Origin of the sequence: Thalassospira sp. MCCC 1A02491 (genome assembly GCF_001613785.1) — a bacterium.
Classification (GTDB): domain Bacteria; phylum Pseudomonadota; class Alphaproteobacteria; order Rhodospirillales; family Thalassospiraceae; genus Thalassospira; species Thalassospira povalilytica.
In genome coordinates this window covers 115,343-173,013 of record NZ_LPVX01000032.1, presented here as the reverse complement: position 1 = coordinate 173,013, position 57,671 = coordinate 115,343, and the positions used below count along the sequence as shown (strand labels likewise).

General features: G+C 55.9%; 53 protein-coding genes (2 of these 53 running past the window's edge). 22 read left to right on the top strand and 31 right to left on the bottom strand.

Features of this window, described 5'->3' with window-relative positions; genetic code table 11:
* Together AUQ42_RS14930 and AUQ42_RS14925 are read left to right on the top strand one after the other, a co-directional pair.
* Positions 1-904: the 3' portion of a permease gene (locus AUQ42_RS14930; protein WP_068520012.1), read on the top strand. The gene continues 134 nt to the left of window position 1, outside the view; 904 of the gene's 1,038 nt are visible here — the last part of the coding sequence; its start codon lies beyond the left edge, outside the window; its stop codon occupies positions 902-904.
* 103 nt (positions 905-1,007) lie between these two features.
* Positions 1,008-2,603, top strand: a complete 1,596-nt coding sequence (locus tag AUQ42_RS14925; RefSeq protein ID WP_068519888.1) for a peptide chain release factor 3 — start codon at positions 1,008-1,010, stop codon at positions 2,601-2,603.
* Positions 2,604-2,675: 72 nt separating this feature from the next.
* On the opposite strand, the gene AUQ42_RS14920 is transcribed toward AUQ42_RS14925, so the two are convergent.
* The 3 genes from AUQ42_RS14920 to AUQ42_RS14910 all read right to left on the bottom strand — a co-directional run bounded on the left by AUQ42_RS14920 (position 2,676) and on the right by AUQ42_RS14910 (position 4,908).
* Positions 2,676-3,005 (bottom strand): AzlD family protein, encoded by a 330-nt coding sequence (locus AUQ42_RS14920; RefSeq protein ID WP_068519887.1) that lies wholly within the window; start codon positions 3,003-3,005, stop codon positions 2,676-2,678.
* Positions 3,002-3,832, bottom strand: coding sequence for an AzlC family ABC transporter permease (locus AUQ42_RS14915; protein WP_068519886.1), 831 nt, complete (start codon positions 3,830-3,832; stop codon positions 3,002-3,004). The genes AUQ42_RS14920 and AUQ42_RS14915 overlap by 4 nt, the downstream gene beginning before the upstream one ends.
* A gap of 167 nt (positions 3,833-3,999) precedes the next feature.
* The gene (locus tag AUQ42_RS14910; protein ID WP_068519885.1) at positions 4,000-4,908 is read right to left on the bottom strand and encodes a LysR family transcriptional regulator; all 909 of its coding nucleotides are present in this window, start codon (positions 4,906-4,908) and stop codon (positions 4,000-4,002) included.
* Between the two features lie 182 nt (positions 4,909-5,090).
* Here AUQ42_RS14910 and AUQ42_RS14905 point away from each other — a divergent pair, with 182 nt between their 5' ends.
* The 6 genes from AUQ42_RS14905 (at position 5,091) to AUQ42_RS14880 (ending at position 10,958) form a co-directional block, all read left to right on the top strand.
* A complete protein-coding gene (locus AUQ42_RS14905; protein WP_068519884.1) occupies positions 5,091-6,191 on the top strand; it encodes a PotD/PotF family extracellular solute-binding protein in 1,101 nt (366 codons plus the stop codon).
* 141 nt (positions 6,192-6,332) lie between these two features.
* Complete coding sequence (locus tag AUQ42_RS14900; RefSeq protein WP_068519883.1) at positions 6,333-7,382, top strand: ABC transporter ATP-binding protein; 1,050 nt, start codon at positions 6,333-6,335, stop codon at positions 7,380-7,382.
* Positions 7,379-8,230 carry an ABC transporter permease gene (locus tag AUQ42_RS14895; protein WP_068519882.1) on the top strand — a complete coding sequence of 284 codons (852 nt, stop codon included), beginning with the start codon at positions 7,379-7,381 and terminating at the stop codon, positions 8,228-8,230. The genes AUQ42_RS14900 and AUQ42_RS14895 overlap by 4 nt, the downstream gene beginning before the upstream one ends.
* Positions 8,227-9,033 (top strand): ABC transporter permease, encoded by an 807-nt coding sequence (locus AUQ42_RS14890; protein ID WP_068519881.1) that lies wholly within the window; start codon positions 8,227-8,229, stop codon positions 9,031-9,033. The genes AUQ42_RS14895 and AUQ42_RS14890 overlap by 4 nt, the downstream gene beginning before the upstream one ends.
* Positions 9,034-9,098: 65 nt before the next feature.
* Entirely contained in the window at positions 9,099-10,151 is a 1,053-nt protein-coding gene (gene speB / locus AUQ42_RS14885; protein ID WP_068519880.1) for an agmatinase, read from the top strand.
* Between the two features lie 3 nt (positions 10,152-10,154).
* Positions 10,155-10,958, top strand: a complete 804-nt coding sequence (locus AUQ42_RS14880) for a carbon-nitrogen hydrolase family protein (RefSeq protein WP_068519879.1) — start codon at positions 10,155-10,157, stop codon at positions 10,956-10,958.
* A 74-nt stretch (positions 10,959-11,032) separates the two neighbouring features.
* On the opposite strand, the gene AUQ42_RS14875 is transcribed toward AUQ42_RS14880, so the two are convergent.
* A complete protein-coding gene (locus tag AUQ42_RS14875; protein ID WP_231856785.1) occupies positions 11,033-11,914 on the bottom strand; it encodes an AraC family transcriptional regulator in 882 nt (293 codons plus the stop codon).
* A 534-nt stretch (positions 11,915-12,448) separates the two neighbouring features.
* Here AUQ42_RS14875 and AUQ42_RS14870 point away from each other — a divergent pair.
* The 6 genes from AUQ42_RS14870 to AUQ42_RS14845 all read left to right on the top strand — a co-directional run bounded on the left by AUQ42_RS14870 (position 12,449) and on the right by AUQ42_RS14845 (position 22,604).
* Positions 12,449-14,566: a methyl-accepting chemotaxis protein gene (locus AUQ42_RS14870; protein ID WP_068519877.1), complete on the top strand. Its 2,118-nt coding sequence runs from the start codon at positions 12,449-12,451 to the stop codon at positions 14,564-14,566.
* Between the two features lie 309 nt (positions 14,567-14,875).
* A complete protein-coding gene (locus AUQ42_RS14865) occupies positions 14,876-16,033 on the top strand; it encodes an efflux RND transporter periplasmic adaptor subunit (protein ID WP_068519876.1) in 1,158 nt (385 codons plus the stop codon).
* 2 nt (positions 16,034-16,035) lie between these two features.
* A complete protein-coding gene (locus tag AUQ42_RS14860; protein ID WP_068519875.1) occupies positions 16,036-19,230 on the top strand; it encodes an efflux RND transporter permease subunit in 3,195 nt (1,064 codons plus the stop codon).
* A 1-nt stretch (position 19,231) separates the two neighbouring features.
* Positions 19,232-20,683: an efflux transporter outer membrane subunit gene (locus AUQ42_RS14855; protein ID WP_068520011.1), complete on the top strand. Its 1,452-nt coding sequence runs from the start codon at positions 19,232-19,234 to the stop codon at positions 20,681-20,683.
* Between the two features lie 153 nt (positions 20,684-20,836).
* Positions 20,837-21,448, top strand: a complete 612-nt coding sequence (locus AUQ42_RS14850; RefSeq protein WP_068519874.1) for an alpha-ketoglutarate-dependent dioxygenase AlkB — start codon at positions 20,837-20,839, stop codon at positions 21,446-21,448.
* A gap of 109 nt (positions 21,449-21,557) precedes the next feature.
* Entirely contained in the window at positions 21,558-22,604 is a 1,047-nt protein-coding gene (locus AUQ42_RS14845) for a LacI family DNA-binding transcriptional regulator (RefSeq protein WP_068519873.1), read from the top strand.
* 31 nt (positions 22,605-22,635) lie between these two features.
* Here the strand turns inward: AUQ42_RS14845 and AUQ42_RS14840 are convergent, their stop codons facing one another.
* Together AUQ42_RS14840 and AUQ42_RS14835 are read right to left on the bottom strand one after the other, a co-directional pair.
* On the bottom strand, positions 22,636-23,802 hold the full coding sequence (locus tag AUQ42_RS14840; RefSeq protein ID WP_197460866.1) for a glycosyltransferase: 1,167 nt from the start codon (positions 23,800-23,802) through the stop codon (positions 22,636-22,638).
* Positions 23,803-23,854: 52 nt separating this feature from the next.
* Positions 23,855-24,442 (bottom strand): DNA-3-methyladenine glycosylase I, encoded by a 588-nt coding sequence (locus AUQ42_RS14835; RefSeq protein ID WP_068519871.1) that lies wholly within the window; start codon positions 24,440-24,442, stop codon positions 23,855-23,857.
* 455 nt (positions 24,443-24,897) lie between these two features.
* On the opposite strand from AUQ42_RS14835, the gene AUQ42_RS14830 reads away from it, so the two are divergent.
* Genes AUQ42_RS14830 through folD form a run of 3 tightly spaced genes read left to right on the top strand, consistent with a single transcriptional unit; the run spans position 24,898 to position 26,438 of the window.
* Positions 24,898-25,194 (top strand): YggT family protein, encoded by a 297-nt coding sequence (locus AUQ42_RS14830; protein ID WP_068519870.1) that lies wholly within the window; start codon positions 24,898-24,900, stop codon positions 25,192-25,194.
* Between the two features lie 16 nt (positions 25,195-25,210).
* Entirely contained in the window at positions 25,211-25,546 is a 336-nt protein-coding gene (locus AUQ42_RS14825; RefSeq protein WP_068519869.1) for a DUF167 family protein, read from the top strand.
* On the top strand, positions 25,539-26,438 hold the full coding sequence (folD, locus tag AUQ42_RS14820; RefSeq protein ID WP_068519868.1) for a bifunctional methylenetetrahydrofolate dehydrogenase/methenyltetrahydrofolate cyclohydrolase FolD: 900 nt from the start codon (positions 25,539-25,541) through the stop codon (positions 26,436-26,438). The genes AUQ42_RS14825 and folD overlap by 8 nt, the downstream gene beginning before the upstream one ends.
* Before the next feature lie 62 nt (positions 26,439-26,500).
* Here the strand turns inward: folD and AUQ42_RS14815 are convergent, their stop codons facing one another.
* Positions 26,501-27,301 (bottom strand): hypothetical protein, encoded by an 801-nt coding sequence (locus AUQ42_RS14815; RefSeq protein WP_068519867.1) that lies wholly within the window; start codon positions 27,299-27,301, stop codon positions 26,501-26,503.
* Between the two features lie 24 nt (positions 27,302-27,325).
* Positions 27,326-29,323 (bottom strand): SLC13 family permease, encoded by a 1,998-nt coding sequence (locus AUQ42_RS14810; protein ID WP_068519866.1) that lies wholly within the window; start codon positions 29,321-29,323, stop codon positions 27,326-27,328.
* 231 nt (positions 29,324-29,554) lie between these two features.
* Between AUQ42_RS14810 and AUQ42_RS14805 the strand changes: the two genes are divergently transcribed.
* On the top strand, positions 29,555-30,775 hold the full coding sequence (locus AUQ42_RS14805) for a winged helix-turn-helix domain-containing protein (protein WP_068519865.1): 1,221 nt from the start codon (positions 29,555-29,557) through the stop codon (positions 30,773-30,775).
* A gap of 121 nt (positions 30,776-30,896) precedes the next feature.
* Here the strand turns inward: AUQ42_RS14805 and AUQ42_RS14800 are convergent, their stop codons facing one another.
* The 7 genes from AUQ42_RS14800 to AUQ42_RS14770 form a co-directional block, all read right to left on the bottom strand.
* Positions 30,897-31,667, bottom strand: coding sequence for an SDR family NAD(P)-dependent oxidoreductase (locus AUQ42_RS14800; RefSeq protein WP_068519864.1), 771 nt, complete (start codon positions 31,665-31,667; stop codon positions 30,897-30,899).
* A gap of 80 nt (positions 31,668-31,747) precedes the next feature.
* Entirely contained in the window at positions 31,748-32,755 is a 1,008-nt protein-coding gene (locus AUQ42_RS14795) for an ABC transporter ATP-binding protein (protein ID WP_068519863.1), read from the bottom strand.
* Between the two features lie 40 nt (positions 32,756-32,795).
* A complete protein-coding gene (locus tag AUQ42_RS14790) occupies positions 32,796-33,626 on the bottom strand; it encodes a carbohydrate ABC transporter permease (protein WP_068519862.1) in 831 nt (276 codons plus the stop codon).
* 10 nt (positions 33,627-33,636) lie between these two features.
* Entirely contained in the window at positions 33,637-34,509 is an 873-nt protein-coding gene (locus AUQ42_RS14785) for a carbohydrate ABC transporter permease (protein ID WP_068519861.1), read from the bottom strand.
* Between the two features lie 154 nt (positions 34,510-34,663).
* The gene (locus AUQ42_RS14780) at positions 34,664-35,974 is read right to left on the bottom strand and encodes a sugar ABC transporter substrate-binding protein (protein ID WP_068519860.1); all 1,311 of its coding nucleotides are present in this window, start codon (positions 35,972-35,974) and stop codon (positions 34,664-34,666) included.
* A gap of 198 nt (positions 35,975-36,172) precedes the next feature.
* A complete protein-coding gene (locus tag AUQ42_RS14775) occupies positions 36,173-37,123 on the bottom strand; it encodes a sugar-binding transcriptional regulator (RefSeq protein WP_068519859.1) in 951 nt (316 codons plus the stop codon).
* A gap of 184 nt (positions 37,124-37,307) precedes the next feature.
* Entirely contained in the window at positions 37,308-38,330 is a 1,023-nt protein-coding gene (locus AUQ42_RS14770) for an aspartate-semialdehyde dehydrogenase (protein WP_068519858.1), read from the bottom strand.
* A 449-nt stretch (positions 38,331-38,779) separates the two neighbouring features.
* Here AUQ42_RS14770 and AUQ42_RS14765 point away from each other — a divergent pair, with 449 nt between their 5' ends.
* The 4 genes from AUQ42_RS14765 (at position 38,780) to sigJ (ending at position 42,197) form a co-directional block, all read left to right on the top strand.
* A complete protein-coding gene (locus AUQ42_RS14765) occupies positions 38,780-40,003 on the top strand; it encodes a cyclopropane-fatty-acyl-phospholipid synthase family protein (protein ID WP_068519857.1) in 1,224 nt (407 codons plus the stop codon).
* A 128-nt stretch (positions 40,004-40,131) separates the two neighbouring features.
* On the top strand, positions 40,132-40,554 hold the full coding sequence (locus tag AUQ42_RS14760) for a hypothetical protein (RefSeq protein WP_068519856.1): 423 nt from the start codon (positions 40,132-40,134) through the stop codon (positions 40,552-40,554).
* Positions 40,555-40,689: 135 nt separating this feature from the next.
* Positions 40,690-41,124, top strand: coding sequence for a carboxymuconolactone decarboxylase family protein (locus AUQ42_RS14755; protein WP_068519855.1), 435 nt, complete (start codon positions 40,690-40,692; stop codon positions 41,122-41,124).
* 149 nt (positions 41,125-41,273) lie between these two features.
* On the top strand, positions 41,274-42,197 hold the full coding sequence (gene sigJ / locus AUQ42_RS14750; protein WP_082817897.1) for an RNA polymerase sigma factor SigJ: 924 nt from the start codon (positions 41,274-41,276) through the stop codon (positions 42,195-42,197).
* A gap of 35 nt (positions 42,198-42,232) precedes the next feature.
* On the opposite strand, the gene leuB is transcribed toward sigJ, so the two are convergent.
* The 16 genes from leuB to ccoG all read right to left on the bottom strand — a co-directional run.
* Entirely contained in the window at positions 42,233-43,336 is a 1,104-nt protein-coding gene (gene leuB / locus AUQ42_RS14745; RefSeq protein ID WP_068519854.1) for a 3-isopropylmalate dehydrogenase, read from the bottom strand.
* 92 nt (positions 43,337-43,428) lie between these two features.
* Entirely contained in the window at positions 43,429-44,040 is a 612-nt protein-coding gene (gene leuD / locus AUQ42_RS14740) for a 3-isopropylmalate dehydratase small subunit (RefSeq protein WP_068519853.1), read from the bottom strand.
* Between the two features lie 4 nt (positions 44,041-44,044).
* The gene (locus AUQ42_RS14735) at positions 44,045-44,233 is read right to left on the bottom strand and encodes a hypothetical protein (protein WP_068519852.1); all 189 of its coding nucleotides are present in this window, start codon (positions 44,231-44,233) and stop codon (positions 44,045-44,047) included.
* A gap of 11 nt (positions 44,234-44,244) precedes the next feature.
* Complete coding sequence (leuC, locus tag AUQ42_RS14730; RefSeq protein WP_068520007.1) at positions 44,245-45,651, bottom strand: 3-isopropylmalate dehydratase large subunit; 1,407 nt, start codon at positions 45,649-45,651, stop codon at positions 44,245-44,247.
* A 575-nt stretch (positions 45,652-46,226) separates the two neighbouring features.
* Positions 46,227-46,631, bottom strand: a complete 405-nt coding sequence (gene rplS / locus AUQ42_RS14725) for a 50S ribosomal protein L19 (RefSeq protein WP_068519851.1) — start codon at positions 46,629-46,631, stop codon at positions 46,227-46,229.
* Positions 46,632-46,634: 3 nt separating this feature from the next.
* Positions 46,635-47,351, bottom strand: a complete 717-nt coding sequence (gene trmD / locus AUQ42_RS14720; protein WP_068519850.1) for a tRNA (guanosine(37)-N1)-methyltransferase TrmD — start codon at positions 47,349-47,351, stop codon at positions 46,635-46,637.
* 3 nt (positions 47,352-47,354) lie between these two features.
* Entirely contained in the window at positions 47,355-48,029 is a 675-nt protein-coding gene (gene rimM, locus AUQ42_RS14715; protein ID WP_068519849.1) for a ribosome maturation factor RimM, read from the bottom strand.
* A 47-nt stretch (positions 48,030-48,076) separates the two neighbouring features.
* Positions 48,077-48,487 carry a 30S ribosomal protein S16 gene (gene rpsP, locus AUQ42_RS14710; protein WP_068519848.1) on the bottom strand — a complete coding sequence of 137 codons (411 nt, stop codon included), beginning with the start codon at positions 48,485-48,487 and terminating at the stop codon, positions 48,077-48,079.
* Positions 48,488-48,635: 148 nt separating this feature from the next.
* Entirely contained in the window at positions 48,636-50,123 is a 1,488-nt protein-coding gene (ffh, locus tag AUQ42_RS14705; protein ID WP_068519847.1) for a signal recognition particle protein, read from the bottom strand.
* A 244-nt stretch (positions 50,124-50,367) separates the two neighbouring features.
* Positions 50,368-51,237, bottom strand: a complete 870-nt coding sequence (gene panC, locus AUQ42_RS14700) for a pantoate--beta-alanine ligase (protein ID WP_068519846.1) — start codon at positions 51,235-51,237, stop codon at positions 50,368-50,370.
* Positions 51,238-51,291: 54 nt separating this feature from the next.
* Positions 51,292-52,137, bottom strand: coding sequence for a 3-methyl-2-oxobutanoate hydroxymethyltransferase (gene panB, locus AUQ42_RS14695; protein WP_068519845.1), 846 nt, complete (start codon positions 52,135-52,137; stop codon positions 51,292-51,294).
* Between the two features lie 215 nt (positions 52,138-52,352).
* The gene (locus AUQ42_RS14690; protein ID WP_068519844.1) at positions 52,353-53,051 is read right to left on the bottom strand and encodes a cyclic nucleotide-binding domain-containing protein; all 699 of its coding nucleotides are present in this window, start codon (positions 53,049-53,051) and stop codon (positions 52,353-52,355) included.
* Positions 53,052-53,129: 78 nt separating this feature from the next.
* Complete coding sequence (gene ccoS, locus AUQ42_RS14685) at positions 53,130-53,318, bottom strand: cbb3-type cytochrome oxidase assembly protein CcoS (protein WP_068519843.1); 189 nt, start codon at positions 53,316-53,318, stop codon at positions 53,130-53,132.
* A 4-nt stretch (positions 53,319-53,322) separates the two neighbouring features.
* Positions 53,323-55,746: a heavy metal translocating P-type ATPase metal-binding domain-containing protein gene (locus tag AUQ42_RS14680; protein ID WP_068519842.1), complete on the bottom strand. Its 2,424-nt coding sequence runs from the start codon at positions 55,744-55,746 to the stop codon at positions 53,323-53,325.
* On the bottom strand, positions 55,743-56,261 hold the full coding sequence (locus AUQ42_RS14675) for a FixH family protein (protein WP_068519841.1): 519 nt from the start codon (positions 56,259-56,261) through the stop codon (positions 55,743-55,745). The genes AUQ42_RS14680 and AUQ42_RS14675 overlap by 4 nt, the downstream gene beginning before the upstream one ends.
* 34 nt (positions 56,262-56,295) lie before the next feature.
* Positions 56,296-57,671: the 3' portion of a cytochrome c oxidase accessory protein CcoG gene (gene ccoG / locus AUQ42_RS14670; RefSeq protein WP_231856784.1), read on the bottom strand. 124 nt of this gene lie beyond the right edge of the window; the window shows 1,376 of its 1,500 coding nt (coding positions 125-1,500); its start codon lies beyond the right edge, outside the window; it ends in the stop codon at positions 56,296-56,298.

The following is a 57,671-nucleotide window of genomic DNA, read 5'->3' as shown; positions in this document are numbered from 1 at the left end:
ATTCACCCTTGATGCCTTTATCGGGACCGCGCCCTATTTGTTGCTGTCGATCGCGATTGCTGCCTATGCCACGGCGAGCGGGGCGGATAACCTGATCTCGCGGGCCTTTGCCGGGCATCCGGTGCGCATGGTCTTTACCGCGGCCGCATTCGGGGCCTTGTCGCCGTTTTGTTCCTGCGGGGTTATTCCGCTGATTGCGGCCCTGTTGGCCATGGGGGTTCCGCTTGCCCCGGTTATGGCATTCTGGCTGGCATCGCCGGTAATTGATCCGGCAATGTTTGTTCTGACGGCGGGCACCTTGGGAACCGATTTTGCGGTGATCAAAATGATTGCCGCCATCGCGCTTGGTCTGATGGGTGGCTTTGTCACCATGTGGCTGGTGGGGCGCGGGTTCCTGTCTGATCCGCTGCGCGACGGGGTTGGCAATGGCGGATGCGGTGGGGCCAAGGTGCGCGCGCCCAAGGATGTCGTCTGGAAATTCTGGCAGGATGGCGACCGGGTGACCAGCTTCCGCAAATCGGCGCTTTCAAACATGATCTTCCTTGGCAAATGGATGGCTTTTGCCTTTTTGCTTGAAAGCATGATGGTGGCCTATGTTCCGGCCGAAAGTGTCAGCGGCCTGCTTGGCGGGGATGGCGTTGGTCCGATTGCCATTGCCACCCTTGTTGGTGTTCCGGCCTATTTGAACGGTTATGCAGCCCTTCCGGTGATGCAAGGCCTGATTGCCCAGGGCATGCAATCGGGGGCGGCGATGGCGTTTCTGGTCGCGGGCGGCGTGTCATCAATTCCGGCGGCGATTGCGGTGTTTGCCTTGGTGAAAAAGCCCGTCTTTGTCCTGTATCTGGCCTATGCGCTGGTCGGATCGTTCGCAATCGGGGTGATTTCGCAGATTTGGCTGGGCTGATTGCAGCCCTACATGCCCGATATGACGATTTCACGGTGGCATTGGGCGTAAAAATCGCTACATTGCGCGCCAAGAAATTCATATCGGATTAAAGTTGATAACCATGTCGATGATTGACCAGCAGGTATCGCGTCGCCGTACCTTCGCCATCATTGCCCACCCGGATGCGGGTAAAACGACCCTGACCGAAAAGCTGCTGCTGTTCGGGGGTGCCATTCAGATGGCCGGTGCGGTGAAGGCAAAAAAGGAACAGCGCGGCGCACGTTCGGACTTCATGAAGATCGAACAGGACCGCGGTATTTCCGTGTCTTCGGCTGTGATGACCTTCGAGTTTGAAAAGAACATCTTCAACCTGCTTGATACGCCGGGCCACGAAGACTTTTCCGAAGATACCTATCGCGTGCTGACCGCAGTTGATTCCGCCGTCATGGTGATTGACGGTGCCAAGGGTATCGAGGCCCAGACCCGCAAACTGTTTGAGGTCTGCCGTCTGCGTGATGTGCCGATCACGACGTTTGTCAACAAGCTTGACCGTGAATCCCGCGATCCGTTCGAACTGATTGATCAGATCGAACAGGACCTGGCCCTTGATGTGTCGCCGGTAACATGGCCGATCGGGTCGGGCCGTGATTTCCATGGCTGTTACGATGTGGTCAATGATCAGCTTCTGTTCATGGAAAAAGGCGGCAATGTCGTCAAGGAAGCCATCCCGATCAAAGGCCTTGATGATCCCAAGCTTGATGAACTGATCCCGGATTATCTTCTGGAAAAGCTGCGCGAAGAAGTCGAAATGGTGCGCGAAATCTGCCCGCCATTTGATTTGCAAAGCTATCGCGAAGGGCATCTGACCCCGGTCTTCTTCGGGTCGGCCGTCAATAACTTTGGCGTGCGTGAATTGTTGCGCGGCATTGGCGATATCGCCCCGACCCCGCGCCCGCAAGAAGCCGCAACCCGTCTGGTCGAAGCAGTCGAACCAAAGGTCGCTGGCTTTGTATTCAAGGTTCAGGCAAATATTGACCCGAACCACCGTGACCGTATTGCATTCATCCGTCTGTGTTCGGGCCATTTCAAACGCGGCATGAAGCTTAAACATGTCCGTGCAGGCAAACAGATGGCGGTGCATAACCCGATGCTGTTCTTTGCCAATGAACGTGACATTGCCGAAGAAGCATGGCCGGGCGACATTATCGGCATTCCGAACCACGGCACGCTTCGTATTGGGGATACCCTGACCGAGGGCGAAGACCTTCGCTTCCGCGGTGTTCCGGCCTTTGCCCCGGAATTGCTGCAGAAAGTCCGTCTTGATGACCCGCTTAAGGGCAAACACCTTCAGCGTGCCCTTGAACAACTTGCCGAAGAAGGCGCATCCCAGGTGTTTAAGCCGATGATGGGGGCTGACTGGATTGTCGGCGTGGTCGGGCAGCTTCAGTTCGAAGTTCTCAAGGAACGCATCGCGGCTGAATATGGCATCAAGGTCCATTTCGAACAGACCCCGGCCTATGCGGCGCGCTGGGTCATGGGCGATGATCCGCTTGAGATCAAGAAGTTCCGCGATTCAAACCAGTCAGCGCTGTTTGAAGACCATGACGACACACTGGTCTTTATCGCGCGTAACGCCTGGCACCTTGAAACCACGCAACGCGATTGGCCGAACCTTAAGTTCGAGTCCACCCGAGAACAAAACATGGTTGCTGCCTGATACAGGCATCCCTTCCAAATGCAAAAAGCCGCCCATCGTCGGGCGGCTTTTTTATTGCAATGACGCTGTTGTCTACGTGCCGATAAAATATCGCCCGACCGCCACCAGAACCATCCCCACGGCCATTGCCGCAAACAGGTTGCGCGCAAGCGCCATGGTAACGACTGTTGCTGCCGCACCGGCAATGCCGATGGCCCCGGCCGAAAGTGCGCTGGGTACCCAGACCGAAATCAGAACCGCACCGGGCAGACGTTCGAGCACATGCGCCCAGCGGCCATGTTGCGGCAACCGATCGGCCATCAAAAGCCCGCCCAGACGCATGCCATATGTTACAGCCGCCATGCCAAGGATGGTCAAAACGGCTTCAAGGCTGAAAGTCGTCAGATCAGGGAACTGGGTCATTTGCCGGCCTCCGGGCTGAGGGTCGCTCTGTTGCCGGTATCGCCGGTGTTGACGGTGCCTTCGGGTGCGCCATAGGCATCGCGGCCTTCAACGGCAAATTCGGCCTCAAGACTGTCATCATCCATATCCGGGCGCCATGTCAGGGCCGCGGTGACAACACCGGCCCCCGCCCCGGCCAGGATCGACCAGGTGCCGGGCAGGGTATAATGCCCGATGATGGACCCGATCGCCGCGGCCACCCATGGCAAAAGGTCAACCTTGCCCTTCCACATGCCAATGGTCAGGGCGGCAAAAACCGCGGTAAAGGCGAAATCAAGCGCATAGACTTCCGGGTCGGGAATACCCCCGCCCAGCATGTAACCGGCAATATTGCCCGTGGCCCAGACCACACCAAGAAAGATCCCGCCACCCAGCAGAAAGCCCGGATTGGCAAGGTTTGGCTGGGTCATGGTCACCGCCCAGTTTTCATCGGCAACCATATGCATGCCGCAAATCTTGACCCAAAGCGGACGGCCGCGAAATACCGGGCGAAGCGACGCACCAATCAGGATATAGCGCATATTGATCACCGCTGTTGCGATGATGATGGTGGCGGCCGGAATGGTTTCGCGCCACAGATCAACAGATACGAATTGGGCTGATCCGGCAAAGACCGTCAGGCTCATGAAGAGAAGTTCGCCCAGCGACAAGCCGCGCTGTGACGCAAGAACGCCAAGCACCGCTCCAAAGATAATGGTGCTTGGCAAAAGTGGCAGACACGCAATCGCGCCGCGTCTGATGGTATCAGGGTCGAAATGCCCGATTTGGGCAGGTCCGGGGCGTGACATTTCCGACATTTCCTATTTGTTTTATGCGCCAGTTCATTTGGGGGCGACTGGCGGTTCCGGTTTGCTGGTGGGCGAGGAGCCAAGTCTTACAGGCTCCACTATCGGGCAGATCAGACAGGACGTATTGGACGATATTGCTATTGCCCGATCAGGCGGTGATGTGAAATTCACACCCGCTTTGCGCCAAAGTCTTCGATCAGAAGGTCAAGAAACAGCTCGGCAACCGGATCAAGCTGCTTGTTGGAATCAAAGCTTGCCTGAAACATTGCCTCGACAAAGAACTGATCGGGGCGGATCGGGCGCATCCGCCCGGCTTCGACGAACTGTTTGGCATAATGTTCGGGCAAATAGCCCAGAAACGCACCCGACAGAATCAGGCGTGCCTCGGCCTCCATATCCGAAACCGTGGCGTGCGGGCGGGCGATCGCAAAATCCTTAAGGTCGCGGCCAAGCCAGAATTTCCGCCCGACAATCCGGAAACGCCGGATTTCGTCAATGTCGATTTCACTGTCGGGCTGATGATAAAGCGGGTGATCCACCCCGCAATAAAACCGGTGCATTTCCGGATAAAGCGAGATGTAGCTTAACCCCAGAACCGTCTTGGGAAAGGCACAGACACCGACCTGAATGGCGCCGGTCACGACTTCGCGCAGCAAATCATTGGGCGGATAGGTCACAACATTCAATGTTACATCCGGGGCCTGTTCGACAAAACGCGCGATGGTTTTTTCAATCTGGCGCGCCCCCGGATCGGTGATAGTGTTATCGGTCAAACCGATGGTCAATGTGCCATTAAGCTTGTCGCGGAGCGAACGCATCTTGGTTTCATAATGCGATACCGATTTGAACAGGCGATGGGCTTCTTCGAATACCACCTGACCTTCACGGGTCAGGGAAAAGCCGCTGCGCCCACGTTTGCACAGGCTAAATCCAAGCCTTGTTTCAAGGGCGGTGACATAACTTGAAATGGTCGAAAGCGACAGATTGAGTTCGCTTTGTGCGGCGGCAAATCCGCCGGCTTCAACGATGGTCAGAAAAATACGTAAAAGCTTGAGATCGGTTTGTTCCATCGCCATTCCGACACATCCCCCGTGACTTACTTTGAAGAATCCCAAAGTAAGTTTCAGCATTACGTGATTTTTTCGGGTCGCGCAATTTGATCTGCTAGGCAAACGACATCGCTGTTCTGGGAAAAGGCGGTGGCAAGAAACAAAAACACAGGCGGGCCAAGACCCGCCAATTATCAGAGGTGGATCACATGGACGACATGAAAAAGGGTATCAGCCGCCGTTCCGTGCTGGCAGGGATTGCTGGCGGTTCTGCGGTTGCGATGGCGGGGATCACGGGTTTTCCGGGCATTCTGAAAGCCCAGGAAAAAAGCCTCAAGATCGGGGCTTATGGCGGGTATTTCAAAGACAGCTTTGACAAGCATATCTTCCCGGAATTCACCAAGGCGACCGGCATTGCAGTCGAATCGATTGCCCAGCCGACGGGCGAAGCATGGCTGGTGCAGCTTGAACAGGCAGCGCGCGCCGGTCAGGCACCTGCCGACGTATCGATGATTTCACAGGTCAGCATGCTGCGCGGTTCGACGGCTGGCATCTGGGCGAAACTTGATCCGGCCAAAATGCCCAATGTTGCAAATGTCATCCCGGCCTTTATCAACAAATATGATGATGGCAGTGTTTGCGGGGTTGGTGCGGTTACCTGGTACATCACCCTTGTTTCCAACTCTGACGTGATTGGCGAAGCACCGACCAGCTGGGCCGAACTTTGGAAACCCGAACGTGAAGGCCAGCTTGGTCTTCTTGCGCTTGTCACCAACTCCTTCCTGCTGGATGTCACGGCCAAGACCTATTTCGGTGGTCAGGAAATCCTTGATACCGAAGAAGGCATTCTCAAGGTCATGGACAAGCTGGCCGAACTTAAAGACAACGTGCAGCTTTGGTATCGTGACGAAGCCCAGTTCGAACAGGCACTCAAATCGGGTGAAATCCCGATGGGCCAGTATTACCACGATGTTGCCGGTCTTGCGGCGGCCAATGGTTATCCGGTGCGCTCGACCTTCCCCAAAGAAGGCGGCATTAACGATTCCGGCAGCTGGGCGGTTTCCAAGGCTTCTGAAAAGCTCGATCTGGCCCATGTCTTTATCGATTTCATGAGCCAGCCGGAAATCCAGGCATTGCTGTCGCGCAAGGTCGGCACATCCCCGACCATTCCGCGGGCCAAAACCGGCCTGACCGATGCCGAATTCGCGTCGGTTTCCTCGGAAATCGAACCGATCATTCCGCGTTATGACATGTATCAGCAGCGCGCCGACTGGCTGTCGCAGAAATGGACCGAACTGATTGTTGGCTAATCGCCAATCAGGGTCCGGCTTTTAACAGCTGATCTTGCAGACAGGCAGCATGCCCGGGGTGCAAATCACCCTGCCGGTCATCGACCATGGCCACGGCATGCTGCCTGGTTGCCTTGTCCAATGTCATAAACAGGATGCCCAATGTCTGGTCTGGTCTTTGATTCCATCGAAAAGAAGTTCGGTGACTTTACCGCCGTTCATGAAACCAGCCTTACGATCCCCAACGGGAAATTTGTGTGTCTTCTGGGGCCGTCGGGCTGTGGAAAGACGACCTTGCTGCGGATGATTGCCGGGCTCGAAGATCCGACCCATGGCCGGATCTTGCTTGAAGGAAACGATGTCACGCGCATTCCCACCCATCAGCGTGACTTCGGCATGGTGTTTCAGAACCTGGCGCTTTTCCCGCATCTGACGGTGGGCGAAAATATCGCCTATCCGTTGCGTATTCGCGGCGGATCAAAGGCCGATTGTTTCAAGGCGGTCAAACGTCTTCTCGAACTGGTGCAATTGCCAGATATGGCTGACCGTCCGGTCGCCAAACTGTCCGGCGGACAGCGCCAGCGCGTGGCGATTGCCCGTGCGCTTGCACTTGAACCCAAACTTTTCCTGCTTGATGAACCGCTTTCGGCACTGGATGCCAAATTGCGCGAAAGCATGCAGATCGAACTCAAACAGCTTCAGCAAAAGCTGGGTATTACCACCATTGTCGTCACCCATGACCAGCGCGAAGCCATGACCATGGCCGATCTGGTGGTGGTGATGTCCCAGGGCAAGGTTCATCAGGTTGCCCCGCCGGTCGAAATTTATCGCAAACCCAAGGATGCCTTTGTTGCCGACTTTATCGGCATGACCAATCTGATTACCGGGCGGGTCAACGGGGCGGACCAGATCGCCGTTGCCGGTGGTGTGTTGCTGGCCGATGATGTCCCGGCATCGGGGGATGTGACCATTTCAGTCAGGCCGGAAAATATCCGCCTTGCAAAAGATGACGGGGCAAATGCCCCGGGCATTTTGACAGGAACGGTGTCCTATATCCGTGATCTTGGTGCCAGTATCGAATTTTATCTTGATGTGTCCGGTCAACAGATTACCGCGATAACCACCCCGTCAGACCGCCCCGACGTTACGGCAGGTGACCGGGTTTCTGTGTCCTTCCCGCGGGAAGCCTGTGTGGTGTTGGGGGACGCATGAAGCTTAAACCGCAAAAATATGCCGATTACGCCACCATCGCATTCCCGGCCGGAATGCTGACGGTTTTCTTTGTGATCCCGTTCGGGATCATGATTGCCGTTTCATTCTTTCAGCGCGTGCAGGGGGCGTTTTACGAACCGGCCTTTGTTTTTGAAAACTATGCGCGCTTTCTGACAGGGTTCTTTGGTGGAATTCTGGGCTTTTCGATTGGTTTGGCGGCACTGGTGGCGGTGGTTTCGGTCGTTCTGGCCTTCCCGTTCACCTATATCCTGACCCGTATGAGCCGTCAGGCACAGGTTGTCTGGCTGGTGTTTCTTCTATCGGTGTTGTCGCTGTCAGAAGTCCTGATCGGCTTTGGCTGGTCGACCTTGCTGTCACGGACGGCCGGGATCACCAATCTTCTGGTGTCGCTGGGGATCATGGACAAACCGATGTCCTTGTCGCCCGGTTTCGGCGCGGTCATGACCGGTATGGTCTATCAGACATTCCCCTATACCGTGCTGGTGCTGTATCCCGCCCTGTCGCGTCTTGACCCGTCCCTGGTCGAAGCCGCCCGGACTCTGGGATCCGGACCGGTTCGCAGCTTTGCCAATGTTGTGGTGCCAGCCCTTCGCAACAGCATCGTTTCCACCCTGATCATGGTGTTTGTCTTTGCGCTGGGCTGCTATCTGTTGCCGCAATTGCTGGGCAAACCGTCCCACTGGACATTGTCGGTTCTGATCACGGATCAGGCGATCTATCAATCCAACATGCCATTTGCAGCGGCAATGGCGGTATTTCTGGTGCTGGTCAGTCTGTCGCTTGTCGCGATCTCGTTGCTCTATGGCAAAAAGGAGCACGCGGCATGATCAACAAATTTGTCCTGCGTCTGTTTCTTGGATCGCTTGTGCTGTTTCTGTCGGCGCCGCTTGTCGTGGTTGCCGGGGTGTCATTCAACGAAAAGAAATCGCTGTCCTTCCCGCCACAGGGTTTCTCGCTGGACTGGTATGCCCAGATTTTTACCGATGACGGTTGGCGTCAGGCCCTGTTTAACAGTGTCGGTGTGGCGATCGGGGCATCCTGTCTTTCGGTGATTGTCGCCTTTCCGCTGGCATGGTTCCTGTGGCGGTTTCATGCGCCCTGGGCGCGGATTGTCCAGGTGCTCGGACTGGCACCGTTTATCTTGCCCCCGGTCATAACTGCGCTTGGGTTCCTGAGTTTCTGGACAACGGCCGGGGCCTATGGGCAGCCATGGACGGTGGTGATCAGTCACGGCATTTTCTTTGTCACCTTGCCGCTGGTCACGCTCACACTCGGGTTTGATGCCGTTGATGACAGTCTGGTCGAAGCAGCCGCCACCATGGGCGCTGATGACAAGACCATTCTGCGCACCGTGATCCTGCCTTTGATCCTGCCCTATATCATTTCGGGCATGGCCTTTGCGTTCGTGCTGTCGCTCAATGAATATATCGTTGCCTATATGGCGGTCGGCTTCACGGTCGAGACCCTGCCGATCAAGATCTTCAATTCCCTGCGATATGGCTATACGCCGACCATGGCGTCCGTGACGGTCCTGTTTGTGGCTGTGGCGGTGATTGTGTTCGGCCTGATTGCACGTTTTGGCGATTTGCCACGATTGCTTGGCGCCTGGCGCCATGACGAGGATGGCTGATGCAAATTTTGATCTGCCATATCCCCAACAATAAACGTCCCACCCGACCCTAGGAGGCCACCATCATGAACAGTGAAAAACTCGCAAAACTGCGCGAGAAATATGGCAACGCCAAAGGCGGCGACATGTTCGATCCGCACTTCAAGGAAGTGGCCGAAACCCAGTTTTCCGCAAGCGGCGAACGCAAATGGCCGTTTGCCGGCGTGCCGACTTTCCTTGATGCGCCTTTTGCCCCCGATGCGGCAAAAAACAACTTTGATGGTCTGGATGTTGCCCTTGTCGGGGTGCCGATGGATTTGGGCGTGACGAACCGGGCAGGCGCACGTCTTGGTCCGCGTGCAGTGCGCAACATCGAACGCATTGGCCCGTATGAACATGTGTTGCGCATGGTGCCCGGTGCCCATTGCAATGTTGCCGATATCGGCGATGTGCCGTTCCGCAGCCGCTTCTCGCTTGAAAGCTGTCACGAAGACATCGTCGATTACTTCAGCAAAATCGTTGATGCTGGGGTGATCCCGATTGCCGTTGGCGGTGATCATTCGATCAGCTATTCGATCCAGCGCGCTGTTGGCAAGGACCGCCCGGTCGGCATGATCCATCTTGATGCCCATTGCGATACCAGCGGCGAATATGAAGGGGCCAAGTTCCATCATGGCGGCCCGTTCCGCCAGTCGGTGATGGACGGGGTTCTTGATCCGGAACGCACCATCCAGATCGGCATTCGCGGCGGGGCGGAATATCTTTGGGAATTTTCCTATGACAGCGGCATGACCGTCATCCATGCCGAAGAAGTCCCGAAAATGGGGGTCGATGCGGTGATTGCCAAGGCACGCGAAGTGATTGGCGATGGCCCGGTCTATCTTTCATTCGATGTGGATTGTCTTGATCCGTCCTTTGCGCCGGGGACAGGCACGCCTGAAATCGGTGGTCTGACTTCGCGTGAGGCACTGGCGATTTTGCGCGGGCTCAAGGGGCTTGATTTTGTTGGTGCCGATATTGTCGAGGTTGCCCCGCAATATGATGCCACCACCAATACCGCCCATGTCGGTGCCCAGGTGCTGTTTGAAGAACTGTGTCTGGTGACCGATGCAATCAAACGCCGCAAGGGTGAGGGATAAGTCATGAAAATCGCGGTTTATCAGTCCGGCCAGGACGCAGTCATTGATAAACCGACCCGGATCGCGAACCTTGCGCGCCGCGCGCGTGAGGCCCGCGATGCCGGTGCTGATCTGATCATCGCCCCCGAGATGTATCTGACCGGTTATAATATCGGGCGCGCCGCCATTCTTGCGGAATCTGAAAAACTGTCGGGTGACAGCCTTACCGCGGTAAGCCGGATGGCACGCGAAACCGGAATTGCCATTGTTGTCGGCTTTGGCGAACTGGGCGATGACGGGCGCAATTACAATGCCTGTGCGCTATTTGACAAGACTGGCAAACGCCGGTTGCTGCATCGGAAAATCCAGCTGTTTGGCGATCTTGATCGCAGTTGCTTTGCACCGGGCAACAACCTGCCGCTGGTGGTGGACTGGAACGGCATCAAGGTCTCGATGCTGATTTGCTATGACGTCGAATTTCCCGAACTGGTGCGCAGCATCGCGCTTAAGGGATGTGATCTTTTGCTGGTGCCGACCGCCCAGATGGCACCTTTTGACCGGGTCGCCGAAATGATGGTGCCGATCCGTGCGATGGAAAGTCAGATGTTTCTGGCCTATGCCAATCGCTGTGATCAGGAAGGCGATCTGGATTATGTCGGCAAAAGCGTGATTTGCAGCCCCTGGTCCGACCTTGAGCGCGCCGGCGGGGAAGATTGCCTGATCCTTGCCGATCTTGATTTTGACGCCTTGAAAAAATCGCGCACGGAATTTCCCTATCTCGCCGATCGTCGCCCGGAAAGCTATGCCGGGTTGCTCGACGAAAACTGATCGGCGCAGGAATCGCGATCAACCGCGATGCATCATCAAGGCATCTTGAAATGATCCGTGATCAGGCGTGATCATCAGGCCTTGCGGTCAAGGCTTGCGATAAAGGCACCAGGACTGACGCCCCACATGGTTTTGAAATGCCGGTTCAGGTGACTTTGATCGGCAAAGCCGGTGGCCGCGGCCGCATCGGCGATTGTGGCGCCGTCAAACAGCATGCGTTTGGCCCGGCGCAAGCGCATGTGATTGAAATAGGCATGGGGCGGAAGTCCGGTTGCCTCGCGAAATACGCGCAACAGATGGAACCGGCTCAGCCCGGTGATGGTTGCCAGATCTTCAAGCGCGATATTTTCATCAAGATGGGCCGCCATATAGTCGATCACGGTCTGCACGCGCTTGTCTTCCGATCCCGGGCGATAGACAAAGGGCGGCGCATCCGCATGGCGCAGGGCCAGACGTGCCGCACTGTAAAGAAGCTGGCTGTCGCGTTCGAGCAAGCTTGTCGTTGCCGACAAATCCGGGCGGAACATGCGATGAAGCTGCTGCAATTGCAGATGCAGTTCCCGATCATCGACCACACAATTTCCAAAAAACGGAAGCCCGGTATTGGTCGGGGATAATTCATGCACCAGATCGCCGAAAATCTCGGGTGCGATGAACATGATCTGATACTGATACCCGTCATCGGATGCCGGGCCGCCATCATGGACCTGCATCGGGTTCATCATCAGAAGTTGTCCGCGCGATGCGACATAATTGGTCCCGCGCGTCATGAACTGTTCCGCCCCGTTCAGGATGGTGCCGAACGCGTAATAGTCATGGCTGTGCTTGGGAAAGGTGAAATTCTTGTAATCGGCTTCGAACAAATCAATGCCGTCGGCTGCCCGCCAGTGACGGGCAATCTCGCGGGGGCGCCGGGCCGCAGTCGGATGCGGTCGTGCGGCACCATTATGCGGCAAACCTGTTCCCATGGGCCAAGTATAGCGCCAAAAAATCCCCCGGCTTGAACAATATTGTCACCGTGACATTTTCGGCCTGGGCCTGGGCCTGGGCCTGTTCTTGCTCTTGCTCTTGCTCTTGCTCTTGCTCTTGCTCTTGCTCTTGCTCTTGCTCTTGCTCTTGCTCTTGCTATATCCGGGCTCTTTCGCTGCTGGCTATCGGCTGCTTTTGCCAATCCGCCATCATGTGTCCGGCGACGGCCGGGCAGGGTTTCACCCATGTTCGCCGCCCCGAACAGCTGCGAGTCGCCGCCGATCCTTGAAAAGTTCCAGAAACAGCGCCTTTGACAGGGTATCGGTCGTCCTCAACAGATGTATAGGGCGATGTTCATATGAACATTTTGGTGCGCGATTCCTGTTGTTTTGCACCTGCGAAGTGATCGGAACGGTCAGGAATGGCGCGACAAATGCGGATTTCATCTAAGTGTTACAAAACGAAGCGATGCGCCGTTGTAAGGATCGCGCCAAACGTCCCATTTTCTGTTTGGATCTTACATGTTTCTTGATCGAATTCGCATTGGATCACGCATCTTTGCAGGCTTCTTTGTTCTGGTTGTCCTGCTTGTCGGCCTCAGTGCACTGTCTTCGACATATCTGCTTGGCTTCGGGGCCCATGCCGACCGCATCGCCAAAAGCACAAGCCTTGTTGGTCTTGCCAATGACTACGCCCTGAAACTTGAACGCCTGTCAAACCAGGTTCTTCTGTTTGCCCAAACCGTCGATCCGCTTGATCGCGAAGGCATCGCGACCATCCGCCAGAGTGCCGAACAAAGCGGCGCGACCCTGGTTGAAGCCCTGCGGGCATCAGGTGATGTCGCCCGTGCCGACACACTCGAAAGTCTGAGTGCCGATTACATCGCGACCCTTGAGCCATTGGTGCTGCGGGCCGAAAACCTGACCGCCGCATCCGACACCATGTTGCTGGGTGCCAATCAGCTTGGCAAATCGGCCGCCAAACTCGAAGAATTCATCGCCAAGCGCGATCCCGAAATCGCCGACAAGTTCGGTGACAAGCTGGGCGAGGCCAATCTGGCCGCCATCGTCAACAGCCTGCAATATTCCATCCTGCGCACGCCGGAATCCCTTGATCAGGCGCGCGCGAACACATCGGCACTGACCGATCTTCAGGATGAAATCAAAAACGCGGTCGGCAAATTGTCCCGCAATGACAAAAAGCTTTTCTCCTATGCAGTGCGTGACAATGACCTTCTCAAACAGGGTGCAAACCAGCTTGAAGGCTCAATCGGCGGGTTCCGCCAGTCGATGGATGATTTCAAATCCGCCGTCCGCGAAGTTCAGACCATCACCCAGAATATCCGTGCCGAAGCCATGGAACATCAGACCATTCTGGTTGATGCGGCCCACGCGCAATCGGAAAAATCCGCACTGACCAACATCATCGTTGCGGCAATCGGCGTTGCGCTGGCCCTGGCGTTGGCGCTTGGCATCGCCATGAGCATCCTGCGCCCGCTCAAACGTGTGAATGGCGACATGACACGCCTGAGTGAAAATGACACCGACATCGATCTGGTTGATATCGACCGTCGTGATGAATTCGGTGCCATGTCGCGTACCGTTGCGATCTTCCGCGAAAATGCGCTCAAGATCGAACAGATGGCCGAAGAACGCATCACCCTGCAACGGATCGAAGAAGAAAAACGCCGCGCATCCCTTGGTGCCATGGCCGAAACCATCGAAGGTGAAACCACCGGTCTGGTCAAATCGGTCAACCATCAGGTCACCCGCATGCGCGAAGCCGTGACCGAAGTTGCCGCGGCTGCCGAACGTGTCACCACCCAGACCCAGAATGCCACCGATGCCGCACAGGACAGCCAGTCGCATTCCAACGCAATTGGCGATGCGGCCATTCGCCTGACCGAAGCCATCGGGTCCATTGCAAACCGCGTCGAACGTCAGCGCGAAATTGCCCAGAATGCGGTTGGCTCCACCGAACAATCGGCCAAGGCGGTCGATGACCTGCGCGAAGTCGCACTCAGCATCGAACAGATTGTCGATCTGATCCGCGGCATTGCTGGTCAAACCAACCTTCTGGCCCTGAACGCCACGATCGAGGCCGCCCGTGCCGGCGAAGCGGGCAAAGGCTTTGCCGTTGTCGCGGCCGAGGTCAAAAACCTTGCCGGTCAGACCGAACGCGCCACCGAGCAAATCACCGAACATGTCAATGCCATGGGGGCTGTGACCGACCGGTGTGTTGCATCGATGGAAGATGTCGGCGTGACCGTGCGCTCAATGATGTCGATTTCCGATGAAGTCGCAGGCGACGTTGAACATCAGCGCCGCGAGACCGAGGAAATTACCGGTGCCATCGCACTGGCCGGGGATGCGGTGCGCAATGTCGGTGCTGCCATTGTCGAAGTCTCCAATGACATCGAAGTCACCCGGAAGCTCAGCCTTGATCTTAACCGTCGGGCGGACGAGGTCGAACGCAATGTGACCGAACTGACCGCATCGCTTGATCGTGCTGTGGCCTCGGCCGCAAGCGACGATGATGCATCGGGCAACGATGATCCGGCCCTTGATGACGGTTCTGACATCTGGCAACAGGACAATCTGGTGGCATTTCCGAAATCCGGGATGTTGGGCGCTGCCTGATCACGCCTTTGTTTTCAAACAATTGGCCCGCACGTCACTTTGACTGTGTGGGCCAATTGTATTTTGATGTCACCATGGATCAAAACAGCGACCAAATCGTGCAGAAAGATACAAACTGCGACGTTTCTGATACACTTTTTCTGTGGTTCTGCCCAACCGGTTGCAATATCTTTCCCGGTACAAGTGTTTCATAAAAAGAACAAGCACCCGTCACGGGTAATGAATTGAAATACGGAAACTTTCCCGGACGGGAACAGGGCTCTCTTGGGGAAGATCATGTGATCTGCCCGACTTGGAAGTATCAATGCGATGGCGCGTAAATCAACGCTTCTGATCGCAGGTGTCGCACTGGTTGCAGTCGCGGCGTCTGCCTATATTTTTGCCAAAGACGAAATCACGGCACTTGTGTCGCCCGGCGCGCCGTCCCAGCAGGCGCAGCAACGCGGCGGTGATGCCGGTGGTGAACGCAGTCTTCCGGTCATTGCCGAATATGCCACGTTGATGGACGAAAAGACCGTTGTTGAATCGGTCGGGACCGGGAAATCCGCACTCGGGGTTTCGATCTATCCGGCTGTTTCGGGCGAAGTATCAGACGTTTTGGTCCGCGCCGGTGACAAGGTCACCAAGGGCCAGGTTCTTGTTATCCTCAATTCCGAACGCGAACGGCTTGCCCGCAACCTTGCCGCGGTTCAGGTCAAGGACGCCGAACAGCTCCTTGCACGCTATGAACAGGCCCGCCCGCTGGGTGCTGTTGCCGCAAGCGAAGTCGATTCTGCGCGGACGGCTCTTGCCGAAGCCCGCATTCAGCTTGATCAGGCCGAAGTCGATCTTGCCGACCGCACCATTCTGGCCCCGTTTGACGGCATCGTCGGCATCCCGCAAATCGAGGCCGGTGACCGTGTCGACAGCTCAACAGTTCTTGTAACCCTTGATAATATCGAAAGCATTCTGGTCGATTTCGAAGTCGCCGAAACCCGGTTTGACAATGTAAAGCCCGGTCAGTCCGTCCGTGTCGAAACCTGGAGCCTGCCCGGCGAACTCTTTACCGGTGTTGTTGATTCCATCGGCAGCCGTATCGACCCCGAAAGTCGCACATTCGCCGTTCGGGCCCGTGTGCCCAATCCCAATGGCCGCCTGCTTGCCGGGATGTCCTTTGCGGTTTATGTCGATATCGAAGGCAAACGATATCCGTCTGTTCCTGAAATCTCTGTGTTGTGGGGCGATGGCGGGACTTATGTCTGGCGTATTGATGATGACAAGGTCGCCCGCATTCCGGTCCGGGTTGTCAAACGTACCAATGGCCGCATCCTGCTTGATGGGCCGATTGCCGATGGCGATCTGATCGTGGTCGAAGGCGTGCTGCGCCTGCGTCCGGGCCGGACGGTTTCGGCCAGTATCCGCAATGACGTCCGCAATGACACCCGCAACGGTGTTGCCACCCGCGAGGGTGACGGTGAGGGATCCTGATCATGACCGATCATTCCGGCAATCAGGATCAGAATGATCTTGCCTCGCTCAGTATCCGCCGTCCGGTGCTGGTCTGTGTTGTTTCCCTGCTGATCATCCTTGCCGGTCTCGCGGCGATGCTGGGTGTGGAAATCCGCGAACTGCCCAACGTTGACCGGCCGACCGTAACCATTACCGCAACCTATAGCGGCGCATCGCCGGAAACTGTCGATGCCGAAGTCACATCGGTTCTTGAAAGTGCTGCCTCACGCGTTAGCGGCGTCAAGGACATCAATTCCCAAAGCGAAGAAGGCAGTTCACGGGTTCGCATCGAATTCTTTCCCGATGTTGAAATCAATGATGCCGCAAGTGACATCCGCGAAGCCGTCAGCCGCGCCACCAGAAGCCTGCCCGACGAGGTCGAGGAAGTCCGGGTGGTCAAGGCCGACGCCGATGCCAGTGCCATCATGCGCATGGCCGTGGTCAGTAACCGCCTGACCGAAGAAGAACTTGCCAATATCGTTGATGACCAGATTTCCCCGGCATTGCTGGCGGTGCCCGGTGTTGCCGAAATCACGGTCAATGGCGACCGCGAAAAGGTCCTGCATGTGCGTGTTGATCCGCTGCGCATTGCAAGTTACGGCCTGTCGGTCAAAGACATCGCCGATGTGTTGCGCACGGCCCAGTTCGATATTCCGGCCGGCAGTTTTGAATCCACCGATCAGAAGCTTTTTGTCCGTGCCGATGCGTCGGTCTGGGAAGTCGACAAACTCAATCAGATGCTCGTCCGTGACAGCATCCTGCTTGGCGATGTTGCCGATATCTATTACGGCCCCGATGATGCGTCTTCCTATGTGCGTCTCGACGGACGTGCGGTGATCGGCCTTGGTGTGGTGCGCCAGGCGCAATCAAACACCATTGCGATTTCCAATGGCATTCGCGATGCGGTCGAACGGCTTAACAATCAGTATGACGATATCGAAATCTTCGTGAACTCCGACGATGCGGTCTTCATCGAAGGGGCCCTTTGGGAAGTGATCACCAGTCTGGCGCTTGCCATCATTATCGTGATCGGTGTGCTGTATCTGTTCCTGCGCTCTTTTTCTGCAACACTGATCCCGACGGTAACCATTCCGATCGCGCTGGTTGGTACGGTCGCCGCGATCTGGGCGATGGGCTTTTCGATCAACATCCTGACCTTGCTGGCACTTGTTCTGGCAACCGGGATGATTGTCGATGACGCGATTGTCGTGCTTGAAAACATTCAGCGCCGCCGTCATCAGGGACTTGGGTCCATGGCCGCTGCGGTGCTTGGCACCCGTCAGGTCTTCTTTGCGGTCATTGCCACCACGCTGACCCTGATTTCGGTTTTCGTGCCGATTTCCTTCCTGCCCAGTACGGCAGGCCGTCTGTTCCGTGAATTCGGTTTCGTTCTGGCCTTTTCGGTGGCGGTATCTTCCTTTGTTGCGCTGACCTTGTGTCCGATGCTGGCATCGCGCCTGAAACATATCGATCCGCATGACGGTGATACAAAGGCCGAACCCAACCTGCTTGAACGGGTCGGGATATTCTTTGCCGGGATTTATCGCGTGATCCTTGAATGGGTGCTGCGCAATCCGGTGATCACCCTGATCATTTGTATCATTGCCGGCGGGATGGCCTTTGGTGCCTATAACGTCGTGACCAAGGAATTGCTGCCCAACGAGGATCGCGGCCGTATCCTGGTATCGCTGCGCGGGCCCGATGGTGTCGGCATTGATTACATGGATCGTCAGGTCGAAGCAGTCGAAAACATTCTTCGCCCGATCGTCGATGCGGGCGAAGCCCAGAATATCTACACGATTGTCGGTCTTTGGGACCCCAACCGTGCGCTGGTGATTGCGCCGCTGGTGCCATGGGATGAACGCGCCAGAAGCCAGCAGGACATCACCAACAGCATCCGCGGCAAGCTTAATGCACTGCCCGGTGTGCAGGCATTTGTTTGGCAACCCAACAGTCTTGGCCTGCGCGGGGGCACCGGCGAAGGATTGCAGTTTGCCCTGACCGGGACCAACTATCGCAATCTTGCTGCCAATGCCCGTGCCCTTCAGACCGAGATCGAAGCAAACAATCCCAATCTGACCGGTATCCGGGTATCCTATCAGACCACCCAGCCACAGCTTCTGGTCAATATTGATCGCAAACGCGCCTTTGATCTGGGCATCGAAATCGATGAACTTGATACAACCTTGCGCGCGATGATCGAAGGATACGAAGTCACCGACATCAATGTTGATGACCAAAGCATCCCGGTCAAATTGCGCAGTGCTGTGGGCAGCATCAATGATCCGTCCGATCTGGAAAATCTGTTTGTCACCGGCACCAATGGTCGCATCCTGCCGCTATCGTCTGTCATCACGCTTAGCGAGGAAGCCGTCGCATCCGAACTTGAACGCGAAGGTCAGCAACGCGCGGTTGGCGTGTCGGCCAACCTGGCACCGGGCTACACCCTTGATCAGGCGGTCAATGACGTCAATGCAGCTGCTGACAAGGTGCTGCCGCCCGGGATTGGTGTTCTGTTCCTCGGGGATGCCGCGGCCCTTGGTGAAACATCAAGTGACGTCCAGATCACCTTCCTGATTGCGGTTCTGGTGGTGCTTCTTGTTCTGGCTGCCCAGTTCGAAAGTTTCATGTCCGCCCTTGTGGTTGTTCTGACCGTGCCATTCGGGCTGGCTGCGGCGATTTTTGCACTCAGTCTCAGTGGCACTTCGATCAATATCTATAGCCAGATCGGGCTTGTGATGCTGGTCGGGCTGATGGCCAAGAACGGCATTCTGGTGGTTGAATTTGCAGATCAGCTGCGTGATTCCGGACGCTCCGTTCGCGAGGCAGTCCATGACGCGGCAATGGTGCGTCTGCGCCCGATCATGATGACGATGATTTCAACGGTTCTGGGCGGACTGCCGCTGGTTCTGGGGTCCGGTGCCGGGGCAGAAGCCCGTGCGGCAATCGGTTGGGTGGTGTTTGGCGGGCTTGGCTTTGCCACCGTCTTTACATTGTTCCTGACACCGGTTCTTTATCTGTTGCTGGCACCGCTTGTTTCCGCACGTGCCGACGGTGGTCTTAAACTGCAAACACAGTTGCGGGCTGCGGAATCCATTCCTGATACGGGTGAAATTCCCGACGAATTCCCGCATGGTCCGGATGGACGCGGCGGCATTGAAGGAAGTGCAAAATAACATGACCAAAAATCGTCTGTTTGCTGTTTCGGGCATCGCACTTCTGACCGCACTTGCCGGGTGCCAGTCCGTCGGGCCGGATTATACTGCGCCGAACTTTGATCTGGTCGGGGCCTATACGCCGGAAGTTCCGGTGATTGCCGCCTCGCAGGCCGATCATGGCCGCTGGTGGGAAAGCACCACCGATCCGGTGCTGCAAAGCCTGATTGACGAAGGTGTGGCCAACAATATCGACCTTAAAATCGCGATTAGCCGTATCCGTGCTGCCGCGGCGGCTGCACGCGGGGTCGGCGCGGCCAATGGTCCGACTGTTGGCGCGTCCCTTGACGGTTCGGCCGAACGGTCAACATCAAGCCGGGCCAGTGGCGATCAGGTCGATGAACTGGGCTATGGCGCGGGGATTGATTTTTCCTGGACGGCGGATATCTGGGGTGGTCAGGCCCGCGAAGAACAGGTCGCCGAGGCCGACTATCTCCGTCAGGTTTATCTGCGCGAAGATGTCTATCGCACCATGATCGCCGATATCATCACCAACTATATCGAATTGCGCGGTGCCCAGAAACGTCTGGCGCTTTTGCAGGATTCGCTCGATCTGCAACGCCAGACCAGCAACATTGTTCAGGTCCGTCTGCAAACCGGTCTTGGCTCCGAGCTTGATCTGTCGCGTGCGCGTGCCGAAGTTTCCGACCTCGAAGCAACCGTACCGACCTTGCAGATCAGCATTGACCGGTCGATCAATGCCATTTCAATACTGGTTGGCGCCCAGCCGGGCACCCATCGCGATTTGCTTCTTGATGCATCGCCATTGCCCGAATTTCAAAGCAGCCCGCCAATCGGCATTCCGGCCGATCTGTTGCGCCGTCGACCCGATGTTCGTGCTGCCGAACTGGCTTTGATCGGGGCCACCTCGCAGATCGGTGTTGAAACCGCCACCCTTTATCCGGAATTGACGCTAAGTGGCTCGCTCGCACTCGGGGTAACGGGGTATGGCACCGGGCCGATTGTCCGAACGGCCATGGCGGCGATTGGCGCACTTCTTGACGCGACCCTTTATGATGGCGGCGAACGCCGTGCCAATATCACGGTCGCCGAAGAAGAAGCCGAGCAGGCGTTTCTGACCTATCGGCAGACGCTTTTGAATGCGATTGATGATGTTGAAAGTGCGATCTATGGCTATGTCGGTGCCATGCAGCAACGTGATTCCCTGATTGCATCTGTTCAGCATCACCGCGATGCCTTCGAACAATCGCGGGTCCGCTATGTTCAGGGGCTGTCTGATTTTCTGGATGTCCTTGATTCCCAGCGCAGCCTGACATCTGCGCTGCAATCGCTGGCCGATGCCGAAACCGATCTCGAACTTGAAACCATCAATCTTTACAGTGCGGCGGGTTTAAGTGTTGAGGATGTCGAACGTTATGCTGCGCAACATGGCGTGACCCTGATCAACGGCTGACACCGGCAATATCGGCAAGGGCACGGAAACCGGCGCGGATTGCGGGACTTTGCGCCTCAACTTCCTGTGAAAACAGATATATCAGCGAACTGTGGCTTGAGTTTCTCAATCGTTCGGCATAGGTCTTTGGCAGTGTGACTTCCGGGGATAATCATGACCGGCGATCTGTTTGCCAATGAACCACCACGTAATCTTCTGCCCTTTGACGGCGAAGTATTGCTGCTGCGTGAAATCATGACCCCCGATGATGCCGACCGCGCCTTTGCCCGCCTTAAAACCGGGATTGTCTGGCAGCAGGAAATCGCCAAAATCCATGGCAAGGAAATCCCGGTGCCGCGTCTGACGGCATGGTTTGGCGAGGTCGCCTATCGCTATAGCGGGGTCTATCACCCGGCCGCACCGTTTCCATCGGTTGTCGCGCCGCTGCGCAAACTGGCCGAAGACCTGTCTGGTGCGCCATTCAATACGGTGCTTTTGAACTATTATCGTGACGGGCGTGACAGTGTGTCATGGCATGCCGATGATGAAGATGTTCTGGGCGAAAATCCGGTAATCGCCAGCCTGTCCTTTGGCGAAGAACGCCGCTTTCATTTTCGCCACAAAAAGACCGGGGACCGGATCAGCATCGATTTGCCCCATAACTCGGCCCTGATCATGGCGGGTGAAACCCAGCATTGCTGGCTGCATCAAATTCCCAAAACCGCCCGTCAGGTCAATGGGCGCATCAATCTGACATTTCGCAATACCCAACCTGAAACCAGATAGTCCAAGACCGCGATAATGTGTTCTGGAAGTAATGCGCTGCTTTTGGCTATAGTGTAGGCAAATCAGATCAATATCAGTGTGAAACACACGGGTTCGGGGAAACAGGCGCATGGCGAAACGCGTAAAACTTCTGGATGTCGCAAAGGCGGCCGGGGTTTCGCAAGGAACGGCGTCCAACGCGTTTGGCAAACCCGATCTGGTCCGCCCCGAAGTCCGCGAACGGATTTTCGCCGCGGCCAAGGAACTTGGCTATCGCGGGCCGCATGTCATGGCGCGCATGTTGCGCACCGGCAAGGCCGGGGCACTTGGCGTGGTATTTCCCGATAATCTCGAATATGCCTTTACCGATCCGGTGGCGATCGAATTGCTGCGCGGGATCGGGCGCGAATGTGCCCAGCAGGGCGTCAATGTCATGATCATTTCGGCCCAGAACCAGCAACAGGCAATTGCCGCGGTCAATAATGCGGCGGTTGATGCCTTTCTGGTCCATTGCTATTCCGACAATAACGACATCATCGCCGCCATTCAGCGCCGCAACCAGCCGCTGATCAGCATTGATACCGATATTGCCGGTGCCGCTGGCACTGTCGCACTGGATGATTTTGCTGCCGGGAAAAATGCTGCGCAGCATTTGCTTGATTGCGGGGCAAAACGCTTTGCCATTCTGTCGCTTCAGGCAACCGACCATGATCATTTCGGTCCCATGAATGCTAACCGTGTCGGTGCTGCCAGTCACCGGGTGGTGCGCGAACGTCTTGCCGGCTATCACGCCGCACTGGCTGGTGCGGGCATTGCGCCGTCCGATGTACTGCATGTCGAATGCGACAATCAGTCCGATCACAGTGCGAAAATGACCGCCGAATTGCTGGCAGCCCATCCCGAAATCGATGGCATACTGGGCATGTCTGATGTGATTGCCATTGGCGCGATTGATGCCGCCCGCATGTCTGGGCGCAAGGTGCCGGACGATCTCAAGGTGATCGGAATTGACGGTATTGCTGCTGGCGAACGCACCGACCCGCCCCTGACCACCATGTATCAGGATTCCGTTGAAAAAGGCCGCCTTGCCGCCGAAATGGCCCTGTCGGAAACCCCGGGCAAAACCATCACCCTCGAAACCACATTACTGCTCCGCGGATCAAGCAAACCGCTCTGACCCTGTTTCGGGATTAGGGGATATGACCGGGCTACTTGCTTCTGTCGGTACCGGTAAAATCGAAATCCGGCAGATCGCGCTTGCCAGCCAGCCCATCCCAAAGTGCCAGATAGCGATCATTCATCGCCCGCAGGCTGTAATGATCGATGATGCGCATGCGGGCCGCGGTTTTGCGATAATTGCGGCTGTCCACATCCTCTGTCAGCAATTCGACGATGGCATTGGCCAGTTTATCGGGGGCGTGCAGCGGCACCGTCTTGCCTGTGCCGCCCAGAATATCTGCAACATCGCCGACATCATTGCCAATTGCCGGGACACCGCATGCCATGGCTTCACCGATCACGTTCGGGAACCCTTCGCCAAAGCTTGATGACAGGACTGCAATATCAAAACCCGGCACCAGCGCAGCAACATCACGGCGCAGGCCAAGGGCTGAAACATGTCCGTCAAGCTCGTCGGGAATGATCAGCGCATCGGTTTCGTGACCGATCAAGACCAGATGGGCATCATGACCCCGGGCGCGGACAAGCCTGATGGCCTCAAACAGGGTGGCGTGGTCTTTTGCCGGATCTTTGCGGGCGACCATCCCGATCAGATATTTGTCCGGCGTGATGCCGATCTGTTTGCACAGCCGGTATTTCGCGCCCGGATCGGGATGCCATTCGTCTGTATCAAACCCGTTGGGCAGATAGGCCCATTTTCGGGGATGGTATCCGCAACTGATATGGTGACGCTGCCCGGCATGTGAATTGGCGGCAACGATTGCTGGGCGACCCGATAATTTTGCCAGCAATCCAAGCACGATCCGGGTTGATCGCCCATATTGCGCAAGGTCCATTTCCGCGCAACGGATATTCCAGGCCAGCCGTCTGGTACCACGTCCCGACAGCAATGCAGCAAGGGTGGCGATAAAATCGGAATGATAAAGCCACGACATGATGGCATCGGGCTTTTCGCGTCGCATCAGGCGCGACAGCCTGAAAATCGCCGCTGGTAAATCGCGTATGCCCGATGTCATGCCAAGACAATGCAGCTCAACGCCGGCCTCTATCAAATCCGGGCCATAAACACCTTCATCCATCAGCGATACGACAATCTGGCGCGGGGCATCGGGATCGGAATTTCGGGCATTATGGCACGCAATCCGGGTCAGGACACGTTCCGCCCCGCCAGCGTCCAGTTCGTTGATGATATGCATTACCGTTGCCATACCAAGCCTATAGCAGGCCTTGGCGGTTCCGAACAGATGGCTATTTTGCCAACTGATGGTAGCGGTAACATTCCTTCGTGTGATCCATCACAAGGCCGGTCGCCTGCAGGAAGGAATAGATGATCGTTGTGCCGACAAATTTCATGCCGCGTTTTTTCAGATCCTTTGAAATCCGGTCGGAAAGTTCGGTTGATACCGGAACTTCGGACATGGTGTTCCAGTGATTTATCACCGGGCGGCCATCGACGAATTTCCAGATATAGGCATCAAAGCTTCCGAACTCTTTCTGGATGGCCATGAATGTTTGGGCATTTTTAATAGTCGCCGCGACTTTTAGTTTATTCCTAATAATCCCCGGATCGGCCAGAAGTGCTTCCTGCTTGGCCGCGTCATAGGCCGCGACCTTATGCACATCGAAATCATCAAATGCCGCGCGATAGGTATCGCGCCTTGCCAGAATCGTAAGCCAGCTCAACCCGGCCTGGGCGCCTTCAAGGATCAGCATTTCAAAGAAAAGCCGGTCATCATGGACCGGAACACCCCATTCGGTGTCGTGATAATCGACATAAAACGGTTTGTCGTGATGGGTTTCCGCCCAGCCGCAACGCCGGTGATTCTGATCTGGCATGTGTTTCATCCTTTGATGGTTTGGCGCATTCTTGGCCCAAGGCCGCCCTGCTGCAAGCACAGATAGGCTGTGCCCTGACATCTCCTGACAATTTCTGGCAGGGGCATCGCAATACCGGGCCCCGGAATGCGAGGCTCCGGCATGTGCGGTTTCGGCGTTTCAGGCTTCAGCATCCCAACCTGATCCGGTGCTACTTATTCCGGTGCAACACAATCGGGCGCAACACGATCAGGTGGAAGATCATCCAGTGCAAAACAATCAACTGCGGCACGCAAAGCGGCATAGAAGCCACCTGTCGGGTGACGGGGATCACAAAGCGATGAAAACTTGCGCTTTGACGGGGTAAAATCAACGCTCTGCGCTTGCGTTGCCGGTCATTGCCGACTAGGTTTTGCTGCGTGCAAACATCTTACCGGGCAAAAACCGAATATGCCCGGCGATCGTAAGGAGCGGCGATGCTGGCGATTTTTTGGCTGATTGATACTGTGGTTGGGATCTACATTTTCATGCTGATTGCATCTGCAATCCTGTCATGGCTTGTGGCATTCAACGTGATCAATACCAGCAACCGATTCGTCTATATGGTCGGTGATTTCCTGTATCGCGTGACCGAACCGGCCCTGCGCCCGATCCGGCGGATCATGCCGGACCTTGGCGGCATCGACATTTCGCCGATCATTCTGATTCTGGTGCTGCAATTTGCCAATATGCTGATCCAGACCGATGTCCGGATGGCTCTTTTAGGTTACTAGATGTCTCAATCAGACAATGACTGATCCCGTTTGCGAGATACTCTCTGATCAAACCGGGATCCGTCTGTTTGTGCGTTTGACGCCAAAGGCTTCGCGTAATGCGATCAACGGTCTGATTGAAGATGCCAATGGGCGTTTGCAGCTTAGGACATCGGTGACAGCAGTGCCGGAAAACGGCAAAGCCAATCAGGCCCTGATAAAACTTTTGGCAAAAGCGGCCAAATGGCCTAAATCCTCGGTCGGGATCGTTAGCGGACACACAGACCGCAACAAGGTGCTGGTGATTTCCGGCACCCCCACAGAGCTGATGGCGCAAATTACCGAACTGACGGGCGGACAGACACATGAGTGACGCAAAAATCATCGATGGCAAGGCATTCGCAGCCAAACTGCGCGAAGACATCGCAGCAGAAGTCTCCAAGTTGAAAGCGGACCACGGTGTGACCCCCGGTCTTGCCGTCATTCTGGTTGGCGAAGACCCGGCCAGTCAGGTCTATGTCCGCAACAAGGGCAAACAGACCCTTGAATGCGGCATGAATTCCTATGAACACAAACTGTCGGCCGAGACCAGTCAGGAAGATCTTTTGGCCCTGATCGCCAAGCTCAATGCCGATGAAAACGTTCATGGCATCCTGTGCCAGTTGCCAGTTCCCAAACATATCGACGAACAGGCGATCCTGGCGGCCATCGACCCGGCCAAGGATGTGGATGGCTTCCATGTCGTCAATGCCGGCGCACTGGCCACCGGCGGCGAGGGTTTTGCCCCCTGCACGCCTTATGGCTGCCTGATGCTGCTTAAGGATACCCTTGGTGATCTGTCGGGCAAACGGGCGGTTGTGGTTGGCCGTTCCAACATCGTTGGCAAGCCGATGGCGCAGCTTCTGCTGAAAGAAAGCTGCACGGTGACCATCGCGCATTCGCGCACCCGTGATTTGCCCGAAGAAGTCCGCCGTGCCGATATCGTCGTTGCCGCGGTAGGCCGCCCGAACATGGTCAAGGGCGACTGGATCGCCCCGGGTGCCACCGTGATTGATGTCGGCATCAACCGTGTTGAAGGGGCCGAGGGCAAAATGAAGCTGGTTGGCGATGTCGAGTTTGAAACCGCATCCAAAGTCGCCGGTGCCATCACCCCGGTTCCGGGCGGTGTCGGCCCGATGACCATTGCCTGCCTGCTCAACAACACCCTGATTTCGGCCTGCCGTGCCAACGGCCTTGAAGCGCCGAACCTTGGTTTTGATAGCTAAGTTGACCGACATTTTTTTGAAAATACTAAGGGCAGCCATTGGCTGCCCTTAGTATTTGCGGACTAAAGGTTCTGATATCTATCTAGTTTAATCTTCTGATTGTCGATCACGTGCCAAATCTTCCAAGGGCTTTGATACGTATCGATCAAAAATAATTCGTGAGGAATGTTCTCACATTTCGTACAGAGCTTCTCGATTTTGCTGATGATGTTCGGATGAGCCGATAAGGCGAGGTCATCAAACTCAAACACAAGCACTGTCAGTGCCGTTTTCGAGTTTTCTTGAGAAAACTTTGAAAGTTTTTTAGCTAGGGCATTTTCAATGACCGAAAATCTTAGTTCTTCAAGATTCCTTGGAGATTGCCTCTGCGGTCTTAATTGACCTCTGAAAATCTCAGGAGCGCGGACAACTAAATCGATATCTATTTGATCGATATTTGTTTTGAAAACTTCAAATAATCTACCTTCGTTAAGGTTTGGGCTTTTAGGTAACGTAACTTCGACCCAGTTCATTACTGCTTCGAAGAAGTTGTGAATTCTTGAGTCCGGGATCGTATGTATCGCATAGGATAAATTGAGTTCGGCCGACATTTCATTCGAAATTCTTTGTGAACCCCTATCGGAGAATAGTGCGCAGAATTTTTGAAACTGGGCGTCGCTTTTACGAGATTCTGGATATGGCTGTATTGTCGTGTGTTCGATTAGGTAGCGTGTTGGGCCTAGTTCTATATATCTGTCAGCAGCTTTGTTGTTTCGGTCAACGAGATCGGGAATAGTCTCCGCAGACCGGTTGTAACCAGTCTTCTTTTCTAGAAGTTGTACAACAATTTCACAGCATTCGGACTCGTTCTTTGTTTTCTTCATTTGAGAAGTCCATCCAGACTCGGATCACAACGGCCAAACCCACAGCAGCATTGGCACACCAACCGCGACAACGATGATTTCAATCGGCAGGCCGAGTTTCCAGTAGTCGCCAAAGCGGAAGCCGCCGGGGCCGAGGATGAGGGTGTTGTTTTGATGGCCGATCGGGGTCAGGAAGGCGCAGGATGCGCCAATGGCGACCGCCATCAGGAACGGGTCGGAGCTGGCATCGAGTTGGGCAGCACTGCCAATGGCGATCGGGCACATGACGGCTGCGGTGGCAGCATTGTTCATGAAATCCGATAGGGTCATGGTCACGATCAGGATCAGCCCGACGGCGATCACGGCATTGCCCTGGGCGATGGTTTCAAGCAGGAAGCGTGCAATCAGATCGGCACTGCCGGTGGTTTCCATCGCGGTGGCAACCGGGATCAGGGCCGCCAGCAGGACCACGACCGGCCAGTCGACCGCGTCATACAGGGTGCGCGGGGCAACAACGCCAAACAGCAGACTTGCCAACACACCAAGCGCAAAGGAAATGGCAGCCGGCACGATGCCAAAGGCCGCAAGGGCGATGGCAATGGCCATGATCGCGCTGGCCTTGAAGGCTTGTGATTTGTCGCCAAGATGAAGCGCACGTTCGGCCAGCGGCGCACAGCCCATGCGATTGCCAAATTCGCTGATGGCGGCGGGCGATCCTTGCATCAGCAGAACGTCGCCGGCCTGCATTTTCATGGTGCGCAAGCGCGACATGGAGCGTTGCCCCTGGCGTGAAATTGCCAGCAGGTTGATGCCATAATGGCTGCGGATGCGAATATCGGCCGCCGACCGCCCGATAAAGGCGGCATTTGGCAGGATCACGACTTCGATCAGGGAAATGTCATCCGATTGCAGGGCCTTTTTATGAAGCTCGGCCGTTTGGTCGGCGTCGGGTGATTTTTCATCGCCGGGTTTTGCGTCGGTCGAGATTACCTTTTCGTCAGGTTTTCGGGCATTTTGTGCCTTGGTCGTTTCCGTGAGCGTTTCAGTTGCGGCTTCCTTGGCATCTGCGCCAGCGTCGTCTTTATCCTTGTCCTTGTCTTTTTCCTCCTTCTCTTTCTCGGCAGCTTTGGCCTTGGCTTCGGCCTGAATGCTGCGCCATTCGGCTTCGAGGGTCAGCTCAAGACCGGAAAGGGCACTTGCCAAGCCTTCGGGTTCGGCTTCGATCAGAAGGATGTCATTGTCATGAAGTTCCCGATACGGGTTCGGAGCCGGAATGCGTTTTTCATTGCGGATCAGACCGATGACCTGGGCGTCGGATTTTTCCAGCTCGTCATTGATGTCACGGAGCAACATGCCGGCGGCTTTGCTGCCTTCGGTGATGCGGGCTTCGGTCAGGTAGGAGCCGGTTTCAAATCCTTCGGCACCGGCACGTTCGCGCGTCGGAACAAGGAAACGCCCGACAAGAATGACAAAGGCCAAACCGGCCAAGGCGATGGCAATGCCGACCGGGCTGTAATCAAACATTGAAAATCCGCTGCCGTTCAAACCGGCACGGAAGCCCGAAACAATCAGGTTTGGCGGCGTCCCGATCAGGGTGGTCATGCCACCCAGGATCGAGCCGAAAGCAAGCGGCATCAAAATCTTGCCCGGTGGCACGCCCTGTTTGTTGGCAATCTGAAGGGCAACCGGCATCAAAAGCGCAAGCGCCCCGACATTGTTCATAAAGGCCGACAGAATGGCGGCCAGAAGACTGAGTGCGGCAAGCGTCACAAACGGCCCGGCCGATTGCGGCAATACCGTCCGGGTCAGGGCATCAACCGCGCCGGATTGCTGAAGGGCGGATGACAGGATCAGGATACAGGCCACGGTAATCACCGCCGGATGGCCAAAACCGTTAAAGGCCTCGCCAGTCGGGACCAGCCCAAGCACCACACACATCAAAAGCGATGCCATGGCCACCATGTCATGGCGCCAGCGCCCCCATAAAAACAGGGCAACTGTGCCGACAAGGACAGTCAGGATCATGATTTGTGCGCTATCCATTTATGCCGTCCGATCTTGTTGTGCCCGGTATGGGGATGTTGAATGCTAGGGTGCGGCGGTTCGGGTGGTCAAGTGGTGTCGAAAGGGGGCAGGATAATTTACGTTTTGGTTGCTACTGCCATATTTGTCAGGAGAATATGTTAGGGTTCAGACCCATGCACATGACCGTAGCATCATCCTGTTTTTATTTGCCAATTTGAATGTTGTATCATGCCAGTTGACACTGCCCCAATGCCCACTGCCAGCGTTGCCATTTCGGTTAAACAGGCCCGTAATCTTGCACTGTGCGGGCAGGGGTTCGAACAGGATGACAACCGGCCGGTGACCAAACGCCGGATCATGAAGGCCATCCGCAAAACCAATATGCTGCAGGTCGATAGTGTCAATGTTTTGACCCGCGCCCATTACATGCCGGTCTTTAGCCGGTTGGGCGCGTATGACCCGGCGATGCTTGATGACATTGTCTGGGGCAAATCGCGCGAACGCAAATTGTTCGAATATTGGGGCCATGAAGCATCGATGATCCCGGTCGAGGATTATCCGCTGTATCGCTGGCGGATGGAGGACGCAAAACAGGGTGTGGGTACCTGGGGGCGTATTGCCCGTATCCAGCGTGAAAAGCCCGAACTGATTCAAGGAATTCTTGATCATATCGAACGCAACGGCCCGGTCGGTTCCAGTGATCTTGAGGCAAAAGGCGCCAGCAGTTCCCAATGGTGGGGGTGGTCGGAAACCAAGACCGCGATGGAATATCTGTTCTGGAGCGGACAGGTCATGGCGCAAAAACGAAGGTCAAGTTTCGAGCGGATTTATGATTTGCCGCACCGGATCATCGGGGATGCGGCCCATGACCCGGCACCGATCAGGATCGAGGCGCAATCAGACCTGATCTGCAAGGGGATTGCGGCGATGGGCATCGCGACCGAGGCCGATTTGCGCAAATATTTCCGTCTGCCGACAGCCGATGTGAAAGAGTGCCTGATCAAGCTGGTCGAAGAGGGGCGGTTGCTGTGTGCTGATGTCGAAGGATGGAAACAGGCGGGGTATTTGTGCCCGCATGTCAATCCGCGTGCGCGCGCCAAGCCGACCTGTTTAATGGTGCCGTTTGATCCGGTGATGTGGGAACGCGACCGGGTGGAACGCATATTCGACTTCAACTACCGGATCGAGATTTATGTGCCGGCCGAAAAACGCCAATACGGTTATTACGTTCTGCCATTCATGTTGAATGGCGAATTTGTTGCGCGTGTCGATTTGAAGTCGGAGCGCAAAAAGGGTGTTCTTCTGGTGCAAAGTGCGCATCTGGAAGACGGATGCAATCAGGGGGATGTGGCCGGGCCATTGATGACGGAATTGCGCCGTCTGGCCAGCTTCCTTGGTCTTGAAAACGGGGTCGAGATCGCGGGCGACAATGCGTTTTCACGTTATTTGGGCAGTGTTCCGACCTTATGAAAGGTCAGGGGAGAAAACAGGTAAACGGGGCGCAGGTCCCACATCTGCGCCCCGTTTCACCATTGTTCCGACCTGGCTACAAATAGCTTCAGGACATTGTAGCCATTAGTTGCACCTGGCCTTACCAGCAGGTGTAACCCCCATCAGCCAGAACAATGGATCCGGTCATCAGGCTGGATGCGTCAGAGGCCAGGAACAGCACAACCGATCCGATTTCCTCGGTCAGGCCAAGGCGGGCCATCGGGGTGCCATTGATCCAGGCGTCATACATTTCCGGCTTGGATTTGACGAATTCATTCAGCGGGGTCGCAATATAGGTCGGTGCGACCGCATTGACGCGCACACCACGACCGCCCCATTCCGCCGCCAGCGACTTGGTCAGGTGATGAACGGCTGCTTTGGATGCGTTGTAATAGGCCTGTTCCTGGGGCTTGTTGACGATAAAGCCCGACATGGAACCGACATTGACGATCACACCGTTCTTTTTTGCCAGCATCTGTTTGCCAAATTCGCGGCAGCACCAGAAAGTACCATTCAGATTGACGTCAATGACATTCAGCCAATGTTCGTCAGTAACGGTTTCGGCCGGGGTTTCCGACCGGGCAATCCCGGCATTGTTGACCAGAATGTCGATCCCGCCCTGCTTGGCCATTTTTTCCGCACTGGCGCGGACCTGATCGGTGTTGGTGACATCCATGATGTCGATATCGGCGGTGTAACCTTTGGATTTCAGGTAATCACGGCCTTCTTCGGCGACAGCTTCGCTGATATCGCCGATGACAACATGGGCACCGGCTTCGGCCAGTGCTTCGCAGCAGGACAGACCAATGGCGCGACCGCCACCGGTGACATAGGCACGACGCCCGGAAAGATCGAACTTTTTAAGATACATTTTGGACTCACAGTTAGCTTGATTGGTAAGGCGGGACCGCAATGCTGGTGTGGGGCAGTGCGGCCCGGATTGTGCACGTATCAGGAAGGTCCAAGCGCAAGACCATGGGCGTCAAAGCGGTGGATGCGATCCTGTTCAGGTGTCAGGAAGATTTTGTCATGTTCACCAAGGGGCATTTCGCCGGTGGCGCGGACCGTCATCGGGCCAAGGCCGTCGGCTTCGACATGAAGATATGTCTCGGCCCCAAGATGTTCGGCGATCTTGACTGTTGCGGCGATATCGCCGCGATCAGTGCTGACCGTCAGATGTTCGGGACGGATGCCAATTTCATGGCAGTTATGTTTTGCTGCAAGCTCCCCGCCCAGGAAGTTCATTTTCGGTGAGCCGATGAAACCGGCGACAAATTTGTTGGCCGGGCTGTTATAAAGTTCCATCGGCTTGCCGACCTGTTCGACACGGCCGGCCTGAAGAACCACGATCTTGTCGGCCATGGTCATGGCTTCGACCTGATCATGGGTCACATAGATCATCGTGGTTTTGAGTTCCTGATGAAGACCGGTGATTTCAAGACGCATATTGACGCGAAGGGCCGCATCAAGGTTTGAAAGCGGTTCGTCAAACAGGAAGGCCGCCGGGTTGCGCACGATCGCACGTCCGATGGCAACACGCTGACGCTGCCCGCCAGAAAGTGCGCCGGGGCGACGGTCAAGGTAATCGGTCAGGTTGAGGATTTTGGCCGCGGACTGGACTTTCTGATCAATAACATCCTTGCTTTCGCCCGCCATTTTCAGGCCAAAGGCAATGTTGTTATAGACCGTCATATGCGGATACAGCGCATAGGACTGAAAGACCATCGACAGGCCGCGTTTGGCCGGGGCTTCGTTGGCAACGTCGGTGCCGTCAATCAGGATTTTGCCATCGGTGACATCTTCGAGACCGGCAATCAGACGCAGCAGGGTTGATTTCCCGCAGCCCGACGGACCGACAAAGACCACGAATTCACCATCATTGATATCAAGATCGACACCGGGAATAACATCCAGCGTTCCGAAGCTTTTCTTGACTTTTTCCAGTCGGATAGCACCCATTTTGGTGTTCCTTCTTTCTCTATTTCGATTGGGCCTGCGGTTACTTGACCGCGCCGAATGTCAAACCACGAACAAGCTGTTTCTGAGAGAACCAGCCAATGACCAGAATGGGCGCCACCGCGAGCGTCGATGCAGCTGAAAGCTTTGCCCAGAACAGCCCTTCGGGACTGGAATAGGAGGCAATGAAAGCGGTCAGTGGTGCGGCATCGGACGTGGTGAGGTTGAGCGTCCAGAACGCTTCGTTCCAGGCCAGGATCACATTGAGCAGCATGGTCGAGGCAATGCCGGGCACGGCCATGGGCAACAGCACAAAGATGATTTCCTTGGGCAGGGTTGCGCCGTCCATGCGTGCGGCTTCGAGAATGTCGGTCGGGATTTCCTTGAAATAGGTGTAAAGCATCCAGACCATGATCGGCAGGTTCATCAGGAACAGAACCATGATCAGACCAAAGCGCGTATCAAGCAGTCCCCAGTCGCGGAACACCAGATAGATCGGCACCAGCACGCCGACCGGCGGCATCATTTTGGTCGAGAGCATCCAGAGAAGCGCATCCTTGGTGCGTTTGGTCGGGTTAAAGGCCATGGCCCAGGCACAGGTCACGGCAAAGACCAGCCCGACCAGTGTTGACCCGACTGCAAGGATCACCGAGTTCATGGCGAACTTGAAATAGTTCGACCGTTCCTGGACCTCGGCATAGTTTTCAAGCGTCCAGTCAAAGGAGATGAAGCTGGGCGGGATCGAAACGGCTTCGAGCTCGGTCTTGAAGCTGGTCAGAACCATCCAGAAAATCGGGAAGAAGATCAGAAGACCGACGATCCAGGCAAAGACCGAGAAACTGATATAGCCAAGGGGTGTTTGTTTGTTTTCCATGTCGCGCCCCTTATTTGTCCAGGTTTTTGCCGATAAGGCGGATCAGGAAGATCGCCACGATATTGGCCAGAATGACCGCGACAATGCCGCCGGCAGATGCACCACCAACATCGAACTGCAACAGCGCCTGGGTATAGACGAGGAAGGCGATATTGGTCGTTGCCAGACCCGGGCCACCACCGGTGGTGACAAAGATTTCGGCAAAGACGGTCAGCAGGAAGATGGTTTCGATCAGCACCACCACCGTGATCGCACGGCTGAGATGAGGAAGCGTGATATAGAAAAAGATCGCAACCGGACCGGCGCCATCCATCTGGGCGGCTTCTTTCTGATCGCGGTCCAGCGATTGAAGTGCGGTCAGCAGGATCAGAACGGCAAAGGGCAACCATTGCCAGGACACCATGATGATGATCGAGGTCAGCGGCGCATTGGTAAACCAGTCAATCGCGGGCAGGCCAAACAGGCTGGCAATCCACGCAAACATCCCCGAAACCGGGTCCATCAAAAGGTTTTTCCAGACCAGTGCATTCACGGTCGGCATAATAAAGAAGGGGGCAATCACCAGAAGACGCAAAATACCGCGCCCGAAAATCGGTTGATCAAGCATCAGTCCCAAAAGGACGCCGCCAACAACGGTGATGACCAAAACAGATCCAACCAGCAAAAGCGTGTTTGCCAGTGATGCAAAAAAGGCCGGATCGGTCAGGAAAAATTCGTAATTAAGTGTGCCGATCCATTCTTCCATTCCCGGCGACAACAGGTTGTAGCGCAGGAAGGAGAAGTAAATCGTCATGCCCAGCGGGACGGCCATCCACAAGAACAGGACAATGATCGACGGTGCGGACATGATACGCCCGGTCAGGGTCGAGGCCCGTGTCGACATGATGTGCTCCCCGAGATTGATGTTGCGGATCCTTTTCCGGATGGAAAGAGGGCGGTGCGTTTTGCAACCACCGCCCCAAGTTCATCAGGTCAAGGAGGCGCAGGCCAGAAATCATTTCAGATGTGCGATGAGATGACTTCCGGCCTGTGGTGTATCAGTAGTACCCAGCCTTGCGCATGGTGCGGTCGGTGCTTGACTGTGCGGCCGAAAGGGCCTGATCGACAGACATCTGACCGGCAAGAGCTGCGGAGAACTGCTGACCGACCGTGGTGCCGATACCCTGGAATTCCGGGATCGCAGCGAACTGGACACCAACATAGGGTTTCGGTTTCATGGTCGAATTGATCGGGTCTGCACTGTCGATGGCAAGAAGGGTCTCGTCAGCAAACGGTGCGGCTTCGAGGTATTTCGGGTTCTGATAAAGCGACATGCGGGTGCCCGGCGGTACGTTTGCCCAGCCTTCTTTCGACGCTACCAGTTCGAGATAGTTTTTCGAGGTCGCCCAAGCGATGAATTTCTGGGCGGCTTCGACTTTCTGGGAACCCATCGGGATGCCAAGGTTCCATGCCCAGAGCCAGTTGGCTCCGGTGCAGGTCGCAGCGCACGGTGCTTCGGTGAAGCCGACCTTGTCTGCAACTTTGGATTCTTTGGGGTTGGTCACGAAGGATGCAGCAACGGTTGCATCGATCCACATGCCGCATTTGCCCGAGTTGAACAGCGACAGGTTTTCGTTAAAGCCGTTCGACGTTGCACCCGGAGGACCATAGTTACCAAGGATGTTGGTATACATGTCCAGTGCTGTTTTCCACTCGGCACTGTCAAAGGTCGGGTTCCATTTTTCATCAAACAGACGCGCGCCATAGGCATTGCCCATGGTGGTGATCAGCGCCATGTTTTCACCCCAGCCGGCCTTGCCGCGCAGGCAGATGCCATAGACACCTTCATCAGGCTTGTGGAGTTTTTTGGCGATCTCAAGGGTCTGATCCCAGGTCAGGCGACCATCGATTTTGATGCCGGCCGCATCGAACAGGTCCTTGCGGTACATCATCATCGAGCTTTCACCGTAGAACGGTGCAGCATAAAGCGCGTCATCCTTGGAAACGGCCGAACGGATGGCGGGCATGATGTCATCGACATCATAGTCGGCACCCAGATTGTCGAGCGGTGCGAGCCAGCCCTTTTCGGCCCAGATCGGCACTTCGTAGGTGCCAATGGTCATGACGTCATACTGACCGCCCTTGGTGGCGATATCAGTGGTGACGCGCTGACGCAGGGTGTTTTCTTCGAGGGTTACCCACTCAAGCGTGATGTCCGGGTTCTTGGAGGTGAAATCATCCGTCAGCTTCTGCATGCGGATCATGTCACCGTTGTTCACGGTTGCGATGGTCAGTTTCGTTTCGGCATTGGCGTGTGCGATACCGCCTGCCAACAGCGCGCACAGCGCTGCTCCCATTACGCGTTTCATATTTCCTCCCAAAAGGACTGTCTACCCGTTGGACAACTTTGGCTGTCCGTCTTGATCATTTGTTCAGGTAATGAGCATTCACTCAATTTCGCGGCATATTGTCAAACGAATTCGTTTTTGCGGCGCACAAAACAAAACCCTGTCAGGCGGCCTGACAGGGTGGCTATGCGTTATATTGTCGCAGCCTGGCGCGCGGTGCTAGCGCAGCAAAGCTTCGGCGGTGGCTTCGTCGGTGATCAGGGTCGAAATCAGTTTTCCGCGCATGGCTCCGCGAATCGCTGCGACCTTTTTGGCCCCTTTGGCGACGGCGATGGTATTGGTGGCCGGCTGAACCGCCGGGGCGCTGGTGACGCAATGATTGACCGGGTGATCAAGGATATTGCCGTCTTCGTCAAAGGACCAGCTGATCACTTCGCCGATCGCACCACTTTGACGCAGGGATGTCAGTTCATCCCTGGTGATAAATCCGTCAATATGAAGCGGTGCGTCATCGCCCAGATGCCCGACACCGATAAAGCGGATATCGGCTTCGCGGGCGAGCTTCAGGATATTGTCCATCGGCGGTTGCTTTTGCATGCGTTCGCGCATTTTCGGATCTTCGATGATCACCGGGATCGGCAACGGATAATGCGGGGCGCGTGTGCGGTCGGCCAGATCGGTGACCGCATCATAAAAACTTGCCGCCCCGTCATGGGCGATGGTGCCGACCAGCGAGACGATCTTGTGGTGACTGCCGTCAATGCGGCCGATTTCATCGACCATGGCGCGCATGGCACGCCCGGTGCCAAGGGCGATGATTTTGGGATCAGAAGACTGCAAGGCGCGCTCAAGATAGGTTGCGGCGGCCTGTGCCATGCCAAACATTGCCTCGGGGGCGGAGGGGTCGGTGGGCACGACATCGCAATTGGCCAGACCGTATTTTTCGCAGATCGCCTTGCCCAGTTCCATGCAATGGGTGATGGGGTGATCAAGGCGGACTTTGACGAGTCCTTCGCTGACGGCGGCCGAGACCAGACGTTGGGCGGTCGGACGTGAAACGCCAAGCTTCTGGGCGATTTCGTCCTGGGTATTCCCGGCACAATAGTAAAGCCAGCCCGCGCGGGCTGCTTCATCCAGACGGGCTGCTTCCTTGCGCGTTCTTTTGACCATCCGATTCCCCCCGACATATCTTCTTGTTCATCATGCGCCAACTGGGTGATGAACGCTTTTATCGCTGAAGTCTTGTCTTTTTCCCTACCGTCTTTTTGGAATTGTTACCAGCGTCCATGCGTCTATCAACGACAAAACCCGCCCCAAAAAGGGCGGGTTTTGCAAAGGAAGCTGTTGGTTTTCCTTATTTCTTGGGCAGGAAATCCGCAACCAGTTTTTCGGCAATCTGAACCGCGTTCAGGGCCGCACCCTTGCGCAGGTTATCGCCGACACACCACAGCGACAGGCCGTTTTCGACCGTCGGATCCTTGCGCACGCGCGAGACAAAGACATTGTCCTCGCCCTGGACTTCCTGCGGGGTGACATAGCCTTCGTCCTGGCGGTAATCGACAACCGACACACCCGGGAAATCTTTCATTGCCTTGCGGGCATCTTCGACGGTGATCGGCTTTTCGAACTCGATATTGACCGCTTCGCCGTGACCGACAAAGACCGGAACACGCACACAGGTTGCGTGAACGGCAATTTCCGGATCCAGGATCTTGCGGGTTTCGACCGTCATTTTCCATTCTTCACGGGTCGCGCCATCATCCATGAAGCTGTCGATATGCGGGATGACGTTAAAGGCGATCTGTTTGGTGAATTCTTCCTTTTGCGGAGGATCATTCACATAGATGCCGCGCGTCTGGTTGAACAGCTCGTCCATGGCGGCACGACCGGCACCGGATACCGACTGATAGGTCGCAACCACGATACGCTTGATCGATGCCATGTCATGAAGCGGCTTAAGGGCCAGCACCATCTGAATGGTCGAGCAGTTCGGGTTGGCGATGATGTTCTTTTTGGCGTAACCGGCAAGGGCATCGCCATTGACTTCGGGCACGATCAGCGGAACGCCCGGTTCCATGCGCCAATAGCTGGAATTGTCGATAACAACACAGCCGGCCTCGGCAGCCTTGGGGGCCAGTTTCTTGGCGGTTTCCCCGCCGGCCGAGAACAGGGCAATATCAACGCGCGAGAAATCGAAATTGGCCGCGTCCGACACGCTCAGATCATCGTCTTCGCCATAGGAGACGGTACGACCGATTGATTTCGAGGAAGCCAGTGCAAAGACTTCATCGGCGGGAAATTTGCGTTCGGCAAGAGTGTTGAGCATTTCGCGCCCGACATTTCCGGTCGCGCCGACAACGGCGATTTTATAGCCCATCAGGTGCCTCTTTTCAGTCTGGTCGGCATGGAGGCCGGACCCGGGCCAACGCAGGCAATAAGCCGCATGGCGGTTCGGACGGCGCAGGCACATGCCTGTGGATAATGTCTGATAATCTGGCGCGAGATGTAAGGCTTTCACGACAATTGCGCAAGCGCATCCTTGTCATTCCACCTATGATTACTACTTGAGATCGCAGAAAAATCTGGCAAAATCGTATACGGGGTTCATGTGTCGAACCCGAAATCAGAATCGTTTCGCATCCTGCTTGGTTGATTTCTGCTTTCGGCTCGGATCGCATCGCGAAACCGCTGCCACCATCTGACGACCTTCCAAATGGCAAGATAAAACGATCCTGACAAAGGGTTAGATGCAGATATGCGGCATTGCTGCATATGGGGCGATCAGTTTTCCGACTTTTGCAAAAAGGACGGCCGATGACGTACCCGATGAGTTTGGATTGGACACAGAAAAAGGTTCTCGATTTCTTTCGGGAACATGTAACGCGCGGAACGCTGGTTTTCCGCGTGGATGAAAAACATGAAATCGTTCTGGGTGATGGTTCGGAACCGCGTGCGGGCATGACCGTGCCCGACTGGACCAACACCCTTAAAATGGCGCTTAGTCCCGATCCGGGATTTGGCGAAGCCTATATGCATGGCGGCTTTGACCTTGTCAGCGGTGAAATGGAAGATCTGATCCGCGTGTTGCGCCTTAATTTCGAAGGCGGACATTCGTCGAGCGGCTTTGGCACCTTTATCGAAAAGTTGCAGGCGCTCAAATTCCAGATTGCCCAGTTTACCACCGTCAAGGCAGCATCAAAACGCGTCCGCCATCACTATGATATCGGCAATGATCTTTATACCCGCTTCCTTGATCCGGAGATGCAGTATTCATGTGCCTTCTGGGATGACGGGGCGCAAACCCTTGAAGAAGCGCAACACCGCAAAATGAGCCTGACCACCCAGCGGCTCAAGATCAACGAGCCGGGGTTGCGGGTGGTCGATATCGGTTGCGGCTGGGGCGGGTTGAGCCGGTTTATCCGCCGCGAAACCGGGGCCGAGGTCCACGGTATCACATTGTCGACCGAACAATATAACTGGGCGCAGCAAAAGCGGGCCGAGATGGGCGACAATGCCAAAAGAGGACTGGATTATCATTTGCTTGATTACCGGGTCTTTGCCGATGCCAATGCCGGAAAATATGACCGGGTGGTATCGGTGGGCATGTTCGAACATGTCGGCCGCCATCAGTTCAAAACCTATTTTGAAAAGGTTGGCCAACTGCTTAAGGCCGGTGGGCGGGCCGTCATTCACACCATCATCAAGCCGCGTGCCGAATTTACATCCCCCTGGATCGACAAATATATCTTTCCGGGCGGCTATATTCCGGCGGTTCATGAAGTGATCGAAGCCGCCGAGCACGCCAATCTGATGGTCGAGGCATCGCATTTCCATGCCGGGCGCAACTATGCCCGGACATTGCGGGCCTGGCGTGACCGGTTCCGGGCAGTGCGTGATGAACTTGACCCGGTCAAATATGACGAGGAATTCCGCAGAATGTGGGAATTCTATCTGGCGGGCTGCATCAATGCCTTTGACGAATCAGAAGGCGGTGGCGGCATGCGGGTTGGCCAGTTTGTCTTTACCAAGCCGGGCTTTGACTATGCCTGAGGATACAGGGCGGGGAACGATGGTTTCCCGCCCTGACTTGTTTAAGGGTTCCAAGACACATCGCGTGATCGACCGGCACGACAGATGTGAAAAAGCGATCAACCGGTCTTTTGTCGGGAGGAAACGACATGCTGAAAGTGATGAACTGGGATGACACTGATCATCAGGGCAGCGAGACATCGCTAACAAGCCGGGCCCCGCATATCGGGCAGGTGGAAGATTACGTTAAGGCACTGGGTGCGATCGAACTGTCGAGTTGCGAACGGGACATGTTGCGCGCCCACGCACGGGCACCGGGGCGCGAAATTACCGGTCTTAAGCTGGCTGAAACGGTCGGGCATTTCGGATGCCGGATCGGGCATAAGAAATATGGCCGACTGGCCGGGAAAATCGCAACGGCTGCGGGGCTGCCGGTCTGCAAATCCGATGTCAGTGACTATCTTGCGGCGATCTTTACCCTGGCCGATGGCAAACAGTCGGCGGGGGAGGATTGGCAATGGGTGATGCATGCGCCCCTGGCCGATGCATTGAAAAAGCTTGGCATGGCCTAGGTTTTTCAGGCGCGTTTACCGGGTGAACGCGGAAAAAACAAAAAAAGACAAACGGGCCGTGTAACGCGGTCCGTTTGTGTTTCGTCCTTGTGGGCAGAAGGGACGTGATCCCGTTACCGAGCAAGGAGAACTATGATGAGCCGTTTTTCATTCCCTGATACCAGCCCGACCCTGTTCAAATCGATGTATGGTCTGGCCACGGCCATTGTTGAAAATGGCAAGGTGCCAGCTGTCCTGCGTGATTTGATCGAATGCCGCGTGTCACAGATCAATCAGTGTTCGTTTTGCCTGCGCATGCATGCCAAAAGTTTTGCCGAACATGGTGGCGATGCGGCCAAACTGACGATGTTGCCGGTCTGGCGCGCGGCAGACGGATTTGACGATGCCGAACGTGCCGCACTTGACTGGGCGGAATGCCTGACCCGGATCGAAAGCCAGGAACGTATCGCGCAAAGCCACCATGCGCTTTTGGCACATTTTGAAGCCGATGCTATTTCGGAACTGACCTGCGTGATTTCAACCATGAATGCCTGGAACCGTCTTGGCATCGCCCAGCACGAATTTGCATGACCGGGCTTTCCGCGCCCGTTGTCCGGGAGACAGATGATATCGTCTCTTTGCAACAGGAAGGTCCATCGGGCAGGATGAAGCAACGCAAGCAACACGATCAGGCGGTACGGGGTAATCCCGTGCCGCTTCACCCGTTTGATGGGTACAGGATGTCAGATACGATTTTTGAACAGCATCGCGCACGTCTGACGGCGCTGGCCTATCGGATGCTGGGCAGTCATGCCGACGCCGAAGACGCGGTGCAGGACGTGTGGCTCAGATGGCGCAAGCAGGATCACGCCGAGATCAAGGATGCAACCGGCTGGCTGGTCCGGGTATGCAGCAATATTTGTCTGGATGTTCTGAAATCGGCCCGGCGCCAGCGCGAAAACTATGTCGGTAACTGGTTGCCCGAACCGTGGATGCCGCCCGAACCGCCCAAAGCCGAAACCAACCTGATCGAACAGGAAGGTTTGGGGCAGGCATATCTTTTGATGCTTGAACGTCTTGCGCCGGTCGAACGGGTGGCACTTGTCCTGTATGAGGTGTTTGACTGGGCACATGATGATATTGCCCCGGTGATCGAACGCACCCCGAACAATACCCGTCAGATCCTGTTTCGGGCCCGGCGCAAAATGAAGCGTGAAAATGACCGCGATGCGACACCGGAAATCACCGGGCAGCCATGTGATCAGACACGCATGCAGGCCTTTGTCACGGCGCTTAGTCTTGGTGATGTCGGTCAGCTTCTGACCCAGCTTGCCCCGGATGTTATTTTGCATTCCGATGGCGGTGGCAAGGCGCTGGCCACTGCCAATCCGCTTTATGGTCCGGATCATGTTGCACGGTTCTTTGTTGGTGTCTGGCGCAAACGCAACCCGCGTGAACGGGCATTCTATGTGGTGCTGGACGGGGAATGCTGGCTTCTGATGATGGTGGATGGCGTGGTTGAAACCGCATTATGCGCAACGGAAAAGGATGGTCGGATTGTGGATCTGTTCGTGCATCGCAATCCCGACAAGCTTGCGCTGTTTGAGACGGTCGTCGGCAATGCCGTTGAAATCGACCCGAATAGCAAAAAGGCCGGGCAATAAACCCGGCCTTTTGAATTTGTGATCAGAACGAAGGATCAGACAAGTTTGTCGAGTTCGTTGATCAGCGACTCACCCATGACGGTGGTCGAAACTTTTGCCATGCCCGGCTGCATGATGTCGCCGGTGCGAAGGCCGCCCTTAAGGACGTTCTGAACCGCATTTTCGATCAGGGTTGCATCGTCGCCCATGTCGAACGAATAACGCAGCATCATGGCAAAGGACAGAATGGTTGCCAGCGGGTTGGCGATGTCCTGACCGGCGATGTCCGGTGCGGAACCGTGTACCGGCTCATAAAGTGCTTTGCGTTTGCCGTCAGCGTCGGCCGCACCAAGCGATGCGGACGGCAGCATGCCGAGCGACCCGGTCAGCATGGCAGCGCAATCCGACAGAATGTCGCCAAACATGTTGGTGGTGACCATCACGTCGAACTGTTTCGGGTTACGAACCAACTGCATGGATGCGTTATCGACATACATGTGGCTGACTTCGACTTCCGGGAAGTCCTTGGCAACGCGTTCAACAACTTCGCGCCACAGAACGGTGGATTCCAGAACGTTGGCCTTGTCGACCGAGCACAGACGCTTGTCACGTTTCATGGCCATGTCAAAAGCAACGCGCGCAATGCGTTCGACTTCCGGTTCGGAATAGACAAGGGTGTTGAAACCGGTGCGAACACCGTCGCGTTCTTCGATGCCGCGCGGCTGGCCAAAATAGATGCCGCCGGTCAGTTCGCGCAGGATCATGATATCGAGACCCTTGACGACTTCTTCTTTCAGGGTCGATGCACCAACAAGGGCGTCAAACACCAGTGCCGGACGCAGGTTGGCAAACAGGCCCATTTCCTTGCGGATTTTCAGAAGACCGCGTTCCGGTTTGATATCAAACGGAAGATCGTCCCATTTCGGACCACCAACAGCACCAAGCAGAACCGCGTCCGCTGCCATTGCATCGGCAAGGGTTTCGTCGGTCAGCGGGTTGTTATGTGCATCGATCGACGCACCGCCAATCAGGCCTTCGGTGATTTCGAAGTTCACATTGCGCTTTTTCGCCATCCAGTCCATGACACGCTGGACCTGACGCATGACTTCGGGACCAATTCCGTCGCCCGGCAGCATCAATACTTTTTTGGTGGTGGTCATAAAAGAATCCTTCCCAGATATTTTCGGGGCCGCTCACCCCGTAGCGATAGAAAAGGGGCGGCAAACGAAACCGTTCGCCACCCCTTTTTGAATTAGAGCGACAACCAGGGCTGCGACGCAGCGCGCTTGGCTTCGAATGCGTTGATGGCATCGGATTTCTGCAAGGTCAGACCGATGTCATCAAGACCGTTCAGCAGGCAATGCTTGCGGAATTCTTCGACTTCGAACTTGATGCAGCCGCCATCCGGACCGGTGATTTCCTGATTTTCCAGATCAACGGTGACGGTGGCATTGGCACCGCGTTCGGCATCGGCCATCAGCTTGTCGACATCTTCCTGCGGCAGACGGATCGGAAGGATGCCGTTCTTGAAGCAGTTGTTATAGAAAATGTCGGCAAAGCTCGGTGCGATCACGCAACGAATGCCGAAATCAAGCAGCGACCAAGGCGCGTGTTCACGCGACGAACCACAGCCGAAATTGTCGCCAGATACGAGGATCTGTGCATTGCGATAGGCCGGTTTGTTCAGAACGAAATCGGGGATCTCGTTGCCATTGTCGTCGTAGCGCATTTCATCAAACAGGTTCTTGCCAAGGCCAGAACGTTTGATGGTTTTAAGGAACTGTTTGGGGATGATCATGTCGGTATCGACATTGATCATCGGCAGCGGTGCAGCAACACCGGTGAGCTTGGTAAATTTTTCCATCGTCTTATCCCTTGCTTCCGGTTTCCCAGGCCAGGCCCAGTGCTTCGATCAATTCTTCGGTCGCGTCGAGTTCCTGAGCGACAAAGTCGGGCAGGTTGATGCCGGTCAGTTGGGGCAGAAGTTGCTCCAGCACGGCAGCACGTCCCATACGGGGGGCGTTTTCGCGAAAATTGATGAATGCGGTATCGGCCATGGGAACCTTCTTTAACCGAGTTTGCGAATGTCAGTCAGGTGACCGGTGATTGCAGCAGCTGCTGCCATGGCCGGGCTGACGAGGTGGGTACGACCACCACGACCCTGACGGCCTTCGAAGTTACGGTTCGAAGTCGAAGCGCAACGCTCGCCCGGGGCCAGACGGTCCGGGTTCATTGCCAGACACATCGAGCAGCCCGGCTCGCGCCAGTCAAAGCCTGCTTCGATGAAGATTTCATGCAGGCCTTCTGCTTCGGCCTGTTCCTTGACCAGACCGGAACCCGGAACGATCATGGCATTGACCGACGGCGAAACCTTGCGACCCTTGGCGACTTCGGCAACGGCACGCAGATCTTCGATACGACCGTTGGTGCACGAACCGATGAACACGCGGTCGATCTTGATTTCTTCGATCGGGGTGCCAGCCGTCAGACCCATATATTCGAGGGAACGGGCGATTGCCTTTTGCTTGCCGGCGTCCTTGCCGTCGCTTGGCGACGGAACAACACCGGTAACCGGTACGACGTCTTCCGGGCTGGTGCCCCAGGTAACCTGCGGGACGATGTCGGCCGCATCAATTTCGACAATCTTGTCGTAATGGGCACCTTCGTCAGACGGCAGGGTTTTCCAATATTCAACAGCCTGTTCGAATGCGGCACCTTTGGGGGCCATCGGACGGCCTTTGATATATTCAAAGGTTTTCTCGTCCGGTGCGATCAGGCCGGCACGTGCGCCACCTTCGATCGACATGTTACAGACGGTCATGCGGCCTTCGACCGACAGCGAACGGATCGCCGAACCGGCATATTCGATGACATAGCCGGTACCGCCAGCCGTGCCGATACGACCGATGATCGCAAGGGTGATGTCCTTGGCGGTAACGCCCGGATGGAGGTCGCCGTCAACCTTGACCAGCATGTTTTTAGCCGGTTTCTGAACCAGGGTCTGGGTTGCCAGAACATGTTCGACTTCGGACGTGCCGATACCGAATGCCAGGGCACCGAATGCGCCGTGGGTCGAAGTGTGGCTGTCACCACAAACCATGGTCACGCCAGGAAGGGTAAAGCCTTCTTCCGGGCCGACAATGTGAACGATACCCTGACGCAGGTCGTTCATCGGGAAATAATGAATGCCGGTTTCGCGCGCGTTCTGGTCAAGGGTTTCGACCTGAATGCGGCTGTCTTCTTCCTTGATGCCCTGGGACCGGTCAGACGTCGGAACGTTGTGGTCGGGCACGGCAAGGGTCAATTCGGGATGGCGCACTTTGCGGCCGGAATTGCGAAGACCTTCGAATGCCTGCGGGCTGGTAACTTCGTGGACGAGATGACGGTCAATATACAGCAGGCAGGTGCCATCATCCTGCGTATCGACCACATGACTTTCCCAAATCTTGTCAAAAAGGGTTTTAGGTTGACCCATCTCGACCTCCTCATAAAACATCGATCTTTTGAGCAGCAACAACCGCCCCGTCTGTGTGGCCCGGAATGTCTCGAAAAATACGCATGGTGATCCTGCCCAAGGCAGCAGATCGGTTATGGCGTTTTCTCCGGCGCAACCGGCTTAATCCGGTTTGCGAAATTTTATTATCCAGAACCACGCGGGTTTGATTGTTTTTGCCGCGGGAGTGCCTTTATACACCGCGGCCTTTAAATCGCAAGGTGCGGTGCGCGTGTTTTACTGTCATTTACACCCGGAAATTGAATCGCGAAAATTACAGCATCCCAGAGTAGCCAAATCCAGTGAAATCGATATAGGTTAGGGATATCTGATATAAAAAAAGCTGATCAAATAATGGTATGGTTTCTGCGGGTCTGGTTATATCAGGCGGAAATCGGGCGATTCGCTATAATGCAACTTTAGGATGTATTTTTGCATTTGTTTCGCCCCCGGTTGGCGCGAAGGTGTAATGCTGGCGTCAACGAAGGTACAAAAGAAAACGGGCCCACCCGAAGGTGAGCCCGTCTTTTCGTCTGACATAGCCAAACGGCGGAGAATTACTTCTTCGCGCGTTCTGCTGCGGTCAGTTTGCCTTTGTGGCCGGTGGTCTGCTCGGCGATACGTGCAGATTTACCGGTACGACCACGCAGGTAGTAAAGTTTCGCGCGACGAACGTCACCGCGGCGAACGACTTCGATTTTGTCGATGGCCGGGGAGTACGACTGGAAGATACGCTCAACGCCTTCGCCCGATGCGATTTTACGCACGGTGAAGGAAGAGTTGAGGCCGCGGTTCTTCTTGGCGATGCAAACGCCTTCGAACTGCTGGATACGCTCACGGGTACCTTCAACGACTTTCAGGTGTACACGAACGGTATCACCTGCGTCGAATTCCGGAACTTCGCGCTGCGCAACGATTTTGTCGAGCTGCTCATTCTCGAGCTGCTGGATGATGTTGGTCATGGTTTAACCCTCTTTGATGTTCCCGTTTGCGACATACTGGTCCCAAAGGTCCGGGCGTCGCTCACGAGTAATTTCTTCTGCCTGTGCATGCCGCCAGGCTTGTACCTTGGCATGATGTCCGGAAAGCAAGATCTCCGGCACGTCACGCCCGTTCCAATTGGCCGGGCGCGTGTAATGCGGATATTCAAGCAACCCGGTTTCAAAGCTTTCCTCGTCGACGGATTCGGTCTTGTTGACCGTTCCCTCGATGAGGCGAATGCACGATTCAATCAGGACCATGGCCGGCAGTTCGCCGCCCATGAGGATGTAATCGCCGATGCTGATCTCTTCGGCCTGGTGTTCATCAAGTACGCGCTGGTCGATACCTTCGTAACGACCGCACAACAGGATGGCACCCGGGCCCGCTGCCAGTTCGCGGCAACGTTTCTGGTTCAGCACTTTTCCCCGCGGGCTGAGATAAATCAGCGGCAATTGCGGTGCGTCGGCACGCAATTCACGCAGGGCAGCGTCGACAATATCCGGGCGCATGACCATGCCGGCCCCGCCCCCGAAAGGATTGTCGTCAACAGTGCGGTGGCGGTCGGTTGCATGATCGCGGATGTCTTTGACATCAAGCGACCAGATCCCGTTCTCAAGCGCCTTGCCAGCCAAAGACTGACCAAGCACACCCGGGAACATTTCCGGGAACAGGGTTGCAACTTTTGCCTGCCACACAGACATCGATCAGGCCTCCTTTCCGCTGCCGGTCGCGGTTTCCGCGCCTACTGCATCGGCAGTGACGGCATCAGAATCGCGGTCGGCCTGAGAGTCCTTGCGGGATTTGTTGGGACGGCGGCTGCGATTGCCGGGTCCGTCTTCATCCTGAAGGAGCCCCTCGGGCGGATTTACCACCAGCTTGCGTTCCGAAAGCACCACATCGGGAACAACTTCCTTGGTAAACGGAAGAACGACAACCTTGCCACGGACTTCTTCAAGCGCGACTTCGATTACGTCGCCAGCGCCAAAATCAGCCACGCCCCGTACGGTCCCGAACAGCGATCCATCAACGTGGAAGGCCTTCAGACCGACAAGGTCGGCAAGATAGAATTCGTCTTCATCTTCCGTCTCGGGCAGTGCCGCCCGTGGTACATGAAGCTTGGTACCCCGCAGCCGTTCGGCGGCGTCCCGGTCGTCCACACCTTCGATCTTGGCGATCAGCTGGTCGCGGACATGTCCGACAGGAGAGAGCTTGTATTTCACGCGTCCCTTGGCGTCGAACAACGGGCCGTAACCGACAAGGTTATCCGGGTCGACGGTATAGCTTTTGACGCGCACGGCACCACGCACCCCGTGCGGGGCGGTGATCATGCCGACGCAGACATAAGCTTCGTCGTTCTTGGATTTGCGGGTATCAGCCATTTCGGTTCACAAGTTTCCGGTATCTGATCAAAGCGTGCGTTCAGCGATTACTCGCCTGCAGCTTCTTCAGCAGGTGCTGCTGCTTCGGCAGCGGCTTCCGCAGCAGCGGCAGCAGCAGCTTCAGCTTTTTCAGCTTTCTCACGAAGACGTTCCTGGGCTTTCGCTTTCGGAGCCGACTTCTGCGGCTGTTCGGTCGGTTTGAACGCGTCAGCAAGGCCAGCCTTGCCAAGGAAGCGTGCAACACGATCGGTCGGCTGTGCACCAACAGACAGCCAGTATTTGATGCGCTCTTCTTTGAAGGTCACGCGGTTGTCAGCATCCTTCGGGAGCATCGGATCATAGGTACCGACTTTCTCGATGAAGCTGCCGTCACGCGGAGCACGAACGTCAGCAACTACGATACGGTAGTACGGACGCTTCTTGGCACCGCCACGGGAAAGACGAATCTTGACAGCCATTCGGATAAGTTCCTTTCAGCTTGGGTTTGTAGTCTTCTAAATCAGGGCCCCGAGGGGCCTATTCGCTAGTCTTGTAGTCTGCGGTCTTGCGACCGTTTCGGTTCCTAAGAGGCATTCTTGAGAACCTGTTTAAGAACCTGGGGTCTGGCTATTTCTTTTTGCCAAATCCCGGGAATCCCGGAGGAAGGCCACCGCCGCCCCCCAATCCCGGCAGGCCGGGCGGCAAACCGCCCCCGGCACCGGGGAAACCTTTTGGCAGATTGCCGAGGTCGGGCATTTCGCCGCCTTCAAGCATTGCCGGATCCATTTTCGGCATGCCGCCAAACAGACCCTTTTTGCCCATCTTGCCCATCTTTTTGATCATGGTGGACATGGTCTGATATTGCTTGAGCAGCTTGTTCACGTCCTGAACCGTCAGGCCACAGCCCGCGGCAATACGCTTTTTGCGCGATGCCTTGATCAGGGCCGGGTTTTCACGTTCTTTGGGCGTCATCGACAGGATGATCGCTTCCTGATGGGTCAGAAGTTTCGGATCAAGCTTGGTCTGCGACATCTGTTTTTTCAGTGCGCCCATGCCCGGCAGCATCCCCATGATGCCGGAAAGATCACCCATCTTCTGAAGCTGCTTGAGCTGTGCGAGAAGGTCGTTCAGGTCAAACTGACCCTTGCGCAGCTTCTTCGCCATTTTCTCGGCGTCTTCGGCCTTGATCGTTTCAGCGGCTTTTTCAACCAGGCTGACAACGTCGCCCATGCCAAGAATACGGTTGGCGATACGATCAGGGTGGAAGGCTTCCATCTCGTCGATCTTTTCGCCGACACCGATCATCTTGATCGGGCAGCCGGTAATCTGACGCATCGAAAGGGCCGCACCGCCGCGCGCATCACCGTCAACACGGGTCAGAACGATACCGGTGATGCCGACCTTTTCGGCAAATTCCTTGGCCACATTGACCGAGTCCTGACCGGTCATCGCATCGGTGACCAGAAGAGTTTCGACCGGGTTGACCGCATCACGGACCTGGGCGACTTCGCTCATCAGTTCCATGTCGATATGCAGGCGGCCGGCGGTATCAAGGATGACGGCGTCATAGCCTTCCTTGCGGCCGGTATCCATGGCGCGTTTTGCAATCGAAACCGGCTTTTCGCCAAGAACGATCGGCAGAACACCCAGACCATTATCGTCGGCCAGCACTTTCAGCTGCTGCTGGGCGGCCGGACGATAGATATCGAGCGATGCCAGAAGAACCTTCTTGTTGCGCTTCTTGGTCAGGTGCAGCGCGATCTTGGCAGAGCTGGTGGTCTTACCCGAACCCTGAAGACCAACCATCAGGATCGGCACCGGCGGGGTCGAGGCAAGATTGATCTCTTCGCCTTCGCCCAGCATGTTTTTCAGTTCGTCATGGACGATCTTGACGACCATCTGGCCCGGGGTGACCGAGCGCAGAACGTCCTGACCAACCGCACGTTCGGTGGCGTTGGTGATAAAGGTTTTGACGACCGGCAGCGCAACGTCAGCCTCAAGCAGGGCGACGCGTACTTCGCGCATGGCTTCCTTGACGTCGGATTCCTTCAGCGCGCCACGTTTGCGCAGCTTATCGAGAACTCCGCCAAGGCGATCGCTTAGTCCTTCAAACATTCCAAATCCCGTCTGTGTTGCCGGTGTTTCCACCGCGTACGCACAAAAAACTAAAACCCAGTGCTCGAAAACTCGAGGACTGGGGGAGTCACCCCTTGGGCGACCTTTGGTGAGGAGGGTTTATTGGATCGGGGGTGGGGAGTCAAGCGCAATCGGGCGCAAAAGCGCGATGTTCTGCGCTTTTCGAGTCATTTCGAACCCAATCCCCGATTCTGATGGTGCCCGGGGGCATCCAACCGGATGTTCAAACCGCCGGGCTGACCGGATCAATCGCGTGATTGTCAATCAGGCGGGCCTTGCCAAGACGCGCAGCAACAAAGATTCGCGCGGGTCTGGTGACGGTTTGGCTGACCAGTTCAAGCGTTTGCGCATCGCGAACTTCAAGATAGTCGATCGGATTGAACCCGGCGGCCAGAATATCTTCGCGCCCCTTGGCCAAAAGTGGTCCAAGTTCGGCACCCTTGGCGGCCCTGGCGGTGATATCGGCCAGAACACGGTTCAGAACTGGCGCGGTTTCGCGTTCCTGTGGCGACAGATACCGATTGCGTGACGACATGGCCAGACCGTCTTCTTCGCGCAGGATCTTGGCCCCGATAATGTCGACCGGAATGTTGAGATCCGCACTGAAACGGCGGATGACCATCAGCTGCTGATAGTCTTTTTGGCCGAAAATCGCGCAATCGGGCAGTGCTTGAAGCAGCAATTTGGTAACAATCTGGGCGACGCCATCGAAATGACCGGGGCGGGCCGCCCCGCACAAAACATTGGTCATCGCGCCATCGACACTGACCTTGGTGGCAAAGCCGTCGGGATACATTTCCTCGACCGAGGGGGCAAAACACAGTTCCACCCCGGCAGCATCAAGAAGTTTCTGATCATCGGGCAGGGTGCGGGGATAGGCGCCGAAATCCTCGTTCGGGCCGAACTGGGTCGGATTGACAAAGATCGATACGATCACGCGGTCGGCATGTTCACGGGCAAGACGGGTCAGGCTGATATGGCCGTCATGAAGCGCACCCATGGTTGGCACCAGGGCAACACGCAGACCCTGCGCGCGCCAGTCGGCAACAGTCGCGCGCAAATCTGCGACGGTGTGAACAGTCGTAAGAGGCATCGTAATCGTCGTATCGAAATTTCAAGAAATCGCGGCGGTCAGAACCATCAGGTATCAGACCGCGCGCAAGTTACCTTTTTTGGTAACGCCAAAGCAATGTTCATCCGCCGGGAACTGACGGTTGCGTACTTCGCTTGCATACTGACCGACCGCCTCGGAGACGGCATCGCCCAGATTGGCATAGCGTTTGACGAATTTTGGCGTGAAATCCGAAAACAGGCCAAGGATGTCCTCGGTGACGAGAACCTGGCCGTCACAGGCCACCGATGCACCGATCCCGATGGTCGGAATATCGATGGTTTCGGTGATGTGGCGGGCGACCGGTTCAACCGTTCCTTCGACCACGACGGAAAAGGCGCCGGCGTCGGCGACAGCACGGGCATCGGCCAGGACTTTTTCAGCAGCAGCTTCGCCGCGCCCCTGACTTTTGAAACCGCCCATGGTGTTGACCTGTTGGGGCATCAGGCCGATATGGCCCATGACGGGCACGCCGCGCTGGGTCAGAAATTCGATGGTTTCGGCCAGTTCGGCCCCGCCTTCGAGCTTGACCGCGGCACAGCCGGTTTCGGCAAGAATATGCGATGCGGTCCGGAAAGCCTGTTCCTTGGATTCCTGATAGCTGCCAAATGGCAGATCAATCACGACACAGGCATTTTTCGAGCCGCGCATGACCGCCTTGCCGTGATTGACCATCATGTCGACGGTCACGGCAAGCGTGCTTTCCATGCCATAGACAACCATGCCCAGTGAATCACCGACCAACAGAAGGTCGCAATGTTCATCGAGGCGCTGGGCCATTGGCGTTGTGTAAGCAGTCAGGCAGACAATCGGTTCGCCCCCCTTGCGGGCGCGAAGCTGTGGGACGGAAACCCGGCCCATCTTTTTTGTGGTGGCACTCATGACGTTTCTCCCCCGGTTCGACCGGATTTGGCTGCCCGATCTGTGTCGGGCGTGCCGTCATGTTTACAATATGATGACGGTATTCGGGAAATATTTTTTCGCAATCGCGAAATAGGCAATTCGGCCAACAGGTTATCAATTGACCGAATTTGCGCTTTTTCCTCGCATCATTTCAAAGACGCAGTCAGCATTACTGTGCAGTCGCACAAAAGAATTCAGAGGCCTTCGGCAAGGTCTTCGAGCATATCAAGCCCGACCGCTTCGATATGGCGGTTATCCTTGAGCGAAATCGTTGCTTCCTTGCGCAGTTGCGTCAGGGTGCGCGACACGGTTTCGATGGTCAGACCCAGATAATCGGCAATGTCGGACCGGCTCATCGGGACGTTGATGGTATCGGTATTTTCACCGCGATGTTCCTGGCGGCGGGCCAGCATCAACAGGAAGGATGCGACCTTTTCCTTGGCGGTCTTGCGGCCGAGCAACAGCATCTGGTCCTGTGCGGCGGCCAGTTCGTCCACCGCCATGCCCAGCATGCGTTTTTCAAGATGCGGGAACTGATCAAACAGCTTTTCAAGTTTCTGACGCGGGAAGCGACAGGCCGTGACCGGTTCGATTGCCTCGGCGGTGTAGCTGTAATTGGCATTCAGGGCCAGTCCCAGAAAGTCGCCTGCAAACAGGAAACCGGTGATCTGACGGCGACCATCACCCAGCAATTTGTACAGTTTGACCGAGCCCGACGTGACGTTGAAGACATAGTCGGCTTCTTCGGCTTCGTGGAAGATGGTGCTGTGTGAATCAAACTGGACGTGAGTCAGCAGTTGGCGCAGCTGATCATGTTCAGCCCCGTGCAAAGACGAGCAGAAGGTCAAGTCCTTGATAGAACAGGCTTCGCAAAGTTGGGGGCGGACTGCCATCGCAGACTCCGATACTGGTGACCCGATACATTGAGTAGCGTTAATTTATGCGAACAGACAGGAGCGTTTCAAGTTATTCTAACTGTCATTGTGGTGGAATTTCTTGGATTTAGGCGCAAACTGGTCGTCATCGTCGTCAAACAGGATGCGATTGGCGGCCCCTTCCATGTCGTCGAATTGCCCGGAACGCAGCGACCACAAAAAGGCACCAAGCCCCAAAAGACCCAGAAACAGCGCGATCGGGATCAGGAGAAGAAGGTTGCTCATGCCATTAGGCTCCTGCCTGTTGGGATGTGGGGCGCAGGGGCGCGATATCAAGGTTTGGCGATTGTCCGGATGTCTTGGCATGCAGGCGCAAGGCATTGGCAATAACAATCAGCGATGACGATGACATGGCGATGGCTGCAATCAGGGGGGTGACAAAGCCCGATACCGCAAGGGGAATCGTAATCAGGTTATAGGCAAAGGACAGGGCGAAGTTCTGACGCACCAGCCGGTCGGCCTTGCGGGCGACGTCGATGGCTTCGATGACGGCACCCAGCCTGTCGCCCTGAAATACGATATCGGCCGCGTTTTGCGAAATCTCGGCAGCGGTTGCCGGTGACATTGATGCATGGGCACAGGCAAGAGCCGGCGCATCATTGATGCCATCGCCGACCATCAGATCAAACTTGCCGTCATCTGCGCGTTTCTGAACAAAGCCGGCCTTGTCGGTCGGGGACATGCGCGCATGCCAGTCACGCAAGCCGATTGTTTCGGCAAGCTGGCGGACCGTGCTGCTGCGGTCCCCCGACAGCAATGTCATATCAAATCCACGCGCACGCAGGGTATCAACCACCGTGACCGCGTCACTGCGCGGTGTGTCGCGGAACACAAACCGGGTCGGTGATTTTCCCGGTTCTGCCAACCACAATTCCGGCCCGGTGACATCAGACGGCAAATCGGCGTTTTCCGCGATATCGCAAAATGTGCGACTGCCAAGCAAAATGGTGCCAAACGGTGTATGCGCCGTCAGGCCAAGACCGGGCTGTTCGGTGACATTGGCCATGGCCGCAACATTGCCAGCCGCACGCACCAGGGCGCGGGACAATGGATGATTGCTGTTGGCGGCAATGCGGGCGGCAAGTTCAAGCGTTTCGGCGTCGGTCTGGCTGACCAGTTCGGGTTTGCCGGTGGTCAGTGTTCCGGTTTTGTCAAAGATGATACCGGTAATTTTGGTCAGCCGTTCAAGTGCGGTTGCCGATTTGACAAGAATTCCGGCGCGTAACAACCGGCCGGTGGCAATGACCTGAACGACCGGAACCGCAAGGGCCAGCGCACAGGGGCAGGTAATGATCAGAACCGCAATCGCATTCATCAGCGCATCCTGCCAGGCAAGACCGCCAATCAGCCACCAGCCGACAAAAGTGGCCAGCGACAGGAAATGAACAACCGGGGCATAGGATTTGGCCACCCGGTCGGCAATCGCGACATATTTGGCCCGACCCTGTTCGGCATTTTCCATCAGCCGGACAATTTCCGATAGCAGGGTATTGCCGCCGGTTGCCGTCACACGAATGCGCAAAGGCGCGGATATATTGGTCGTGCCGGCAAAGACTGTTTTGCCCGGGCGGGTCAGGACCGGGATGCTTTCGCCGGTGATGACGCTGGTATCAATGTCGGACTGGCCGTCGATGACTTCACCGTCAATGCCGATCCGTTCCCCCGCCGCCGTCAGAACGACCATGCCCGGTTCCGCCTTGTGCGGGGCGATCAGGCGACGGGTTCCGTCATCGTCAATGATGGTGATTGACCGGGCATTCAGAGACAAAAGATGTTCGGCCGCCGACCGTGCCTGTCCACGGGCCCGCCCGTCCAGATAGCGACCAATCAGCAGGAAAAACAAAAGCGTGATCGCGCTGTCGAAATAGGCATGCGGTTCGCTACGAATGGTTTGGGCAAGGCTCATGCCAAGGGCAAGGATCACGCCAAGGCTGATCGGGACATCCATATTGACCCGGCGGTTGCGGATGGCACCCAGTGCGGAGCGATAAAACGGCATCCCGGCATAGGCCGCGGCAGGCAATGCAATCAATGCCGATAACCAGTGAAACAGATCGCGGGTTGCCCCGCCCATGCCCTGAAAATACCCGGCCCAGACAGAAACCGATAACAACATCACATTGCCGGCAGCAAATCCGGCCACGGCCAAACAGCGCAGCAATTCCTTGTTGCGGGATACGGTTGCCTGTTCAAGGGCGGCGGGATCAAACGGGATCAGGCGATAGCCCATCTGCAAAACCGGTGACAGGATGGCCCCGATATCGGACGACGCACCCTGCCAGCTTAGACGCAGGCGGCGGGTCGTCATATTGACCCGGGCACGCGTCACGGCATCGTTGCGTTGCAACAGAGTTTCGATCAACCAGACACAGGCCGCACAATGGATGCCATCCACCATCAGATTAAGATGGTGGGTGCCGGTGTCATCGGTGCTGGCCAGTTCGGTGAAATCAAGACTGCCAAGCGTTTCTTCATCCGGGCGCAGGGCGCGGATTTTGGGATCAACCGCGCGGCGTTTGTAATAGGATGAAAGCCCCAATTCGCCCAGCAGCTCATACGCCCCGGCACATCCCGCACAGCAAAAGTCAGGCCCCGCCGGTGACGAGGCAGTGACCGGTTCCTGGCAGTGACGGCAAAGGGCGGGCTGAGTCATGGATTGATGACGACGTTTTCAAGTGTCTGGTAATCATCGCCCATGGCATGGGCGATGGTGCGGACCTGCCAGCGACCATATACCGGGAAAGATGCACTTGCGCGATATTCGCCCGGTGCAACTTCTGCCATCGGGATGGTCTGATCCATGTCGTCGCGGTCCGAACGGGTCAGGACGACCGACATTTTTGCACCACTGATCGGGTTGCTGTCCTTGTCACGGAACAGCACAGTGACAGTGCCCGACTGATTGATGACACCCCCGACCGTCAGTTTGCTGCGCCAACCAAGTTCGGCCTGACGGGCCGCACCGGAAATTGCGGCATTGTAGTTGTTGCCTTCTTCAAAGGCGTGCTTGGTGACAAGGCCGTTCCAGCTGGTCATGGAAAAAGTGATCAGCGAAATATTGGCAATCAGCATGATGGCAAAACCGCCAACAAAGTACCAAGGGATCCAGCGATCCGATTTGCGCGGGCCGGTTTGATCAGAAGAAGGAGACGTCATATGCGTTGCCATTGCTTGTCTTTCCTGTGCCAAAGCGTTTTCACGATCAGCGGTCGGTCTTGGGACCGGCAAATACTGTATCATATGTTTCGGTGTTTCCGGTTTCCGTATCGGTCACCGTGAATTCGAACGGTGTTGCATCGCCATCAAGTGCCGACGGATCGGCGGCAATGAACACACGGAAACTGCCAACCCGGTCCGGCGCCACTTCAAGATCAAAGGTGCCTTTCTGGTTCGGGGTCTGACCGATGATCTGGAAATCCGAAATCGTCAGGCCGGAAACCGTCAGTTCATAGGTTTTCAGCGACTGTTCCTTGTTGAGCAACTTGACCGTATAGCCATTGCGGACATCGCCATCAGACAGGGTAACAAATAGCGGGTTGCGGTCACGCAGCACGTTGAGTTCAAGGACTGAGCGGTTCAAAAGACCGAACATCATCACCGATGCCACCACGGTCAGGATGGCTGCATAGAAAATGGTGCGCGGGCGAATGATGCGAACACGGGTTGCCTTGCCTTGGGCGCGAAGCTGGGTGTTCTGGACCGAGTCAAACCGGACCAGATCACGCGGAAAGCCGACCTTGTCCATGATGTCGTTGCAGGCATCAATACACAGGCCACAGCCAATGCATTCCATCTGCAGGCCGTCGCGGATATCAATGCCGGTCGGGCAGACATTCACACAGGCACGGCAATCAATGCAGTGGCCGGTTTCGGGCACTTCGCCACGGGTCAGGTTTTTGCGTTTAAGCGGCCCGCGGGCTTCCCCACGCCATCCTTCATAGGTGACGATCAGACTTTCATCATCCAGCATTGCCGACTGAAAACGCGGCCAAGGACACATATAGGTGCAAACCTGTTCGCGGGCCCAGCCAGCCAGAAGATAGGTCGAGAAAGTCAAAAACGCGATGGTGACATAAACAGCCAGCGTCGCATTGCCGGTAAAGACATCGACGATGACGGTCGGGGCATCGTTGAAATACAGAACAAACGCGCCGCCGGTTGCCATGGCAATGGCAATCCAGGCCAGATGGGTTGCACCGATTTTCCAGAATTTCTCGAACGTCCATTTCGACTGATCAAGTCGGACACGCGCGTTGCGATCGCCCTGGATATAACGTTCGACCAGCATGAAAAGATCGGTCCAGACCGTCTGCGGGCAGCCATAACCACACCAGATACGTCCAAACAGCGAGGTTGCCAGAAACAGACCGATTGCCGCCATGATCAGGATGCCGGTGATGTAATAGACTTCCTGGGGCCAGATTTCGATGAAGAAGAAATAGGCGCGGCCAAGGTCCATGTCGATCAGAACAGCTTGATCGGGGGCGCTTGGTCCACGGTCCCAGCGGATCCATGGCACCAGCCAGTAAATCGACAATAACGCGATCAGTGCGAACCATTTGAGGTTGCGGAACCGAC

Coding starts and splice junctions, on each gene's coding strand:
- AUQ42_RS14925 (WP_068519888.1), top strand. CDS start 1,008: ATGTCGATGATTGACCAGCAGGTATCGCGTCGCCGTACCTTCGCCATC.
- AUQ42_RS14920 (WP_068519887.1), bottom strand. CDS start 3,005: ATGACCCAGTTCCCTGATCTGACGACTTTCAGCCTTGAAGCCGTTTTG.
- AUQ42_RS14915 (WP_068519886.1), bottom strand. CDS start 3,832: ATGTCACGCCCCGGACCTGCCCAAATCGGGCATTTCGACCCTGATACC.
- AUQ42_RS14910 (WP_068519885.1), bottom strand. CDS start 4,908: ATGGCGATGGAACAAACCGATCTCAAGCTTTTACGTATTTTTCTGACC.
- AUQ42_RS14905 (WP_068519884.1), top strand. CDS start 5,091: ATGGACGACATGAAAAAGGGTATCAGCCGCCGTTCCGTGCTGGCAGGG.
- AUQ42_RS14900 (WP_068519883.1), top strand. CDS start 6,333: ATGTCTGGTCTGGTCTTTGATTCCATCGAAAAGAAGTTCGGTGACTTT.
- AUQ42_RS14895 (WP_068519882.1), top strand. CDS start 7,379: ATGAAGCTTAAACCGCAAAAATATGCCGATTACGCCACCATCGCATTC.
- AUQ42_RS14890 (WP_068519881.1), top strand. CDS start 8,227: ATGATCAACAAATTTGTCCTGCGTCTGTTTCTTGGATCGCTTGTGCTG.
- speB (WP_068519880.1), top strand. CDS start 9,099: ATGAACAGTGAAAAACTCGCAAAACTGCGCGAGAAATATGGCAACGCC.
- AUQ42_RS14880 (WP_068519879.1), top strand. CDS start 10,155: ATGAAAATCGCGGTTTATCAGTCCGGCCAGGACGCAGTCATTGATAAA.
- AUQ42_RS14870 (WP_068519877.1), top strand. CDS start 12,449: ATGTTTCTTGATCGAATTCGCATTGGATCACGCATCTTTGCAGGCTTC.
- AUQ42_RS14865 (WP_068519876.1), top strand. CDS start 14,876: ATGGCGCGTAAATCAACGCTTCTGATCGCAGGTGTCGCACTGGTTGCA.
- AUQ42_RS14860 (WP_068519875.1), top strand. CDS start 16,036: ATGACCGATCATTCCGGCAATCAGGATCAGAATGATCTTGCCTCGCTC.
- AUQ42_RS14855 (WP_068520011.1), top strand. CDS start 19,232: ATGACCAAAAATCGTCTGTTTGCTGTTTCGGGCATCGCACTTCTGACC.
- AUQ42_RS14850 (WP_068519874.1), top strand. CDS start 20,837: ATGACCGGCGATCTGTTTGCCAATGAACCACCACGTAATCTTCTGCCC.
- AUQ42_RS14845 (WP_068519873.1), top strand. CDS start 21,558: ATGGCGAAACGCGTAAAACTTCTGGATGTCGCAAAGGCGGCCGGGGTT.
- AUQ42_RS14840 (WP_197460866.1), bottom strand. CDS start 23,802: ATGCATATCATCAACGAACTGGACGCTGGCGGGGCGGAACGTGTCCTG.
- AUQ42_RS14835 (WP_068519871.1), bottom strand. CDS start 24,442: ATGCCAGATCAGAATCACCGGCGTTGCGGCTGGGCGGAAACCCATCAC.
- AUQ42_RS14830 (WP_068519870.1), top strand. CDS start 24,898: ATGCTGGCGATTTTTTGGCTGATTGATACTGTGGTTGGGATCTACATT.
- AUQ42_RS14825 (WP_068519869.1), top strand. CDS start 25,211: ATGACTGATCCCGTTTGCGAGATACTCTCTGATCAAACCGGGATCCGT.
- folD (WP_068519868.1), top strand. CDS start 25,539: ATGAGTGACGCAAAAATCATCGATGGCAAGGCATTCGCAGCCAAACTG.
- AUQ42_RS14815 (WP_068519867.1), bottom strand. CDS start 27,301: ATGAAGAAAACAAAGAACGAGTCCGAATGCTGTGAAATTGTTGTACAA.
- AUQ42_RS14810 (WP_068519866.1), bottom strand. CDS start 29,323: ATGGATAGCGCACAAATCATGATCCTGACTGTCCTTGTCGGCACAGTT.
- AUQ42_RS14805 (WP_068519865.1), top strand. CDS start 29,555: ATGCCCACTGCCAGCGTTGCCATTTCGGTTAAACAGGCCCGTAATCTT.
- AUQ42_RS14800 (WP_068519864.1), bottom strand. CDS start 31,667: ATGTATCTTAAAAAGTTCGATCTTTCCGGGCGTCGTGCCTATGTCACC.
- AUQ42_RS14795 (WP_068519863.1), bottom strand. CDS start 32,755: ATGGGTGCTATCCGACTGGAAAAAGTCAAGAAAAGCTTCGGAACGCTG.
- AUQ42_RS14790 (WP_068519862.1), bottom strand. CDS start 33,626: ATGGAAAACAAACAAACACCCCTTGGCTATATCAGTTTCTCGGTCTTT.
- AUQ42_RS14785 (WP_068519861.1), bottom strand. CDS start 34,509: ATGTCGACACGGGCCTCGACCCTGACCGGGCGTATCATGTCCGCACCG.
- AUQ42_RS14780 (WP_068519860.1), bottom strand. CDS start 35,974: ATGAAACGCGTAATGGGAGCAGCGCTGTGCGCGCTGTTGGCAGGCGGT.
- AUQ42_RS14775 (WP_068519859.1), bottom strand. CDS start 37,123: ATGGTCAAAAGAACGCGCAAGGAAGCAGCCCGTCTGGATGAAGCAGCC.
- AUQ42_RS14770 (WP_068519858.1), bottom strand. CDS start 38,330: ATGGGCTATAAAATCGCCGTTGTCGGCGCGACCGGAAATGTCGGGCGC.
- AUQ42_RS14765 (WP_068519857.1), top strand. CDS start 38,780: ATGAGTTTGGATTGGACACAGAAAAAGGTTCTCGATTTCTTTCGGGAA.
- AUQ42_RS14760 (WP_068519856.1), top strand. CDS start 40,132: ATGCTGAAAGTGATGAACTGGGATGACACTGATCATCAGGGCAGCGAG.
- AUQ42_RS14755 (WP_068519855.1), top strand. CDS start 40,690: ATGAGCCGTTTTTCATTCCCTGATACCAGCCCGACCCTGTTCAAATCG.
- sigJ (WP_082817897.1), top strand. CDS start 41,274: ATGTCAGATACGATTTTTGAACAGCATCGCGCACGTCTGACGGCGCTG.
- leuB (WP_068519854.1), bottom strand. CDS start 43,336: ATGACCACCACCAAAAAAGTATTGATGCTGCCGGGCGACGGAATTGGT.
- leuD (WP_068519853.1), bottom strand. CDS start 44,040: ATGGAAAAATTTACCAAGCTCACCGGTGTTGCTGCACCGCTGCCGATG.
- AUQ42_RS14735 (WP_068519852.1), bottom strand. CDS start 44,233: ATGGCCGATACCGCATTCATCAATTTTCGCGAAAACGCCCCCCGTATG.
- leuC (WP_068520007.1), bottom strand. CDS start 45,651: ATGGGTCAACCTAAAACCCTTTTTGACAAGATTTGGGAAAGTCATGTG.
- rplS (WP_068519851.1), bottom strand. CDS start 46,631: ATGACCAACATCATCCAGCAGCTCGAGAATGAGCAGCTCGACAAAATC.
- trmD (WP_068519850.1), bottom strand. CDS start 47,351: ATGTCTGTGTGGCAGGCAAAAGTTGCAACCCTGTTCCCGGAAATGTTC.
- rimM (WP_068519849.1), bottom strand. CDS start 48,029: ATGGCTGATACCCGCAAATCCAAGAACGACGAAGCTTATGTCTGCGTC.
- rpsP (WP_068519848.1), bottom strand. CDS start 48,487: ATGGCTGTCAAGATTCGTCTTTCCCGTGGCGGTGCCAAGAAGCGTCCG.
- ffh (WP_068519847.1), bottom strand. CDS start 50,123: ATGTTTGAAGGACTAAGCGATCGCCTTGGCGGAGTTCTCGATAAGCTG.
- panC (WP_068519846.1), bottom strand. CDS start 51,237: ATGCCTCTTACGACTGTTCACACCGTCGCAGATTTGCGCGCGACTGTT.
- panB (WP_068519845.1), bottom strand. CDS start 52,137: ATGAGTGCCACCACAAAAAAGATGGGCCGGGTTTCCGTCCCACAGCTT.
- AUQ42_RS14690 (WP_068519844.1), bottom strand. CDS start 53,051: ATGGCAGTCCGCCCCCAACTTTGCGAAGCCTGTTCTATCAAGGACTTG.
- ccoS (WP_068519843.1), bottom strand. CDS start 53,318: ATGAGCAACCTTCTTCTCCTGATCCCGATCGCGCTGTTTCTGGGTCTT.
- AUQ42_RS14680 (WP_068519842.1), bottom strand. CDS start 55,746: ATGACTCAGCCCGCCCTTTGCCGTCACTGCCAGGAACCGGTCACTGCC.
- AUQ42_RS14675 (WP_068519841.1), bottom strand. CDS start 56,261: ATGGCAACGCATATGACGTCTCCTTCTTCTGATCAAACCGGCCCGCGC.